Annotated in this window: 47 protein-coding genes and 1 riboswitch; of the genes, 1 reads left to right on the top strand and 46 read right to left on the bottom strand. The window is 50.3% G+C overall.

Annotated features, from left to right (window positions below; translation table 11 throughout):
• Nucleotides 1-132 precede the first annotated feature (132 nt).
• From WH37_RS30630 to yabN, 38 genes are all read right to left on the bottom strand, one after another.
• Nucleotides 133-549 (bottom strand): GtrA family protein, encoded by a 417-nt coding sequence (locus WH37_RS30630; RefSeq protein WP_046234455.1) that lies wholly within the window; start codon nucleotides 547-549, stop codon nucleotides 133-135.
• A gap of 66 nt (nucleotides 550-615) precedes the next feature.
• The gene (locus WH37_RS30625) at nucleotides 616-4470 is read right to left on the bottom strand and encodes a glycosyltransferase family 39 protein (protein WP_231594441.1); all 3855 of its coding nucleotides are present in this window, start codon (nucleotides 4468-4470) and stop codon (nucleotides 616-618) included.
• A 281-nt stretch (nucleotides 4471-4751) separates the two neighbouring features.
• Nucleotides 4752-6275, bottom strand: coding sequence for a lysine--tRNA ligase (gene lysS / locus WH37_RS30620; protein ID WP_046234454.1), 1524 nt, complete (start codon nucleotides 6273-6275; stop codon nucleotides 4752-4754).
• An 86-nt stretch (nucleotides 6276-6361) separates the two neighbouring features.
• The gene (gene greA, locus WH37_RS30615; protein WP_046234453.1) at nucleotides 6362-6838 is read right to left on the bottom strand and encodes a transcription elongation factor GreA; all 477 of its coding nucleotides are present in this window, start codon (nucleotides 6836-6838) and stop codon (nucleotides 6362-6364) included.
• Between the two features lie 679 nt (nucleotides 6839-7517).
• Complete coding sequence (gene dusB, locus WH37_RS30610; protein WP_046234452.1) at nucleotides 7518-8516, bottom strand: tRNA dihydrouridine synthase DusB; 999 nt, start codon at nucleotides 8514-8516, stop codon at nucleotides 7518-7520.
• Between the two features lie 130 nt (nucleotides 8517-8646).
• Nucleotides 8647-8868, bottom strand: a complete 222-nt coding sequence (locus WH37_RS30605) for a helix-turn-helix domain-containing protein (RefSeq protein WP_046234451.1) — start codon at nucleotides 8866-8868, stop codon at nucleotides 8647-8649.
• On the bottom strand, nucleotides 8820-9371 hold the full coding sequence (folK, locus tag WH37_RS30600; RefSeq protein ID WP_046234450.1) for a 2-amino-4-hydroxy-6-hydroxymethyldihydropteridine diphosphokinase: 552 nt from the start codon (nucleotides 9369-9371) through the stop codon (nucleotides 8820-8822). Before folK ends, WH37_RS30605 begins: the two co-directional genes overlap by 49 nt.
• Nucleotides 9349-9735, bottom strand: a complete 387-nt coding sequence (folB, locus tag WH37_RS30595; protein WP_046234449.1) for a dihydroneopterin aldolase — start codon at nucleotides 9733-9735, stop codon at nucleotides 9349-9351. The genes folK and folB overlap by 23 nt, the downstream gene beginning before the upstream one ends.
• A gap of 31 nt (nucleotides 9736-9766) precedes the next feature.
• Nucleotides 9767-10639, bottom strand: a complete 873-nt coding sequence (folP, locus tag WH37_RS30590; RefSeq protein ID WP_046234448.1) for a dihydropteroate synthase — start codon at nucleotides 10637-10639, stop codon at nucleotides 9767-9769.
• A 61-nt stretch (nucleotides 10640-10700) separates the two neighbouring features.
• Nucleotides 10701-11657, bottom strand: coding sequence for an aminotransferase class IV (locus WH37_RS30585; RefSeq protein WP_046234447.1), 957 nt, complete (start codon nucleotides 11655-11657; stop codon nucleotides 10701-10703).
• Nucleotides 11654-12235 (bottom strand): aminodeoxychorismate/anthranilate synthase component II, encoded by a 582-nt coding sequence (gene pabA / locus WH37_RS30580; RefSeq protein WP_046234446.1) that lies wholly within the window; start codon nucleotides 12233-12235, stop codon nucleotides 11654-11656. The genes WH37_RS30585 and pabA overlap by 4 nt, the downstream gene beginning before the upstream one ends.
• A gap of 14 nt (nucleotides 12236-12249) precedes the next feature.
• Nucleotides 12250-13875, bottom strand: coding sequence for an anthranilate synthase component I family protein (locus WH37_RS30575; protein ID WP_143088719.1), 1626 nt, complete (start codon nucleotides 13873-13875; stop codon nucleotides 12250-12252).
• 396 nt (nucleotides 13876-14271) lie between these two features.
• Entirely contained in the window at nucleotides 14272-15210 is a 939-nt protein-coding gene (gene cysK, locus WH37_RS30570) for a cysteine synthase A (RefSeq protein ID WP_046234444.1), read from the bottom strand.
• 306 nt (nucleotides 15211-15516) lie between these two features.
• Nucleotides 15517-16488, bottom strand: a complete 972-nt coding sequence (locus WH37_RS30565) for a peptidylprolyl isomerase (protein WP_046234443.1) — start codon at nucleotides 16486-16488, stop codon at nucleotides 15517-15519.
• 18 nt (nucleotides 16489-16506) lie between these two features.
• Nucleotides 16507-17406, bottom strand: a complete 900-nt coding sequence (hslO, locus tag WH37_RS30560) for an Hsp33 family molecular chaperone HslO (protein WP_046234459.1) — start codon at nucleotides 17404-17406, stop codon at nucleotides 16507-16509.
• Nucleotides 17407-17409: 3 nt separating this feature from the next.
• Nucleotides 17410-18180, bottom strand: a complete 771-nt coding sequence (locus WH37_RS30555; protein ID WP_046234442.1) for a type III pantothenate kinase — start codon at nucleotides 18178-18180, stop codon at nucleotides 17410-17412.
• A complete protein-coding gene (gene nadC / locus WH37_RS30550) occupies nucleotides 18177-19061 on the bottom strand; it encodes a carboxylating nicotinate-nucleotide diphosphorylase (RefSeq protein ID WP_046234441.1) in 885 nt (294 codons plus the stop codon). The genes WH37_RS30555 and nadC overlap by 4 nt, the downstream gene beginning before the upstream one ends.
• Nucleotides 19054-20670, bottom strand: a complete 1617-nt coding sequence (nadB, locus tag WH37_RS30545) for an L-aspartate oxidase (protein WP_046234440.1) — start codon at nucleotides 20668-20670, stop codon at nucleotides 19054-19056. Before nadB ends, nadC begins: the two co-directional genes overlap by 8 nt.
• 38 nt (nucleotides 20671-20708) lie before the next feature.
• A complete protein-coding gene (gene nadA / locus WH37_RS30540) occupies nucleotides 20709-21647 on the bottom strand; it encodes a quinolinate synthase NadA (RefSeq protein WP_046234439.1) in 939 nt (312 codons plus the stop codon).
• A gap of 494 nt (nucleotides 21648-22141) precedes the next feature.
• The gene (locus tag WH37_RS30535; protein WP_046234438.1) at nucleotides 22142-23104 is read right to left on the bottom strand and encodes an ABC transporter permease; all 963 of its coding nucleotides are present in this window, start codon (nucleotides 23102-23104) and stop codon (nucleotides 22142-22144) included.
• Between the two features lies 1 nt (nucleotide 23105).
• The gene (locus tag WH37_RS30530) at nucleotides 23106-24200 is read right to left on the bottom strand and encodes an ABC transporter permease (RefSeq protein WP_046234437.1); all 1095 of its coding nucleotides are present in this window, start codon (nucleotides 24198-24200) and stop codon (nucleotides 23106-23108) included.
• A gap of 5 nt (nucleotides 24201-24205) precedes the next feature.
• Nucleotides 24206-25753, bottom strand: coding sequence for an ABC transporter ATP-binding protein (locus WH37_RS30525; RefSeq protein WP_046234436.1), 1548 nt, complete (start codon nucleotides 25751-25753; stop codon nucleotides 24206-24208).
• 119 nt (nucleotides 25754-25872) lie between these two features.
• Nucleotides 25873-26949 carry a BMP family lipoprotein gene (locus WH37_RS30520; protein ID WP_046234435.1) on the bottom strand — a complete coding sequence of 359 codons (1077 nt, stop codon included), beginning with the start codon at nucleotides 26947-26949 and terminating at the stop codon, nucleotides 25873-25875.
• 516 nt (nucleotides 26950-27465) lie between these two features.
• Nucleotides 27466-29466 carry an ATP-dependent zinc metalloprotease FtsH gene (ftsH, locus tag WH37_RS30515; RefSeq protein ID WP_046234434.1) on the bottom strand — a complete coding sequence of 667 codons (2001 nt, stop codon included), beginning with the start codon at nucleotides 29464-29466 and terminating at the stop codon, nucleotides 27466-27468.
• 104 nt (nucleotides 29467-29570) lie between these two features.
• Entirely contained in the window at nucleotides 29571-30110 is a 540-nt protein-coding gene (hpt, locus tag WH37_RS30510; protein WP_046234433.1) for a hypoxanthine phosphoribosyltransferase, read from the bottom strand.
• Nucleotides 30111-30159: 49 nt separating this feature from the next.
• Nucleotides 30160-31590 carry a tRNA lysidine(34) synthetase TilS gene (gene tilS / locus WH37_RS30505; protein ID WP_046234432.1) on the bottom strand — a complete coding sequence of 477 codons (1431 nt, stop codon included), beginning with the start codon at nucleotides 31588-31590 and terminating at the stop codon, nucleotides 30160-30162.
• Nucleotides 31591-31667: 77 nt separating this feature from the next.
• Complete coding sequence (locus WH37_RS30500) at nucleotides 31668-32591, bottom strand: protein kinase domain-containing protein (RefSeq protein WP_046234431.1); 924 nt, start codon at nucleotides 32589-32591, stop codon at nucleotides 31668-31670.
• A complete protein-coding gene (locus WH37_RS30495; protein WP_046234430.1) occupies nucleotides 32575-33300 on the bottom strand; it encodes a vWA domain-containing protein in 726 nt (241 codons plus the stop codon). The genes WH37_RS30500 and WH37_RS30495 overlap by 17 nt, the downstream gene beginning before the upstream one ends.
• 440 nt (nucleotides 33301-33740) lie before the next feature.
• The gene (gene spoIIE, locus WH37_RS30490) at nucleotides 33741-36233 is read right to left on the bottom strand and encodes a stage II sporulation protein E (RefSeq protein ID WP_052737347.1); all 2493 of its coding nucleotides are present in this window, start codon (nucleotides 36231-36233) and stop codon (nucleotides 33741-33743) included.
• Nucleotides 36234-36597: 364 nt separating this feature from the next.
• Complete coding sequence (locus WH37_RS30485) at nucleotides 36598-37146, bottom strand: S1 domain-containing RNA-binding protein (RefSeq protein ID WP_046234429.1); 549 nt, start codon at nucleotides 37144-37146, stop codon at nucleotides 36598-36600.
• A 103-nt stretch (nucleotides 37147-37249) separates the two neighbouring features.
• The gene (locus WH37_RS30480) at nucleotides 37250-37561 is read right to left on the bottom strand and encodes an FtsB family cell division protein (RefSeq protein WP_046234428.1); all 312 of its coding nucleotides are present in this window, start codon (nucleotides 37559-37561) and stop codon (nucleotides 37250-37252) included.
• Nucleotides 37562-37629: 68 nt separating this feature from the next.
• On the bottom strand, nucleotides 37630-38220 hold the full coding sequence (gene yabQ, locus WH37_RS30475) for a spore cortex biosynthesis protein YabQ (RefSeq protein ID WP_052737349.1): 591 nt from the start codon (nucleotides 38218-38220) through the stop codon (nucleotides 37630-37632).
• 8 nt (nucleotides 38221-38228) lie between these two features.
• Nucleotides 38229-38513 carry a sporulation protein YabP gene (gene yabP, locus WH37_RS30470; RefSeq protein ID WP_046234426.1) on the bottom strand — a complete coding sequence of 95 codons (285 nt, stop codon included), beginning with the start codon at nucleotides 38511-38513 and terminating at the stop codon, nucleotides 38229-38231.
• Between the two features lie 207 nt (nucleotides 38514-38720).
• Entirely contained in the window at nucleotides 38721-39482 is a 762-nt protein-coding gene (locus tag WH37_RS30465) for a DUF817 domain-containing protein (protein ID WP_046234457.1), read from the bottom strand.
• Entirely contained in the window at nucleotides 39482-40090 is a 609-nt protein-coding gene (locus tag WH37_RS30460) for a histidine phosphatase family protein (RefSeq protein WP_046234425.1), read from the bottom strand. Before WH37_RS30460 ends, WH37_RS30465 begins: the two co-directional genes overlap by 1 nt.
• A gap of 108 nt (nucleotides 40091-40198) precedes the next feature.
• On the bottom strand, nucleotides 40199-40480 hold the full coding sequence (locus WH37_RS30455) for an RNA-binding S4 domain-containing protein (RefSeq protein ID WP_046234424.1): 282 nt from the start codon (nucleotides 40478-40480) through the stop codon (nucleotides 40199-40201).
• 3 nt (nucleotides 40481-40483) lie between these two features.
• Nucleotides 40484-40756, bottom strand: a complete 273-nt coding sequence (locus WH37_RS30450; RefSeq protein ID WP_046234423.1) for an HU family DNA-binding protein — start codon at nucleotides 40754-40756, stop codon at nucleotides 40484-40486.
• A 192-nt stretch (nucleotides 40757-40948) separates the two neighbouring features.
• Nucleotides 40949-42430 carry a bifunctional methyltransferase/pyrophosphohydrolase YabN gene (yabN, locus tag WH37_RS30445; protein ID WP_046234422.1) on the bottom strand — a complete coding sequence of 494 codons (1482 nt, stop codon included), beginning with the start codon at nucleotides 42428-42430 and terminating at the stop codon, nucleotides 40949-40951.
• A gap of 194 nt (nucleotides 42431-42624) precedes the next feature.
• Here yabN and WH37_RS30440 point away from each other — a divergent pair, with 194 nt between their 5' ends.
• Complete coding sequence (locus tag WH37_RS30440; protein WP_046234421.1) at nucleotides 42625-43368, top strand: hypothetical protein; 744 nt, start codon at nucleotides 42625-42627, stop codon at nucleotides 43366-43368.
• Nucleotides 43369-43891: 523 nt separating this feature from the next.
• On the opposite strand, the gene spoVT is transcribed toward WH37_RS30440, so the two are convergent.
• The 8 genes from spoVT to tnpB form a co-directional block, all read right to left on the bottom strand.
• Complete coding sequence (gene spoVT, locus WH37_RS30430; protein WP_046234419.1) at nucleotides 43892-44434, bottom strand: stage V sporulation protein T; 543 nt, start codon at nucleotides 44432-44434, stop codon at nucleotides 43892-43894.
• A gap of 473 nt (nucleotides 44435-44907) precedes the next feature.
• A complete protein-coding gene (locus WH37_RS30425) occupies nucleotides 44908-45141 on the bottom strand; it encodes a hypothetical protein (RefSeq protein WP_156182413.1) in 234 nt (77 codons plus the stop codon).
• 21 nt (nucleotides 45142-45162) lie between these two features.
• Nucleotides 45163-46002: an ABC transporter ATP-binding protein gene (locus WH37_RS30420; protein WP_082111084.1), complete on the bottom strand. Its 840-nt coding sequence runs from the start codon at nucleotides 46000-46002 to the stop codon at nucleotides 45163-45165.
• 178 nt (nucleotides 46003-46180) lie between these two features.
• Nucleotides 46181-48001 (bottom strand): allophanate hydrolase, encoded by a 1821-nt coding sequence (atzF, locus tag WH37_RS30415; RefSeq protein WP_046234417.1) that lies wholly within the window; start codon nucleotides 47999-48001, stop codon nucleotides 46181-46183.
• On the bottom strand, nucleotides 47998-51708 hold the full coding sequence (uca, locus tag WH37_RS30410; RefSeq protein WP_046234416.1) for an urea carboxylase: 3711 nt from the start codon (nucleotides 51706-51708) through the stop codon (nucleotides 47998-48000). Before uca ends, atzF begins: the two co-directional genes overlap by 4 nt.
• A gap of 22 nt (nucleotides 51709-51730) precedes the next feature.
• Nucleotides 51731-52381 carry an urea amidolyase associated protein UAAP2 gene (locus WH37_RS30405; RefSeq protein ID WP_046234415.1) on the bottom strand — a complete coding sequence of 217 codons (651 nt, stop codon included), beginning with the start codon at nucleotides 52379-52381 and terminating at the stop codon, nucleotides 51731-51733.
• Nucleotides 52381-53109, bottom strand: coding sequence for an urea amidolyase associated protein UAAP1 (locus WH37_RS30400; RefSeq protein WP_046234414.1), 729 nt, complete (start codon nucleotides 53107-53109; stop codon nucleotides 52381-52383). Before WH37_RS30400 ends, WH37_RS30405 begins: the two co-directional genes overlap by 1 nt.
• Nucleotides 53110-53160: 51 nt before the next feature.
• A riboswitch (guanidine-I (ykkC/yxkD leader) is annotated at nucleotides 53161-53311 on the bottom strand.
• A 254-nt stretch (nucleotides 53312-53565) separates the two neighbouring features.
• Nucleotides 53566-54562 (bottom strand): IS200/IS605 family element RNA-guided endonuclease TnpB (gene tnpB / locus WH37_RS30395; RefSeq protein ID WP_046234413.1); only part of this gene is annotated, 997 nt, incomplete at its 5' end.

Here is a 54562-nt window from a genome sequence, read left to right as displayed (position 1 = left end):
TCTGCCGTATGTCTCAGCGGCGACTCATATAATATATCACGGGTGCCTACAGGATTGCAAGTGTTTTTTCAAAAAAACTTTTTCCTTCTATTAAACCCGCATTACATAGCCTTTTCCGGACGTTACAAAGCCTTATTTGCCGCGGAAAACCCACTTCTTGCTGCCGATAAAATTGAGCACTGTCGTCACCCCTGTAACGAGCAGCTTCGCTAGCCACTCGTTAACAAGCATCTTTTCAGATACGAAATACAATAGGGGCAACGACAGGCCAAGAACCGTACAGCTCAAAATAGTGAACCTTATCGCCTGTGCTTTATCAAACTTGCGTTCTCTTCGCTGCTCCGGCCCTTTGCCAAACGTCAGCCAAGAATTCATAACGTAGCTGTTCACAATACCTGCTCCATAAGAAATCACCTGTGCGCCAACGAAGTACACGCCCAGCCATACCAAGAGGCTAAACACCATAAAATCGACAGCCGTATTTACGAGCCCTATCATATTAAACATTATAAACTGCCTGATTGTTTGCCTCATTGTACCCTGGGACATGTTGCCGCTCCTTTGTCTTCCTATCTTCTTCGCTCAAATGTTTGCATAACTCATCTTCCTAGCACACTAGCCGCTGTAGAGCACCCAGCTTGGGAACCAGCGCAAAATATGAGCCACATATGTCTTGCTGAAAGGCAACCCGGATAATACGGGATAAAACATAATGAACAGCACAACTGCTGCCGCGACGTAGAGGCCTAGATATTTTCTCCACTTCGGATTTTTTTCCTCTGCCGTCTGGAACATATAGAGAATTGCCATGATCATGAACGGCACCATCGCAAAATAATGATAAATAAACGTAAGCCTCGGCACCAGCATCCATGGCAAGTATTGCGACAGATACGCTATCCAGACGATATACATGCGTTTATCCTTGCGCTTAATGCTTATATAGAAAGCACCTATTACCGCGAACAGCCCCGTCCACCAAATAAGCGGATTGCCGAAAGCGGAAATTGACGACACTTCATTAGCATTCTCCAAATCCTTGCCGCTGTAATACCACACCGGGCGCTTCATAAACGGCCATTCCCACCACTGCGAGGAATAAGGATGCGTAGCAACCAGCTCGCTGTGATAAGAATACATATGCTCCTGCTGACTTACAAGGCCTTCAAATGTATATTTGCCATCGCCTGCGTTCAGCACCGGCATAAAGGACAGGCTGTAAATGACAGCCGGAATGGCGATATACGTAACCAAACAGCTCGCGAGCGTCAATAGCGTATTGCGCGGGAAAGCTTGAATGACACGCTTATACGTTTCCCTCAGCTCGGCATTCACCGTTCCAGATGCAAGCGCACGCTTGGAAGCTGCATACTGCTTGTACCGCTCGAACAAAGATAGGCCCAGCATAATGGCAAGCCCTGCCCCGCCGTAAATGACGATCCATTTGGATGCTGCACCGATGCCGAATACGCCCCCTGCAAGCGAAAGCGGAACGAGTGTCTTCCTTAACGCTACTAAATAGAAGTTCATTCTATAGTAACGGTACATGAAGTAAAACATCAGCATAATGAAAAATACAGCGTACACATCGATCGTTGCAATGCGCGTCTGTGTGAAATGCATGAAATCGGCCGCCAGCAAAATCGCGCCAGCTGCTGCATAAACCGTGCGGTAGCGGAACAGCCGCAGCACGAATATATACATGAGCGGAATCATCGCAATGCCGAACAGCGTTCCAATGATCCGCCAGCCGAATGGGCTGAGCCCGAACAGCTTGATACCGATGGCGATGAGTATTTTGCCTAGTGGCGGATGTGTATTTTCATATACCGGCAAATCCTCAAGAAACTCGTATGCGGTACGTGCATGATAAATCTCATCGAAGTATGAGCCGTTCCAATAAGTCGACTTGTAAGCAGCCGAGCTTTGCTCATCAAACAGATGCTCGACCGGACCAAAACGCGGGTCATCGGTCGCTGCCGCATTAGAGCCGATATAAACAATATCTCCAATAGAAAGCGGCTGATCGCTTCCATTCGGATAAAAGGCCATTTCCTGCAGTGAAAAGCCAGTTGAAGCGACTGTAACCTTGGCATATCTCGCGCTCACGTTAAGCGGCTGTACGAGCCATTTTAGATCATCGCCGATTTTCAGTTCCACATCTACGCCGCCGCTCCAGGCATCCGGAGAATTCCCAAACTCCAGCTTGAGCTTGCCGGACCCCACGCCTCCGAACATATTAACCCGCTCCAGCTGCTGCGTCTGGCCAAAATCAACATAAAAGCTCTGGCCATTCTGCTGCGGCTTCCAGCCTGTATTAAGGCTGTTAAACGAGCCCAAATTAAGCAGCGCCACAATCGCATAGACAAGGGTAATACCGCCCATCCACCACCAGTCCTTGCGAGTGAGCTTATTGCTGCCTTTGTCTGGGGAAGATGATTGCAGTCCCTTGCCCTTAGGGATGCTCTGCAGCTCCAGCTCCTTCATTGCCTGTCGGTCTGCTTCACGCAGTTCTTCCTGCGTTAGTGGAGGAACTGGTTTTTGATCATTTTTTACATAGAGAGAATAACCGACATACAGCAAATACGCGAACAAGCATAAATTCGTAATCGAGCACAAAATGACAATGCCGTCGGTCACCGTATGCTGGCCTGCCTCGCTAAATGCAAGCACGTAGCCAACATTAATGAAATGCGTGACACTGAATCCCATCAGGAGATGGAGCAGCCGCCGATCCTGAGACTCGATATAGGCGAAAACATACAGCAAAATGACCGGGAACAGGTAACGTTCATGCATTTTCGTTGCAAACAGAAAGACAATTGTGATGAGAATGACCGCAATAAAATATGAGCTGCCAAGATTGCGCTTTGGCTTGCCCTTGAAGGAGAACCATAGTGCGGCTATAACAGCTAATACAATGGCAATGTTGCCCCATGTTTTATAGGTCAGTGCAAGCCAGCTGCTCTCCAGTGGTGCCCAGTTCCCTCCCGTAAGCGCATATAGGTTGAACGCATTCAGCGTTGCGTACGGATAGGAGGACAGCGTCGCTTTGTAAAGCTCAATAACGCCCATCAAACCGCCATTGTTCAAGAAGAACGGAGCAGCAAATACTAGAAAAGCGATCACGCCATAAGCGACGCTTAGCAAGGCACGTTTCCAATCCCGTTTATGCCAGTAAGCGAGCAATACAACCGGGGCGAAAATCAAAGCCTGCGGTTTAATGAGTACAGCAAGCGCGAACCAGATACCGCCTCGTTCCAGACGCTCCCCTGCCATGCTGCTAATGGCCATAATGAGGAATAGGGTGAAGAAGGAATCCACCTGTCCCCAACCCGCTGAATTGATCCAGATCGCCGGGTTCCAGACATAGAGCAGGGCAAGGCCTGCCGCTGCTGCTGGATTGAGCTTTGTTTTGGCAAAGCGGTAAATGAGCCAGCTGGAGACTAGATCGGCCACGATGGCCGGGAGCTTGAACAGCAGCGTTGCTCCGCTTGTATCCGGATTTATGCTGAACCATGACTTGATGGCAGCAAGAACATACAAAATGTAGACGTAGCCTGGCGGGTAGTCTGCAAAGACCCCTTTTTCATAAAAATGCTGTACGCCATTCTGATAGGCGCGATCCGCCCAGAACATAAAGGTTTTAATATCGTTGACGTAGCCAGGTACCTTAATGGCAATCCATAGCCGGAAAATAAGAGCAGCCGCCATAGCGGCAATCAGCCAGCCACGGTAGGAGGTGCTTGACTTGCCAAGCGGCTGCGTGCGAAGCATTTTCCGATAGAGAAAAACAAACAAGAGACCGAATAAGGCCGATATCGATAATACGGGAAAAGCGGATATCTTTTTCGGGTCCATATTTTCAGTTTCCGATGCTCCGCCACCACCACCTGTCAGCTTCGATGGTTCGAAGGACATGATTTGGACGTTTTCCGGCTTTGCTGGAAGCTGCTCCATTTTCAAATCATCAAACAGCGCTGTTCCCGTGTTCAAGCTCCCGTAGCCGCCCAGGCTGATGCCCATTTGCAGCTCCTTTTGCTCCGGGCCTGTCCGGCCGTAGAATTCGATCAGCTTCCACTCGCCCGCTGTATCGGTCAACTGGGGAAATGGATCACCCACCCCTATAATAAACAGATTCGCACCGGTTGCATCGCTTTTCGCATCTGAAACCTTGACCCAGCCGCTCACATGGTAATAGGCGTCCGGACTAACCGTCAGCTTCTGTATCCACTTGGCATGGTTCGGTTGAAAGTTTTGAATTTTAGCCGCGCCGGTGCCCGAATAAACATCGGACTGCTCCAGCGTGAAGCGCGTGATGCTCTCGCCAGCTTCCCATACATCCTGGGTCCATGACAAAGGTACGCCGGACTCCGCATCCTCGAAGCCAGCATTATGTATAAGATTAAATTCCTCCGCGAACACCTGCTTGCTGCCATAAGGCAAAAAACTGAATAAGAGCATTACCATGCATATGACCAACCGCAAACTTCTCATCGAACCTTTCAGCAACGTCTGTTCACCTCTAATTTCTATAGTCATTTCTATAGTCAATACCTCGCCAAGATAGCTTTTTTTGTCTGAAAATACATATTCACTTTAAAGGAAAATACGGCACGGGTCAATGGACGGAGGCGGCATCAGTCTATTGTCTGGCCTAAAGCACGCTTAAACAGCTATCCTAGCCTATTATAGAAAAAAACCTGCTGAAGCCGCAGGCCTCAACAGGTTAGTAGAAAAAATATGATCGGCTATTCGCCTGCCAGATTGCGCATATGCGGGAACAGCAGCACATCGCGGATGGAAGGCGCATCGGTCAACAGCATAACCAGACGGTCGATGCCGATTCCTAGTCCGCCCGTTGGCGGCAAGCCGTACTCCAGCGCGCGGATGAAATCATCATCCATCTCATGCGCCTCGTCATTGCCTTGCTCCTTCTCCAGCAGCTGCGCCTCAAAACGTTCGCGCTGATCGATCGGGTCGTTCAGCTCTGTAAACGCATTGGCATGCTCGCGCGCCACGATAAACAATTCAAAACGATCGGTGAAGCGCGGATCAACCGGGCTTTTCTTCGCCAGCGGCGAAATCGCAACCGGATGTCCCGTAACGAAGGTCGGCTGAATGAGCGTATGCTCGCAAAACTCTTCAAAGAATGCATTCACAATATGACCGAACGTCATATGCGGCTCTACTTTGACGTTATGCTGCTTCGCAATGGCATGCGCTTCTTCATCCGTCATTTGAACGCTGAAATCAACGCCTTTGATTTCCTTAACCAGATCAACCATTGAAATACGGCGCCATTGCGGCGTCAGATCAACTTCCTGGCCTTGGTACATGATTTTGGTTGTGCCAAGCACATCCTGCGCGATATGCGCGATCATGTTTTCAGTCAATGCCATAATGTCCTTGTAGTCAGCATAAGCCTCGTACAGCTCCAGCATTGTAAACTCTGGGTTATGGCGCGTCGACATGCCTTCATTCCGATATACGCGGCCAATTTCGTAAACCTTCTCCATGCCGCCGACAATCAGGCGTTTCAAATGCAGCTCAATCGCGATACGCATATACAGCTGCATATCAAGCGCATTATGATGCGTAATGAAAGGACGCGCAGAGGCGCCGCCGGGAATAGTATGCAGCGTTGGCGTTTCCACTTCCAGATAGTTTTGGCCATCCAGATAACGTCTCATCGATTGGATAATGCGGGAGCGGGAGATAAACGTCTGCTGAACATCAGGATTCACAATCAGATCGACATAACGCTGGCGGTAGCGCAGCTCGACATCCTTCAGTCCATGGAACTTGTCCGGCAAAGGCAGAAGCGATTTCGTAAGTACGATCACTTCCAGCGCTTTTACCGATACTTCGCCGGTATTCGTCTTGAATACCGTTCCCTTCACGCCGATGATATCGCCGATATCAAGCAGGGTGAACGCTGCGAATTGGTTTTCCTCAACCGTATCCTTGCGCGCATAAATTTGAATTTTGCCGCTTAGATCCTGAATGTGGGCAAAGCTCGCTTTGCCCATGCCGCGCTTCTGCATAATCCGGCCCGCAATGCTTACCTGTTCGGCTTTCTCCTCCAGCTCTTCCTTCGTAAACGACTCATAAGCGGACACGATGTCCTTCGCATTATGCGAACGCTCGAATTTGCTGCCGAATGGATCAATGCCGAGTCCTCTCAGCTCGTCCAGCTTGTCACGGCGGATTTGCAGCAGCTCGCTTAGCTCTTGTTCTTGTACGTGACCTGTCTCGGTGTTCTGATGTTCCAACTTGATTTCATCTCCTAAGGCACCGCTTTAACGTTCAAAAAGCTTCCGCTTTAAGGAAGCTTTCTGAATCAGATACAGTGCAAACCTTATTTTTTAATATCGACGATTCTATATTGTATAACACCGGCAGGTACGCTGACATCAACGACCGTGCCTTCCTTTTTACCCAAAATCGCTCTGCCAACAGGGCTCTCATTGGAAATCTTATTGTTAAGCGGGTCCGATTCCGCAGAACCGACAATCGCATATTCCATTTTATCGCCAAATTCCAGATCTTCTACGGTTACTGTGGAGCCGATGCTGACCACGTCCGTATCGATTTCATCGCTATTGATGATCCGAGCGTTGCGGAGCATTTTTTCCAACGTAATGATACGACCTTCGATGAAGGCCTGCTCATTCTTAGCATCTTCATACTCGGAGTTTTCGCTAATATCGCCGTAGCCAATCGCGACCTTGATCCGCTCAGCTACTTCGCGACGCTTGACCGATTTCAGCATCTCCAGTTCGTCCTCAAGCTTTCTCAAACCTTCCTGAGTCAGAATGATCTCTTTATCGCTCATCTTTCCGATTCTCCCGTCGTGTGACCAATTTTCATACCAGGTATGAATTCACTGTTAATTAATATATTACGCTCCTCTTGCCTCAGACCTGCTGAGGGAGCAGATAAGCCGCATTGACTATAGTCATTAAGGTTATATTGCACGATTATATGCAATGTTCTCCTGAATGTCAATCAAAGCCAAACGACTGGAACGACTTTCTCATAAGGCTCCTTGAAAGCGTTGCCCACCATACATGTACGCCATTCTGCATCGAACACGCCGCTTGTAAAAGCGCCTGTGCCCTATGCCCCCTATTCCAGTTGGCAGGACAGCCAAACGGCCCTTCTTTTTTATTCGTTACAGAACCGCACATTCCTCCCTAACTCGTCTACAAAAAACACAAAGTTCCAAATATATAAGATTTTTTACATAACCTTTCCATTTTCTCAACAACCATCCTAGCTCTCCTCATCTATTATCCAAAAATAAAGGCGAAAAAACCGATCTATGGAAAAATAACGAATGATTTGTCGTATCGCGTCACAAGCACATGAGAATGAGAAGCATCTATACAATCTTATATTTTAAAAAAAGGCAGGCCTCTGAACGTTCTCAGATAACCTGCCCGTTTATTTCATTTGTAAATCAAGCTTGAGGATTTAGCACAGCCGTTTCCTGAACAGCCCGCTCGTGCAAGCTAGAGGCTTGCAGCAGCCAAGCCCTGCTCTTCCAACGACACCACATATTGATCCAAAATGTCTACCATCCGGTCACGGCCGGTTTCTTCCATAATAACATCCTTGACGCGCGCACCGCCCGGCAAGCCTTTCAAATACCAAGCCAAATGCTTGCGCATTTCCCGTACGGCAACCGCTTCGCCTTTCAGATCAATGAGACGATCCAAATGCAGGATAGCGACCTGCATCTTCTCACGAGGCATTGGATCGGGCAGCAGCTCGCCATTCGTCAAATACTGAATGGTCCGGTACAGCATCCAAGGGTTTCCAAGCGCACCGCGTCCAATCATGACGCCGTCGCAGCCCGTATGCTCCAGCAAGCGTTTGGCATCTTCAGGTGAAAAAACATCCCCGTTGCCGATTACCGGAATCGACACCGCTTGCTTCACATCGCGAATGATGTCCCAATTCGCTACGCCTGAGTACAGCTGCTCGCGCGTACGACCGTGCACGCTGACCGCTTTGCCGCCAGCACGCTCAACGGCGCGCGCATTTTCAACTGCATAAATATGCTGGTCATCCCAACCGATACGCATTTTCACCGTTACCGGCTTATCAACAGCTTCTACTACGGCAGAAACCATCTCGTAAATTTTGTTCGGGTCAAGCAGCCAGCGCGCACCTGCATCGCATTTCGTTACTTTCGGTACCGGGCAGCCCATATTGATATCAATAATATCGGCATTGGTTTGTTTGTCCACGACCTTCGCCGCCTCGACCAACGATTCACGGTCACCGCCGAAAATTTGCAAGCTAAGCGGCTTCTCGCGCTCGTCTACAAACAGCATTTCCATCGTCCGCTTATTGCCGTGCAAAATCGCCTTGTCGCTCACCATCTCCGCGCATACAAGACCTGTTCCAAATTCTTTCGCAATTAGACGGAAAGCTGGATTACACACGCCGGCCATCGGTGCAAGCACAACCCTGTTCTTCATCTCGATGTCTCCGATTTTCAGCATGCTTCTCCTCACTCCTTCTGGTTTGTTTAAATATAAGCATTTATAAGTTACACCCTTATAATGGGCTTATATTTCACCCTCGAAACGGTAGCTTTGCCGCCAGAGGATGGCGGCAGCCGTTTACGCTTGCCTACACGCTTCCGTTCGATTCCGAATCCGTCAACTCTTCATAGCTAATACCAAGGGTGTTCGATATATGGATCAATAACTTGGCGTCCGCTTTGCGGGTGCCGCGCTCAAGCGAGCCTAACACCGCTACCGATACGCCTAGTACTTTTGCTAATTCCTGCTGTGTGTAGCCCTTTAGCTTACGAAATGCCCGGACTCGCTGTGCCAATTGATGATTTTCCATAACATGATGCCTTCCTTTCCATCCTGAAGCGCTGAAGCCGCGGCCGCAGCCACCTGTTCCTTAAGCGGATGGGACTGCTCGATCACATCACCAAGCGGAACGAGCACGAAAGAACGTTCCATCATTCGCGGATGCGGAAGCGTCAGCTCCTCGCCATCCATCACGACATCAGCATACAACAGCAAATCGAGATCTATAGTGCGCGGCCCCCAGCGTATATCTCTGACACGCCCAAGCTGCTGCTCGGTATCCAGCAGAACGTGCAGTAAAGCAAGCGGAGACAGCGTAGTTCGCACGGCGATAGCCATATTCAGAAAAGGGGGCTGATCCGTATAGCCGACCGGATCGGTCTCATACACGCCCGAAACGCGAAGCACCTCGATATCTGGGCGGCCGCTTAACTGCTGGATCGCTTGCAGCAAAAGCTGCTGCCGATCGCCTACATTTGAACCTAGAGCCACATAAGCATATGCGGGCGAATTAAACGGTGACAACGCGTCCATCGGCATCCCGCTTTCTGCGCAGCTCTACCGTCACGCCATCAAAATGAATGTCGAACGGCGGGTTCGGCTTCGTCACACGAACCGTTACTTCATTTATCATAGTATAAGCCGCCAGCAACTGGGTTGCAATGCTGCCGGCTAAAGCTTCGATCAATTTAAACGGCGTTCCTTCGACGATTTTCTTCGTTAACGCATGCAATTCGGCATAATTCACCGTTGCTTCCAAATCATCCATCGTTGCCGCCTTCTCCAAATCCAGCAGCAGCTCCAGATCGACACCGAATTTTTGCCCCAGCCTGTTCTCCTCGGCAAAAACACCGTGATAACCGTAAAACTGCATGCCTTTCACAAGCATTCTATCCATAAGCTTACGCCCCTTATACTTATATCTGAATCTATGAATAACGCGGATAGGTAATCGCATCCGACATAGTAGCTGTTCTTTTATTCGCGCGGACATCATGCACCCTAACGATTTGGCAGCCTTGGGCAATGCCAAGTGCAGTCGTTGCTGCCGTACCTTCTACCAGCTCTTCCCGTGGCAGCTCCAGCGTCTGCCTAATGAAGCTTTTGCGCGAAGTGCCCAGCAGCACAGGATAGCCAAGAGCGTGCAGCTCAGCGAGCCGCCCTAGAAGCTCCATATTTTGCTCATAGGTTTTGGCAAAGCCAAGGCCAGGATCGAGCCAGATCTGCTCCTCTTTCACGCCGGCATGTGTTGCGATTTCGATGCTTTCTTTCAAATCGGCAATAACATCCTCTACAAAATCAGCTGCGAGGTAGACGGGATTCGTGCGATTATGCGTTAAAATAACCGGACAGCCGTATTCTGCTGCGGCTACCGCCATATCCGCATCAAATTTGAGTCCCCAAATATCATTGATGATCGTAGCTCCTGCTTCGAGTGCATGGCGCGCTGTCTTTGCTTTATACGTATCAATCGATATCGCGATATGCGGCAGCGCGGCGCGGACAGCTTGAATGACCGGAATAACGCGGCGCAGCTCCTCCTCCGCATCGACCGGCACAAAGCCTGGACGCGTGGACTCGCCGCCGATATCGATAATATCAGCGCCCTCTGCCACCATCTCCACAGCGCGGCTGGCAGCCGCCTCTGCTTCATTAAACTTCCCGCCATCGGAGAAGGAATCTGGCGTCGCATTCAAAATGCCCATAATCAGCGTGCGCTTGCCCAGCTCCAGCCGATTGCCTCCAGCCAGCTCATAGCTCCTGCTGTAATATTCAAGCTTGCCCTCTCTTGCTGTATTCATAAGCTCCGCTCACACCTTTAGCTATACTAGTCTTAATACGCAGTCGGCTGACGCTCTCGCCTTACTTGCTTCTCATCGTATCGGAGCGGTAAGCCATTAACAGCTGGCGAGTGATCGGACCAGCCACAGTCCCAGCTTCTGCTTCGGGTTCAAGCTTGGCTGCATTTCTTGCCGTTTCGTAGCCCACGCCGATTCCCGCACCTGTCCCTTTGCCGACCTGCACCTGAGTGCCGTCGGTACCGGATAACCGCGTCACCGGCACCAGCTCCTGAACGGAGCCCGTCAGCCATATTTCATCTGCCCCAAGCAGCTGTTTCCAGCTGTAGTGGCCTTCCTCCACCTGAAAGCCCGCCGCACGGGCCAGTTCCAGAACGCGCTCTCGCGTAATGCCAGGCAAAATGCCTGTATCCACCGCAGGCGTCCGAATAACACCATCTTGGGCGAAAAAAAGATTGCTGACGATGCCTTCCGTCAGCAGGCCATCACCGCTCAGCATCAATCCTTCTGCACCCGGCGAGGCATCGCTCGCGGCAAGCTCACGCTTCGCTATAATATTATTCATATAATGCAGCGATTTAAGCCGAATCTCGCCTTCAGGCGTATTGCGCTTCGTGTGCAGCAGCCTAAGCTCGCGGCCATGCTCATAAAGCGCAGCCTGATATGGCGGTAGCGGCTTCATCAAGATCAACTCCTGCGGCTGCTCGTAATCGCCCGTTGGCAGGCCTAGTCCGCCATCGCCTGCTGTAACGGTCAGCCGGACATAGCCGTCCTTCAGCTCGTTCGCATGAAGCAGTTCGGCAATGCTCGCCTCAAGCGCGCTTTGATCCGCTTTGTAGCGAATGCCCAGCGACAAACAGCCCGCTTCGAGCCGCCGCAAATGCCGGTCCAGCAAATAAGCGCGGCCGCCATAGGTCCGAAACGTCTCGAACAAACCCAAACCGTACAAAAAGCCGTGATCGTATATTGAGATCACAGCTTGCCTTGCATCCATGACAACGCCGCCCAACGCAACCTTCATCGCGGCGCGCCTGTACGAATTTTCAAAAAGTTGCGCAGCAGCGTCAGCCCATGCTCGGAAATAATTGATTCCGGATGGAATTGCACCCCTTCAATCGGGTACTCTTTATGGCGAAGGGCCATAATTTCGCCTTCCGCTGTTTCTGCGCTGATTTCAAGACAGTCTGGCAGGGTCTCTTTTTTCACGATAAGGGAATGGTAACGGGTTGCGGTGAACGGCGAAGGGATGCCTTCAAAAATCGTTTTGCCGTCATGCACCATTTGCGATGTTTTGCCATGCATCAAACGTTCTGCGCGAATGACATCGCCGCCAAACGCTTGTCCGATTGCCTGATGGCCAAGGCATACGCCGAAAATCGGAATTTTTCCTTTAAAATGCTCAATGAGCGACAGGCTTATGCCCGCCTCGTTCGGAGAACAAGGTCCCGGCGAAATCAAAATATGATCAGGTGCCAGCTGCTCAATGTCCGCCAGCCCCAGCTCATCATTTCTTTTGACCACAATGTCCTCGCCAAGCTCGCCTAAATATTGCACCAGGTTGTAGGTAAACGAATCATAGTTATCTATTACGAGAATCATCGCATGCGCCCCCTCTATTGTTTGCGCCCGCTTGGCGCAGCCTGCCTGAACCGTTCACTATACTCAATCGCCTTCCACAGCGCCTTAGCCTTGCTTAGTGATTCCTTATATTCGCGCTCTGGCTTGGAATCAATGACAATGCCCGCTCCGGCCTGAATATGCACCATGCCGTCCTTGACGACCATTGTTCGTATAATAATATTAAATTCCATATCGCCATTATAGTCAATCCATCCAAGCGAGCCGGTATAAGGACCGCGCCTTACAGGCTCCAGCTCTTCAATGATTTCCATCGTGCGGATTTTGGGAGCGCCTGTTATGGTGCCGCCTGGGAAAGTCGCCGCAATGACATCATAAGCATCCTTGCCCTCGGCAAGCCGCCCCTCGACTTGGGATACCAAATGCATCACATGCGAATATTGCTCAATGACCATCAGCTCTTCCACTTTCACCGTACCGTAAGCCGAAATCCTCCCCAAATCGTTGCGCTCCAGATCGACCAGCATAATATGCTCGGCGCGCTCCTTCTCGCTCGTACGCAGCTCTTCCGCCATGAGCTCGTTTTCCGCTTCTGTCCGGCCGCGTCTGCGCGTTCCGGCAATGGGGCGGGCTGCAAGCAAATCGCCACGGCGCTCAACCAGCAGCTCCGGCGAAGCCGACACGAGCTGAAAATCAGGGCAGCGCAGAAATCCCATATAAGGAGATGGATTAATTAGACGAAGCCACTCGTACAGCTCTTCCGGCTGCGCATCCAGCGACCGGCTTTGCCTTACCGATAAATTCACCTGAAATACGTCGCCTTGCCCAATGTAACGCTGAATTTGCCGAACAGCCTCCTCAAAGGCTTCCTTCGAAAAACGCGTGCTGATCCCGTCCAGCGCATCCAGATTGTTCTGAAGCGAATCATCCGCGGTGAGCCGCAGACGCTCTTGCCGCAACAGGTGGCTGTCGCTTGCAGCATTATTCTCGCTTCGCTGCCCGTTCGCTCCGCTTTCGAACCGCCGCTCCCAATAGGCGGCCATCTCGCCCGTCCGCGAGCAAGCTTGCGCATAAAGCAGCCGCAGCTCCTCTTCACCCGCATCGCTTGGCACAAGCGTATGCACAGCGCAATATAGCTTCTTGTCGCTATGATCGACAATCCACAGTTCATTTAAACGCAGAAATAAATAATCCGGCAAATTCAAATCGTCTTCCGTCAGCTCCGGCAGCCGTTCAATCGAACGAATGACGTCATAGCTCCAAAATCCGACGCATCCCCCCGTCCATTTCGGCGTGTCGGCTGCTTCAAGCTTTGGCGCGCAATAAGGCTCCATCCAGCTCCGTACCACTTCTAGCGGCTTGCCCTGATAGCGCACAACTGAATCAGCCGCATGCGCAGCTTCGGCAGCATCCGTCCGAAGCGTCCGGGCTTCCGCCTCCAGACCCTTGCCGCGAATAACGCTTTCCGGGTGCAAGCCGAGATACGTATAGCGCCCGCCCTTGCCGCTCTCCAGCACAAAAGCATACGGCGATGCATCCCGCCATGCCTCTTCCCATGAAGCGACGCCTTCTTCCCCAAGCGGCAGCTCCCGCAGCAGTGGAAAAGTCGTATACTTCCGTTCGGCGTGCCACCCTAACCAATAGTCCAAGGCGGTGAACATCACCTTCCAACCCCCGATCGACAAGCATGTTTATTTTGCCTAGTATACAGAATACCCGTCCAAAAGGAAAGAGCGATGCCGCCATATTCCCACGACCAATTGCGCCCATCAAGGTGAAACGGCTGTCGCCATTCTTTGGCGGCCCGGCGCGTTTCAGTCCGAGAAATATAGAGTAAGGATAGAACAATTATATGCTTTCCTATATTTCAAGCGTAAACGGCTGCAGCCGTCCTCTGGCGGCAAAGCTACCGTTTCGAGGGTGAATTATAAGCCGTTTATAAGGGTGAAACTTATAAATTCTTATAATTGAAAAAAGCCCTCCACTCAAATGAATGGAAGGCCAGTCAAACGGTACACCGATCCTACTTAAGGCACGGCCCCGCTTGGACATAAATGTTAGTTCTCGAAGTTGAACAGCGGCGTACTGAGGTAACGCTCACCGTTACTTGGAACAACCGCGATTACGCGCTTGCCTTTGCCAAGTTCCTTCGCTACTTTCAAAGCAGCATAGATCGCAGCACCGGAGGAAATTCCGCACAAAATGCCTTCTTCTTTCGCAGCACGGCGTGCGTAGTCGAATGCATCATCATTTTCAACGGTAATGACTTCATCATAAATTTCGCGATCCAAAATCGTCGGCACAAAGTTAGCGCCAATCCCTTGGATTTTGTGAGGGCCAGGCTGTCCGCCCGAAAGCAGTGGGGATGCCGCTGGCTCAACCGCGTAAATTTTAATATCTTTGAAGTTCTTTTTCAGCACTTCGCCAGTACCCGTAATCGTACCGCCAGTACCAATACCCGCTACGAATGCATCCAGCTTGCCGTCTAGGGAGTTGATTGCCTCAACGATTTCTGGGCCAGTTGTCTCGCGGTGGATTTTTACATTGGCTTGGTTGTTGAACTGCTGCGGGATAAAATAGGACGGGTTTTCCTTCGCCAGCTCCTCGGCTTTGCGAACAGCTCCGTTCATGCCTTCCGAACCCGGCGTCAGAACCACTTCTGCGCCATAAGCACGAAGCAGGTTGCGGCGCTCAATACTCATCGTCTCAGGCATAACGAGGATGGCTTTATAGCCTTTAGCTGCTGCTACCAATGCAAGGCCGATACCTGTGTTGCCGCTCGTAGGCTCAACAATTGTATCGCCTGGCTTAATGATGCCTTCCTGCTCAGCTACCTCGATCATGCTGATTGCGATACGGTCTTTTACGCTCGCACCTGGATTTTGATATTCAAGCTTCACATAAATTTCAGCGCTGTCCTCAGGAACAAGACGATTCAAGCGAACTAGCGGTGTATCACCAATTAGATCAGTAATGCTTTGCACGATTTTTGCCATGTGTCATACTTCCTCCTTATTCCGACTAATTCAGTTGGTTTTTAATCTAATTCCATCTTATCAATGAGTTGTATTCGTTGTCAATACCTTCATTTCCTTCAAGCGTAAACGGCTGGCTAACGCCATCCCTGACCGGCAAAGCCTCGTTTCTGTTGAAATATAAGCCGGATATAAGTAGAAGCCTTATAAATGCTTATATTTTGAAAAAGACGGATTGTTCGCCCATTTTCTGTTCGGCTGGCGAAAGCGGCTATATGATGCTCCAATATAATGGAAGCTTATAAACAAACCTAAAATTTCTTATATTTACGGAAAAGTGACAGCGTCATATTTGTCCAATAACTGCTGCTCAATCTGGCTGAGCGGAGGCGCTTGTGATAATGCCAACTCTTTGCGAACCAGCTCATAAAGCTGCTGGCCTTTTGGCTTATCCGTTGTGTGACGCTCCATCAAGCGAATAATGGCATAACCTTCGGCAATCGCTATCGGGCCAGCGATCTCTCCCGTGCCCAGCTTGCTTGCCGCTGAAAGAATCGCCAGCTCATGAAACGGATCATTGGCATCAATTAGGCCCAGATCACCGCCAGCTTCTGCCGTAAAAGCATCTATCGAGTACTCAGACGCTGTTTGCGCGAAGTCTGCTCCTTGTGAGAGCTTGTCCAGCACGCGGTTCGCCTCTTCGATATTAGCCGTCACAATCCAAGATAAGCGATATTGCAGCTTGTCGCCGTACTGCTCCTCATGATCCGCAATGTAGCGTTCAACCTCAGCGTCCGGCACATCCACTTTCTGGATTGCTATTTTTTCAGTCAACAGCCTGTACTTCGTATCTTTCAAAACTTCTTCCTTGGACATGCCAAGCTGCTGATCCATGACGCGGTAAAAATCCTCTTCGCTTTCATACCCTTCTGCCTGCTCCTCAACAGCTCTCTGCTGTTCCTGAGCGGTCACCTCAAGCTGCTGGGAGGCAGCCTCTTGGTCAATGGCGCTGTGAATCATCATCAGCTTTAGGGTAGCTTCGCCATATTGCTCGCTGAGCCTATTCATCAGTTCGCTTTCCCTGATGCTGTAGCCGCCGATAATGGCGACGATTTTATCATTTTCCGAGCTGCCCGGTACGACCTCATTGCCCGTTTCCGTACGCGTTCCCGAATCCGGCTCATGCTCCGGCAAGCTTTCAGAAAACGGCGACAATCTCACTACAACAACTACACTGAGCACGATCATGCACAACGCCTGAATGACGACGATCGTCCTGACTACACCGATTTTATTCATTGCCCGGTAGCCTCCATATTAATGGATTGGCTTCGGTTTGGCTTGTTCCAGCAATTGCTCCAGCTCAATGCGGTTAAACTGATACGCTTCATTACAGAAGTGACAGACGACCTCTGCTTTTCCTTCATCTTCAATCGTTTGCTGCAATTCCGATTCACCCATGCTGATCAGGGTTTGTTCCACCCGCTCACGCGAGCATTTGCATTGAAAACGCAAATCTAGCGACTCATGAATCACTACATCATCGCCGACGACCCACTTGAGCAGCCCTTCCGGTGTTTCGCCTTGATCGAGCAGCGCAGTGACAGGAGGCATCGCACTGAGCGCTTTCTCCAGCTTTGTAATTTCCGCATCCGTAAGTCCTGGCATCAGCTGTACGATAAAGCCGCCTGCATGGATGACGCGACCGTCTTCATCGACCAGCACACCAAGCCCAACAGCGGAAGGCGTCTGCTCCGATACAGCAAAATAATAGGTGAAGTCTTCGCCTAGCTCGCCTGAAACAATCGGGACGCTGCCGCGGTAAGGCTCTTTCAAGCCAAGATCCTTTGTGATATGAATATAACCGCTATGGCCTACCGCACCTGCAACATCAAGCTTGCCCTGCGCGTTGCTTGGAAGCAGAACGAGCGGATTATCCGTATAACCCCTCACATCTCCATGAGCATTCGCATCAACGACAATTTGTCCTATCGGCCCTTCGCCTTTTACTTGAATCGTCAGCTTCTCCTCGCCTTTCAGCATCGCGCCCATAATAGCTCCGGCTGTCGCCGTTCTGCCAAGCGCCGCTGTTGCTGTCGGCAATGTACCGTGCCGGCGCTGCAGCTCATCGACCAATTGCGTCGTACGGGCAGCGAAAACACGAATTTTGCCTTCCCATGCCGTGCCGCGCACCAAAAAATCTTTCCTTTGCTCCATCATCTATCCCTCCTGATTCCGTTCATATATAATACGCAAGCCTTCCAGCGTCAGAAGCGGATCAACTTCATCTATCGTTTCCGATTCTGAGCTAATTAACTCAGCCAAGCCGCCCGTCGCGATGACACGCGGCGATACTTTAAACTCTTTGCGGATTCTGCGCACGATGCCGTCCACTTGTCCAGCATAGCCGTATATAATACCCGCCTGCATGGATGTGACCGGATTGCGGCCGATTACACTTGGCGGCTTCACCAGCTCAATGCGCGGCAGCTTTGCCGCCCGCTGATAAAGCGCCTCTGTCGAGATTGCAATGCCCGGCACAATAGCGCCGCCCAAATAACTGCCAGCGGCATCAATGTAATCAAACGTCGTTGCGGTTCCGAAGTCGACGACAATAAGCGGGCTGCCATATTTGACGATGCCCGCCACCGAATTCACGATGCGGTCAGCGCCGACCTCACGGGGATTTTCATACCGGATATTGAGCCCGGTCTTCACGCCTGGACCGACGATAAACGGCGTCTTGCGCAAATACTTCATGCACAGCTGCTCCAGCGTCCGCATGAGCGGCGGTACAACGGATGAAATAATGACGCCTTCCATCTGCTCCAGACGCATGCCGGCAAAATGAAACAAATGATGAAAGTTGATGCCATATTCATCAACTGTAGCGGAACGATTCGTGCTGAGCCTCCAGTGATGGAGCAGCTCCTTGCCTTGATAAATGCCCAGCACCATATTCGTATTGCCGACGTCAATGACGAGAATCAAGACATTGCCCCTCCCTTCTTGGCATTCAGGTCGAGACTAATATCGAGCGATTGGAAGGAGTAGGTAAGGCCTCCTACCGAAATGACATCAACACCACAAGCGGCTATGCCGTGTATCGTATCAAGCCGCACATTGCCGGAAGCTTCAACAATGACATGTGGTGCGCGCTGCTTGATTTGCTTTACAGCCGCTTTCATCATCTCTTGCGGCATATTGTCGAGCATAATAATATCAGCGCCGCATGCAATCGCCTCATCTACTTGCTCCAAAGACTCCGTCTCCACTTCGATCTTCATCGTGTGGGGAATACCCGCTCGCGCTGCTTCCACTGCTTCTCGAATACCGCCTGCGCCCTTAATATGATTATCCTTGATCATAACGGCATCATACAAGCCAAAGCGGTGATTCGAGCCGCCGCCTATACGAACGGCGTATTTTTCAAGCAGGCGATGACCCGGCGTCGTTTTGCGCGTATCGACCAGTCGAACCGGCAAGCCTTGCAGCGCCGCTACAAATTCACTTGTTTTCGTCGCAACGCCCGACATCCGCTGCATTAAATTAAGCGCCAGGCGCTCCCCTGTCAGCAGGCTATGAATGCTGCCCTCTACTTCGGCGAGTACAGTGCCCTTTTCTACATACTGCCCATCCTCAACCTTCGCCGTGAAGACCAGCGCTCTATCAACGATTTCAAACACAAGGCGCGCGATCGGAATACCGGCAATCCGCCCATTTTCCTTCACATGAATGACGGCCTTCGCCTGCGCCCCACGAGGAATAGTCATAGCGGTCGTTACATCGCCGCTTCCGATATCTTCAGCGAGCCAGCCGCGTATTTGCGCGCGCAGTGCTTCATTATAGCCATCCAGCGTTGTCTCAAACATTGGTTAACCGCTCCTCTGTCCTCCCGTATACACGGTGCATTACGGTATGCTTGCGCCAAGCTTGATCATTGCGCTCCGGGAAGTCCTCACGGTAATGTGCGCCGCGGCTCTCCTCCCGCTGCAAAGCGGATTCCGCCGTCAGCAGGGCGCATGTCAGCATATTGGCAAACTCAAACTCTTCCCGCTTGGTCAGCATCGCTTGGAAAATCGGCAGCTGGCGCCGCAGCTCCTCCAGCCCCTTCTCCAGACCCTTGGCATCACGCTGCAAGCCCGCGTACCTGACCATAATCTTTTGCAGCTTCAATCTCCGCTCCACCACTGCCTGAATTGGCACGCTGCTGCGCGGTACGCTACTCTCTATTATAGGCTGAATCTCTGCATGCTCTGCAAGTTTATCAATCGCCTCGACAATACGCTTGCCGAAAACAACCGCTTCCGAAAGTGAATTGCTGGCTAAGCGATTGGCTCCATGAACGCCTGTCGAAGAAACCTCGCCGCAGGCGAACAACCTTTTAATATTGGTTTCTCCATCGAGATCGGTTTTAACGCCACCCATCATATAATGTGCAGCAGGTGCCACCGGAATCCAATCCGTCGTCAAATCCAAACCGTAGCGCAAGCAAAATTCATAAATATTCGGAAAACGATGCTTCACCATATCCGGCGACTCATGCGTCACATCCAAATAAACAAATGTTGATTTTGTTGCTTCCATCTCGCTAATAATAGCGCGGGCCACCACATCACGCGGCGCCAGCTCCAGTTGATGATGATAACGCTCCATAAAACGCTCGCCTCGCGTATTGCGAAGCACGGCCCCTTCGCCGCGCACTGCCTCTGAAATCAGAAACCGTGGCGCCCCTGGGTAGCATAAGGAGGTAGGATGGAACTGGACAAACTCTACATCCTGTATAAAAGCTCCTGCGCGGTAAGCCATTGCGATCCCATCGCCTGTGGCTACCTCAGGATTCGTTGTGTAACGATAGAGCTGGCCTGCGCCGCCAGAGCATAGAATGGTCGCCTTGCCGCGCACAAGCAGACGAGAGCCGTCCGGCTTTTGGACCAGAGCGCCAACGCATTCTCCATCATTGGTCACCAAATCGATGACAAAATGGTCGTCCCATACCTCAATGCCTGGCTTAGATAACGCTTTCTCCGATAAGGCTCGTACTATTTCGTAGCCCGTCGCGTCTCCATTCGCATGCAAAATACGGCGCTGGCTGTGAGCGCCTTCCTTCGTCAGCGCAAACTCGCCATTTTCCAAATCGAACTGCGTGCCCATTTCAATGAGCTGATTTACACCTTCCGGCCCCTCATGCACGAGCACATTGACCGCATCCTCCGAGCACAAGCCAGCTCCCGCAATCAGCGTGTCCTCCCGGTGGTAGGCTGGTGAATCATCCTCCGATATGACCGCGGCAATGCCGCCCTGCGCATAGCGGGTGTTGCTGTCGAGCAGCGACTTCTTCGTAATCATCAGCACCGAATGCCGATCACTAGCCCGAAGTGCGGTAAAAAGACCGGCAATGCCGGCCCCAATCACAATAACATCCTTCTCGATTACCGGCAGTTCGTCTAACTTGATGTCTACAAGGTATTTGGGAATCATTTCTGCGCCTCCAGGCATAGGAGTAGCGCATGCTGCTCCTATTTCACGAGTAACATGCGCTCAAGGGACAAGCGTGCTTGATCCGCCACATGCGGCGGTACATAGATTTGCGGCTGCATCGTTTCGAGGCATTTAACCAGCTTTTTCAGGTTATTAACCTTCATGTTCGGGCAAACCAGATATTTAGATGCAAAAAGGAATGTTTTGTCCGGGCTGTCCAGCCTCAGCTGATAACCAGTGCCATCCTCCGTACCGACGATGAACTCCTTGCAATCCGATTCCTTGCAATATTTAATAATCGCTGTCGTGCTGCCGACAAAATCGCCCAGCTCCACAACTTCAGGGCGGCACTCAGGATGCACAACAAACTGCGCATTCGGGTGTTTCGCCTTCATTTCCTCTACATCCTTCACCGTCAACATGTCATGAGTGTTGCAGTAGCCTTCCCAGATAATCATATTCTTATCGGTTTTCTGCTGCACGTAATGACCAAGGTTCTTGTCCGGCACCCAAATGACGTCTTGTCCTTCAACAGAGTTCACAACGTTAACTGCATTCGCCGATGTACAGCAAATGTCAGTCTCTGCTTTAATTTCAGCGGAAGAGTTAATATACGTTACCACGGTCGCATTAGGATGCTGAGCCTTGAGCTTGCGAAGACCGTCAACATTGACCATATCTGCCATCGGGCAGCCTGCACGCTCGTCCGGAATAATGACCGTTTTGTTCGGAGCCAAAATTTTTGCGCTCTCACCCATAAAATGCACGCCGCAAAATACGATGACATCCGCATCCGTCTGCGCTGCTTTTTGAGCTAGCAAAAACGAATCGCCGCGGAAATCCGCAACCTCCTGAATTTCATCACGCTGATAATAATGAGCAAGAATGATGGCGTTGCGCTCTTTCTTCAATTGCATTAGCCGTTCCCGCAGTTCGCGGTTCTGCTCCGCCTTGCGTTCCAGTGCCAGTGCTTCCACAGTTAATCCTCTCCTCTTATGAGGGAAGGGCAAGCTGATTGCCCATTCCAGATATGGCTACTAACGACTTTGTGAATTGATGCACAAACCTAAAAAGTCGTTCGCCTTTCATTTAACCTTTACGGTAAATTCATTTGATAAGGTTTAATTTACTCCAGGCAGATCATGCTGTCAATGCGTTTATGACAAAAGTGTGAATTCCCTTTGAAAATAGCACCTGCCGCAGTTAAACTTTCCATCATTGGCGACAATTGTGTATAAATGCAGCATTTGCGCACATAGTTATCAACAAGTTATCCACAATCGTGGATTTTCTGTGACTAACCTAGCGAAAACGGTGTTGCCATCCCTTGGAGGCAATTCCCGTTTCACAGAGAAATAGAAGCCAATATTCAAGAGCATACTTATAAATGCTTATATTTTCAAAAAAACTTCCCACAGAATGATCAACACTTAAGTGATATCCATGGGAAGTTTGGAGGTTTGTGATCCAGTTAACGCTTTGCCGGATCGTATGGTTCGCCAAGCGAGCCTGGAGCGGCAGAACGTCCTACTGCACCAACGAGTACAACCAACGTCAATACGTATGGCAGCATGTAGAAAAACTCGGTCGGAATTTGCTGCGACCATTCGAACAGCTGGGCAAAGTTGCGAATCGCTTGCGCGAAGCCGAAGAAAATAGCGGCTCCCGCAACGCCAAGCGGATTCCATTTTCCAAAAATAACAGCTGCGATGGCGATAAAGCCTTGGCCCGAAATCGTATTATGAGCAAAATTGCTCGTCGTCGTTAACGTAATCGTCGCACCGCCAAGCCCTGCGAGTGCGCCGCTGAGCAGCACGCCGATATAACGGTATTTCGTTACGCTGATGCCTACCGTATCGGCCGAGCTTGGGTATTCACCCACAGCGCGAAGGCGCAAGCCGAAATGCGTTTTGTACAGCACAATATAGCTGATAATGACAAGCAAAATAACAACATAGGTCGTCGGATAGGCTTTAAAGAACGCTTCTCCAAAAAACGGAATATCAGATAAATAAGGGATTTCCCATTTATTGAATACATGGGTTAGCGTTGTTGTCTGCCCCGAACCTTCATACAAGCTTTTCGTCAAATAAATGGCGATGCCCGCCGCCAAAATATTAATAACGACACCGACAATCGTCTGATCCGCTTTAAACGTGATAGTCGATACGGCATGCAGAAGGGCAAATAACACACCGAATATCGATGCCCCCACTAATCCAATCCATGGAGCTGATTCCTCATAACCAGCTTGAATCGCATAGTCGGTAATGACAGCCGCCGCGAATGCGCCTGACACCATCAAACCTTCCAGACCGATATTAATAACGCCAGAGCGCTCGGAGAATAGACCGCCGAGGCCGGTGAAAATAAGCGCCGTGGAAAATACAAGTGTAACGTTAATCAGCTGACCCAATATTTCCAGTGCATTCATATTAGATCGCCTCCTTACGCTTGTCCGCACGTCGTCCAAGGAATGGTTTTATGAAAAACTTTACAATGCCATGCGAGGCAATAAAGAAAATGATCGAGCCAATAACGATACGAACAAGCTCTGGTGGCACGCCCGCTCCGAAGCTCATACCCGCAGAGCCATAGCTAAGCCCCCCGAACAGTATAGCGCCTAACAATACACCAATTGGAGTATTACCGCCAAGCAATGCAACCGCAATGCCATCAAAACCGTAACCCCATGGCGCTGCTAGCATCGTCTGATAGCCAAATACGCCCAGCGTCTCGAATACGCCCGCTAGCCCCGCAAACAAGCCGCTAATAAACATCGACTTTACAATGGTACGATTGACATTAATCCCTGCGTACAACGCTGCATCAGGGCTTTGTCCCACTGCTCTAAGCTCATAACCTTGCTTTGTTCTCCAAAGTATAATATAAAATACGCCAATACCCAGCAAGGCAATGACGGTACCCCAATGCATACGGGCATGATCCATCGCATCAGATAACCAGCCAATCGATACGAGTGCCGATTCTTGAATCGGATCCGATTTTTGCTGCCCTTTTGCCACAAAAAACGCGCGGATAATGTAATTGGATAAATAAAGCGCAACCCAGTTCAACATAATGGAAGAGATAACTTCGTTAACGCCGCGGACAGCCTTCAAATAGCCGGTCAACGCAGCCCATAAGCCGCCGCACAACGCCCCAACAATAATAGCTAGCGGCGCATGCAGATACCAGGGAAGGTCAAGCGTGATCCCTATAACCGTTGCCCCAGTCATACCCATCATGAACTGGCCCTCTACTCCGATATTAAACAAGCCCGTACGGAAAGCAAAAGCAACCGCAGTACCTGTAAACAGCAGTGGGGTGATCGCACGAATGGCCTCGCCCATATCGTAAGGACTGCCAAATAGCTTTTTAAGCAGCGATTGGTAAGCCAGAATAGGATCAAATCCGCCTGCCAGCATAGCTATAGCTCCGCATAACAGACCCAAAATGATAGCCACCAAGGGGACGAGGAAAGATGTTTTATTGAATGTTTTGTCAGCAATTCCTTTGACTTTATCCATGGTCGCTATCTCCCACCTTTGGTCGGCTGTTTCGCTGCCGAATTGCCTGCCATCATTAGACCCAGCTGTTTATCATCACGCTGATCAGCATCGGCATAGCCCATTATTTTACCTTCATACATCACTGCAATGCGGTCAGACAACGCGTACAGCTCATCCAATTCAAACGATACAAGCAAAATTGCTTTACCTGCATCTCGCGCTTCAATCAGCCGCTTATGCACATATTCGATCGCGCCTATATCCAGACCACGTGTCGGTTGCACAGCAATGAGCAAAGAAGGATTTTTCCATAGCTCACGGGCAATTATAGCCTTCTGTTGATTACCGCCTGACAAGGAGCGGGCCTTCGCTTGAATGCCTGATGAACGTACATCAAACTCCGTAACTAATTGATTCGCAAGTGTGTCTATCGCCTTATAATCGATAAAGCCATTTTTGCCGAACTGCGGATCAAAATACGTATCTAGTACCATATTTTCGCTGAGCGTGAAATCGAGCACCATTCCATGCTTGTGACGATCCTCTGGAATGTGGCTGACTCCTGCAACGGACATTTGGCGCGGCGTTTTATTGATCATTTCCTTACCATGAAGCTTTACAGAGCCGCCTGATGCTTTACGCATGCCTGTAATGGCCTGTACCAGCTCACTTTGTCCATTGCCATCAACGCCAGCAATACCCAAAATTTCGCCTGCACGGATATCAAAGGCTACACCATTTAGAACGAGCTTGTTCTCTTCGCCCTTCATCGTAAGGTTGTCAACGGAAACGATAAGCTCGCCGGGCTCTTTCTTTGTCTTCACCGCCTGGAAATTAACGTCACGGCCAACCATAAGCTCAGCAAGCTGCTGCTCATTCGTTTCTTTCGTCGTAACGGTACGCACAACCTTGCCCCGGCGAATAACCGTAACCGAATCTGCAAGCGCCATAACCTCTTTGAGCTTATGAGTAATCAAAATAATGGACTTGCCCTCTGCAGCTAAATTGCGCAAAATACCAATCAGCTCTTCGATCTCTTGTACGGTAAGCACCGCAGTTGGCTCATCAAAAATTAAAATTTCAGCGCCACGGTACAATGTTTTCAAAATTTCCACACGCTGCTGCATGCCCACCGTAATATCTTTAATCCGCACCTGCGGATCTACTTTCAATGCATAACGCTCCGAGATGGAACGGACTTTATCATTTGCTTGCTTATAATTGACGAATGTGCCAAATTTACGAGGCTCATTGCCAAGCACAATATTTTCAGCCACTGTAAATGGCTGTACCAGCTTGAAGTGCTGATGTACCATACCAATTCCTAGATCAATAGCTTTACCTGCACCTTCAATAACCGTTTTATTGCCATTGACCCAAATTTCCCCTTCGTCTGGCTGATACAACCCGAATAAAATGTTCATCAACGTAGACTTCCCTGCACCATTCTCGCCCAGCAATGCATGAATTTCGCCTTTCTTCAGCTCAAAATCAATCGAATCATTGGCTACAAGACCGGGAAAGCGTTTCGTAATCCCTTTAAGTGTGACAGCCGCTGCACTTTGTTTCATCCAGTTATCCTCCCCGGTTTGTTAGCTCCCAATCTCAAAAAAGGACAAGACCGGCTCAAAGCAGGTCTTGTCGGCTGTACATAATAAATAAACAAACGACATCAAATATAGATTGAAAATTATTTCACTTCAGTTGGAACTACGAGGGAACCACTGATAATTTGTTGTTTGTACTCTTCAACTTTTTTCATAATATCTTCGGAAATGTTAGGATTGTTTTCTGGCAGACCTACTGCGCCGTCTTTCAGACCAAGAACAACCGATTTGCCGCCTTCCCATTTGCCGTTAATCAGGTCAGTAGAAACTTGGTAAATCGCAGCTTCAACGCCTTTAAGCATGGAAGTAAGCGTTACTTCGTTGCCGAACTCGATGGATTGGTCCTTATCAACACCGATTACCCATACATCCTGCCCTGCTTTTTTACGAGCTGTTGCTTCGTTAAATACGCCGTTACCAGTACCGCCAGCAACTTGGAAAATAACATCTACGCCATCATTGTACATTACAGCTGCTGCAGCTTTACCTAGGTCTGGTTTACCGAATTCGCCTGTATAGTTACGACTAATCTTAGCATCTGGATTTACCGCCTTCACACCTGCATTGAAGCCTGCCTCAAACACGGTTACGCTAGGAATTTCCATGCCGCCTACAAAACCAATTTTATTAGACTTTGTTGTCAAGCCGGCAACTACACCAACAAGGAACGAACCTTCGTTAGCCGCAAAGTTAACGGAAACCACATTTGGCGCGTCAACAGCGGAGTCAATGATGCCGAATTTGGAATCGGGATTATCTTTCGCTACTTTACCCATTGCATCTTGAAAAAGGAAGCCTACGCCCCAAGTCATGTCATACTTCTCGGAAACGAATGCACGCAGATTCGGTTCCATATCAGCGTCGCCTTTACTTTCAAGATATTTCGTCTCGGAACCTGTGTCTTTAGTTACTTTTTGCAAGCCTTCCCAAGCGCTTTGGTTGAAGGATTTGTCATTTACGCCGCCGACATCTGTAACCATGCCGATTTTCAATTTTGCACCCGCTGCTGCCGATTCTTCAGGTGCCGCAGACGCCTCAGGCGATGCTGATGCGTTCGTGCCAGAAGCACCATTGTTGGTTTTGCTGCCGCCGCCACATGCAGACAATACTAATGCGAACATAAGAACAATAGACAACATAAAACCTAAACGTTTTTTCATCTTCGATTTCTCCCCTTAAATAGATGTATTGTAACTGCAACCTACCTGCTTTTATTATTGTTGTTATGTTTGGCTGCTATTCTCTTTATTATAATTGCTAATCAATATACGTCAACAATTTTACGTCATGTAATGTGACACAGAAATTTTGTTCACGCCTATATCTCACAATTATTTAACATTTGTGCCAAACACACCATTCAAACCTGACACACACCCGACAAAACCATATAATTGCTAAGTTTTACCTCTATTATTATAGGCTAAACCCGAACATTAATAAAGTAAAATTAATCAAGCGTAAACGGCTGAAGCCGTCCTCTGGCGGCAAAGCTACCGTTTCGCGATGAAATATAAGCCCATTATAAGTGTGTAACTTATAAATGCTTTTATTTCAAAAAAAGACAGCTATTTTCTCGGCCACTACTGAGAAAATAGCTGTCTCCATAAACAACTGGAAAGGACGGTTGTTCGACGACCGGCAATGCCGGGTTTTAAAACACGCCCTCATCCTGTTTATTTCGGTTCTTCCTCATCGTTCGACTTATCATCAGGCTTATCCAATGAAGGTGGAGTCATTTCTCCTGCTTCCCTTGATTGAATACGAACCTTAACATCGCCAATCGTGTCGACGATTGGTTCAGTCGTTGGTTCAACAGCAACATTTTCTGCTTCGCCTTCCGCTATTTCAAGCGAGCCTGTTTCGATCAAACGTTTGATTTGATCCATTTCAAGCGTCTCTACAGACAGAAGTGTCTCCGCAATGGCGTGAACCTCTTTCGATTTCTCGGTGAGCAATTTTTTCGCACGCTCATAACAAGCTCCAATAATCGCTTGCATCTCTTGGTCAATTTCATAAGCGATCGCATCGGAGTAATTTTGTTCATGGCCGATATCACGTCCAAGGAACACCTGTCCTTGCGAGCTTCCGAATTGCAATGGACCAAGCTTGTCGCTCATTCCGTATTCCATAATCATCGCACGAACGATGCTCGTTGCTTGTTTAAAGTCACTGTACGCGCCTGTGCCGATTTCGCCGATAAACAATTCCTCAGCTACACGTCCGCCAAGCAAGCCGGTTACTTTATCCAGCAGCTCCTGCTTCGTTACGAGCATCCGGTCTTCCTTAGGCAGCATGATGACGTAACCGCCAGCTTTACCACGAGGAATAATGGTCACTTTATGAACGAGATCCGCATGCTCCAGGAAAAATCCAATAATCGTATGTCCAGCTTCATGGAAAGCAACAATACGCTTCTCACGATCGCTGATTACGCGGCTTTTCTTCTCTGTACCTACGATAACGCGGTCAATGGCTTCATCAACCTCGATCATCGCAATATCTTTCTTGTTGCGACGGGCAGCAAGCAACGCTGCTTCGTTCAGCAAGTTTTCAAGATCCGCTCCAGAGAAGCCTGTTGTACGTCTTGCGATAATATCCAGCTTGACGTCCTTGTTAAGCGGCTTATTGCGGGAATGAACTTTAAGCACCGCTTCACGGCCTTTCACATCTGGACGGTCTACCGTAATTTGACGGTCAAAACGTCCCGGACGCAGCAAGGCAGGGTCCAAAATATCAGGGCGGTTCGTTGCCGCAACGATAATAATACCTTCGTTCGCTCCGAAGCCGTCCATCTCGACAAGCAATTGGTTGAGTGTTTGCTCACGCTCATCATGGCCGCCGCCAAGACCAGCACCACGTTGACGACCAACGGCGTCAATCTCATCGATAAAGATAATACAAGGTGCGTTTTTCTTCGCATTTTCGAACAAATCACGGACACGGGATGCGCCGACACCGACGAACATTTCCACGAAATCCGAACCGGAAATACTGAAGAACGGCACGCCTGCTTCACCAGCCACTGCACGGGCAAGCAATGTTTTACCTGTTCCTGGAGGACCATTGAGCAGAACACCCTTAGGAATACGGGCGCCTACCAGATTAAACTTACGCGGATCTTTGAGGAAGTCAACAACTTCAACAAGCTCTTGCTTCTCCTCATCCGCCCCTGCCACATCCTCGAAAGTGATGCGCTTCTTCTCTTCATTGTAAAGCTTAGCGCGGCTTTTGCCGAAATTCATGACTTTACCGCCGCCGCCTTGCGCTTGATTCATTAAGAAGAAGAACAGAATGAATATAATCACAAACGGAATGATGGAAGTAAGGAGCGTAAGCCAGACACTTGGCGTATCCATTGGTTTATACTGTAACTCAAAACCGTTTTTCACTGCGGCTTCACGCAATACCTCGCCTGAATCGATCCCTGCACGCGATGTGAACTGTATGCTCTTCGCGTTTTCGGGCTGTTTAATGTATTTACCAGAAATATAATAAGACTGACCATCGTACTTTATCATCATTTCCGCGACGTTGTTCTCATTAATAGCAGCGCGAAGCTGATCATATCGTATTTCGACGGTAGTATCATTCTGATTGCTGATAAACTGAATAATCCCGACGGTTACCAAAAAGATGATCAAATAAAATCCAGTGTTACGGATGATCCGATTCATCTCCTACCTCCTCTCAAGACGCTTTTCATATTTTAACATAGCATGACTTTCCATCACAATAGAACCACTTGGAGGGTCAGACACACTGGCTAAGCCCAATCAGATTACTTCTCGTACACTTCCGGCTTCAATACGCCAATGAACGGCAGGTTGCGGTATCGCTCAGCAAAATCAAGGCCATAACCAACAACGAATTCATCCGGCAGCGTAAAGCCCGTATAGTCTGCTTCGAGATCCACCGTACGGCGCGCTGGCTTATCGAACAGCGTAGCTACCGTAACCGACTTGGAATTGCGGCGCTCCAAAACATCAATCAAGTAGCTCAGCGTCAAGCCGCTGTCAATAATGTCCTCAACGATGAGTACATCACGGCCTTCAACCGATACATCAAGATCCTTAATAATCTTGACCACACCTGAGGACTTGGTCGATTGACCGTAGCTCGACACCGCCATAAAATCAATCTCCAGCGGAATTGTCATTTCCTTGATCAGGTCGGACATGAAAATAATGGCCCCTTTAAGGATACAAATAACGAGAGGGTCACGCCCTTCAAAATCCTGACTGAGCTTTTCGCCCATCTCACGCACCTTGGCCTGAATCTGTTCTGCATCGTACAGCACTTCTTGAATGTCGTTTAACAACGGATTAATCCCCCTACAATACTTATGTTTATGAGTGTAACAGTGCTTCTTATTCTTTCGTCAGCCGAATGAATAACAGTTCCTTCGTGCTCGGGATGATAAGCGCATGGCCTGATCGTCTGATTCCGGGAATCCACAGCAGGCGCCCGTCTGCATCAAACAGCAGCGGATAGCGTTCACGCTGTGACGGAGGCAGCTTTTCGTCAACGAACATATCTTGCACTTTTTTAGACCCATTTAATCCTAAAACCTGAATTCGGTCACCACGGCGCCGATTTCGCACAGTCAGCGGAAACGCGAGCTGCTCCATATCGAAGCATGCTTCATGACGGCCCGCCAGTTTTCCAGCGGCCTGATCATCGGCTGTCCGCCGCTCAAACGCGAGCTTCCAGCCGCCCGCCTCTACCTCTATGTATTCCTGGGTCAAAGGTACAACAGCAAGCGCATAGTCCGTATTCGCTTCCTCCTGTTTCGGCAATCTGACAAAACGCATATGGTCATATTCACGCAAACAGCGCAAACCGTTACCAATATCCATTCGCCAGGTGCTTGAACTTTCGGGCGCTGCGGCAAGCCGCATAGACTCGATATGCTCGAAGGAGACCACATCAGCATCCCTCGAAAGATAATCTAATATTAGTTTAATCAATCTCCTTTGTAAAGCGACATGAAGGCCTGCCAAACGACTGCAGCTTACAGAACATTCCTCTGGCTCCGTATAGGCTAATTCTTCGAATAAAGCTTTAGTCTGACTATCCAGCCATTCATCCTCGGCCCCCGCCACTTCAGCAAGGCGGCCAAGCGATTCGGACAGCTGCGGATTGAAGCTGGATAACTGCGGAATAACATCCAGACGGACAACATTGCGAAAGTAATGGCGCTTCTCGTTGCTGCTGTCCTCGCAATACGGAATGCCGTAATGACGACAGTATTGTAAAAGGTCTGTTTTGTTCTTACGCATGAGGGGGCGAATGAGTTCCACGTTTTTTTCCTGCCTGCGCAGCGACATGCCAGAAAGTCCCGAAAGACCGCTCCCGCGAATCAAATGCATGAGCACCGTTTCCGCTTGATCATCTGCATGATGGGCAAGGGCAATCGCCTGCGCTCCCCATCGCTCTGCGACCTCATGCAAATAGGCGTAGCGTTTCGCGCGCGCCGCCGATTGTGCGTTCATTTTTGTTTCTTCTATATAAGCAGGCAAATCGAGTTCTGCAAGCTCAAAGGGCAGCCCAAGCTCCCCCGCATAACGCTGAACTACCTCTGCCTCCAGCGCCGACTCCTCCGGTCGGAAGCCGTGATTCACATGAGCCGCCACAACGCTTAGCGCCCCGCTTGCCTTAAGGCGGCTCATGAGATGCAGCAGCGCCATGGAGTCCGGTCCCCCGGATACGGCAACAATTATGCAGTCCCCTTCTCTCCACAGCCGCTCCGCCACTGCCAGCTTCTGAACTTCGGGAAGCATATCGATTCCTATTATCATTTCCCCTTCCCTCATTCCCTTCTGGCTGCCGCCTTCTTCAAATATCCTTCGAAACCTTCCTGTACCATCGTATGTCATTACATACCCATGCGAAGCAGCCAATAAACCGATACAGCCAGCATAATCGCCGAACCCGCAACCAGCCCTTTGAGCCAAAAAGGAGTCGGAGCGGCTTGCTTGCGGTTCGTTCGATGCATCAGCATGCGCCACGCCTCCGCGCCTTCAGCAGCATCTGCGAAACGTCCCGCAAGCGCATCCGCGAGCCAGCCTGCAATCGGCTTCAGAGAAGCATTGGTCGCAATGAGCTGCTCCAAATCCTCGGTAGAACGGTTTTGCGGGAGCAGCGTCAAGGTGAGCTGATGCAGCCTCTTCGGATCGTGCATCTGAATACACAGCACCGCGAAGGAGAATAGGTCGTATTTCAAATCTGCTGCCCGCGACCCCGCATTCCAGTAGCCACGATCATAGATTTCAGTAAACTGGCGGATGCTCTTTCCTACCGCCGTCACCCCGCCGTAATCCACCAGCTCGACATGCCCATAATCGGCTACCATCACATTTTCCATCTTCAAATCACAAAATACCCAACCCTTACTGTGAAGCTCCGCCAGTTTATTCAACAAATTGAGACTGACGAGCGGAAACCATTCCTTGCCGTTTTGCAGCAAATACGCAGACAAATTCACTCCGCGCACATACTTCATAATATAAAAAGGGTAATCCCGTCCATCGGAGCCTTGCAGATCATCCACATCATACAAAAATGCAGGCGCCTGACGCCTTCCCTGCTTCGCAAGCGTCTGGAGCACATTGATTTCCGACTGCAAGTCGACTGCATCAGCGCCTACCTTAAGCGCAACCCAGCCCTGGTCGGAGTGAACCAAGTATACTTTGCCATTTGCGCCTTCCCCAAGCAGACGCTCCACCCGATACTTACGGCGCTTCCATTTTCCAGTCACCACAGTGCCACGGCGGAGACTGATTCTAAACGACGTAGTCACTCATCATCCCATCCGTTTCTTCTCTGCTCCTCCTACCATAATCCCCCTGACGATAAAAATCAATCACCTGCATCAGCGCGGGACCGGTTGGCGTCGTGCCGCTCATTTGCAATTTTGGGAAAATCGACTGCGCTCCCGTCAAATTATCGGTCCAGCCCAAATCCATTTTGCACTCTTCTCCATGCCTTCCGCCCGGAAAATGAAATACAGCTATTTCGCTTTTCCCTTGCCTCGCTTGCAGGCTCAGCATTAAATCGCGAATCGCTTCCTCCACTGCAATCAGCTTCGGCTTCATGCTCGCGCTGGCATCAATCAGCAGCGCCACCTGCAAACTGGAGCTTTCCCCCAGCTCATCCATCACCCTCACGACCTCACTGCGTGTCTCCGGCGGCAAATCCTCAATCGCCCCGCTGCCCAGCACATGCTTAAGCTCCTTTTGCACAGCTAGCTGAATCGTCTGTACGACCGTCTTGCGTGTCATCATCTGAACAGTCTGCGCCAGCTGGCGTGTATGAACCATCCGGCTAATGCCGCCGCCAGCCCTTGCGATCTCCTCAATCTCCATGCTGCCGGACTCGCCGGCATCTCCGTGATCAAGCACCCCGACGACATTGACCGCTATACCTTCCGCCTTCGCATGAGCCGCTGCTACAATCGGACTTAGCCCTACATTCGAACAACCATCGGTTATAAGTAAAATTTGTTTCATCCCTATCAATCTCCCCTCACAAGCGTAAACGGCTTTGCCGTCCTCTGGCGGCAAAGCTTTCGTTTCGCGATGAAATATAGAGAAAGTATGGCGATATCATATACTTTCCTATATTTTAAAAAACGAATAAAATGCACAAACAACCACCGATCAGCACGCCGCCCCGCTTTGGAGACAAGGAGCTGATTCTATCAGTTTTGCCCATTTTAAGAGAGATAAACGGCTATACACAGAAAAAACCAGCGTTCGTTCATAGCCGCTCCTCTTTGAAGCACGCTATGAACAAACGCCGGCCTGGGTTAATCACCTCCAAGAAAAATCTTTATTACGCTGCCAATAAGCCGCTTCACCTCCGTTTAGTAGGTAAGCCTAGTAAAGCGTCCCGACCTTCTCTCTCCTTTCTCCTTTCACCTTTCACCTTTTTAATCTTCCCCCGTATGCTAGCTTACCGTACGCGGCCGCTCCATTCGCGTCAGCCCCGGCCAGCGGAATGCCGCCCACTCCGGCAAATGCTTGTCCACACGTGCTACCAGCACGGTCATATCATCGATAATCTCCCCTTTATGATGACGCACAACAGTGTCGAGCAGCACATCCGCCATTTCCTGCGGATCCTCCGTTTTCAACTCATGAATAATTCGTTTCATCCACATCTCCTTATTGACAGCATGGCCTGGCGCATCATAAATGCCATCGCTCATCATAATGAGCGCATCCCCGGGCTGAAGCTGCATCGAAATCATATCAACATCAATATCCTGCAAAATGCCGATGGGCAAATTATTCGCCGTAACTGGAATCACTTCTCTGCCGCGCTTAATAAAGCTCGGCGTTGATCCGATTTTCATAAACATCGTTGAGGCGGTATAAAGATCGATAATGGCGAGATCCACGGTTGCGAATACTTCATCTGACGAACGCAGCAGCAGGATGGAATTGACCGATTTGACCGCGAGCTTCTCGTCCATACCCGACTTGAGCAGCTGCTGCAAAATCGACAGCGCTGCGCTGCTTTCCTGGCGCGCCCTCTCTCCATTTCCCATGCCATCGCTAATCGCCACGGCAAATTTGCCGTTGCCAAGCTCCACCATGCTAAAGCTGTCGCCTGACAGCAGATCGCCCCCTTTGGCCGCACCAGCAACGCCCGTTTCAACTTCAAACACTTTGGCGGAGCCAAATAAGACACGTGTTGCTTCTCCATTTTTCTCCGGTTCCTCCTCAAGTTTAACTGCAATATGCTCACCTAAAATATCCGTAAGCAGCGGCGCAATAATTTTGCGACACTCATCATATCCCTTGCTAAATGTATGGTACAGCTCAATATCAACATTGCCCTCCTCCAAATTAATCACTTCAATTTCTCGAATCGACAGGCCCAGCCCCTCCAGCGCCTCCCTAATCTGCTCCTCCTGCAAATGCAGCGTTTGCCCCTCGCGGCGAATTTCCTTCGCCAAATCCTCCATGACCTGGGACACGCCGGTCAATTGCTCGGCCACCAGCTGACGGGAGTCGAATATTTGCTTCTTCCAGTGCATATTATTTTGATAAAGCTCGTACTGCTGCTTCATGACAGACATCACCTGCGTCGACTTCGAGCAATGGGCGGTCCACGTTCGCGGCATATCCTTGGCTCCAGGGGCCCGCTCCTGCTCTACCGTCGTCATCATCTCGGTCATCACTTTATAGGTTTGATAAAATTTATCCCCCCAGCATGCGTTTTGCCTGTGGCAGCTTGCGCAGCTTCGAGCCGCCACCTCATTCATAAAATGAGTAATCTCGTCTTCGCGATTCATCGCCACGACACTGCCGTTTAATTGTCCGAAGCTTCGCGACAGCTGCCGGAACATCTCCGAATATTGCGTGACCCGCTCCGCCGTCACCTCCCGCACCCGCTTCGCATATTCATGCTGCGACTTGGCATGCTCATTCGTTCCCGGCACATAGCGGGATATGGTTCGTATCATGACGCGCGGCGTCAAAATCAGCATAATAGCCGCTGTAACCGATTCCCAAGTGGACGCCATCACATCGCCTTGACCGCCTACATATACGGCTAGAATGGACGTTCCGAGCAGCATGCCGAAGGCTACAGCCATCTTCCCTCCATCCCGCAGCAAGCCCGCCAATAGTCCCGCAAACGCCAGCAGGCTCATCTGCACAATGGCGTTAAAGTCCGCAAGGCTGAGTATGAGTCCAGCGATGACCCCAACGGATGCTCCAAGCGGCGCCCCTCCAGCAAGCGCGAACAGCACCAGCATATACCGCGACATAATATGCTCCACCGACATGCCGTAAATCACCCAGCCCACCGCCCCCGTCATGACGGAAGCGAGCAAAATCATCAGGCATATAATTTCCTCGCTGCGCAGCGCCGTCGTCTTCTTTGACATGGTCAGCACCGGAATGGCTTGAATGAACACGAGTGTGAGGACGAATCCGAGCGCCGCCTCCACTACGACCAGCATGATGCTGTACCAGGTCAGCGTGTCCAAGGTGAAGACATGAAACAACTGGACAAGCAAGGTGGCGGTAAATACGAGCAGCGGAGCCGAAGCAAGCTCAGCTTTCTCATAGGCTTCGAGCCCCTTGAACAAGAGGAATAACGCGGCAATTTCCATCGCAATCCAGACCGGGGAGGGTGTAACCGCGAAGAAGCTCCCTGCCACCAGTGACAGTCCGACCCATGCAACCGCATCCTTTCGAAGAAAATAAATGACGGCAAAATAAGCGGCTGCAAACGGCATAAGCGACTCCAGAATGACGGCTCGTCCAAGCAAAAAACCAACGGCAACAAGCAGGAAGGTCCATTTTTTCGCCAGCACCAGCTGAACAAACCGCTGCGAAGCAACGCGCTCCTTGATTTTACCGAGACGAGGCTGCAGCCATCCTTCTTTCTTCCCTCTGGGAAATACAAGTACACTTTCCTTGTTCACCAGCAGACACCACCATTTCCGAATGTATTGTGTTTCCCATTATAGGAGGTCGTCCTTAGAAAGTTTGTCAGTTTAACGTAGGCGGCCCAAAAGTTTTTTCCGACAAAATCAACTGCCCTCGCAGTCCTTGTCAAAAGCAAACTATCGCTTGCCCCATCTGGGCTCATGCCACCCTCTTTGCAGCCAATGCCTCGAACAGCTTCAACAAAAACCGTCCATTGGCACTTCTATTTCTTGGCGAATATACAGGTGAATGTGTCGGTATTGAAAGAGTAGGGGAGGAAAAAACTTGGAGGCGGCACATAAACGCAAAAAAAGCAGAACCATAAAGGCTCTGCTCTTGTCATTAAAATATGGCTCTTACTTAAACCCGCTTGGCTCCGCGTCCACCGCGTTTGCCTTCGGTATTCTTCTTCAGGGAGGAAATGCGTTCTTCACTGTCTTTCAGGAAGCGCGACACTTTATCCTCAAAAGTTGGTTTTCCGTAAGCTGGTCTCCCGGCCTGCTGCTTGAATGGACGTCCACCACCGCCGCCACCGTGTCCTCCACGGTCGCCACGATCCTGACCGCCACCACCGCCGCCGCGATTAAAGCGTTCTCCGCCGCCGCCACCAGGTCCGCCACTCGGACGAGTGCTTGGACGTGATTCACGCGCAGGAGGCAGTTGGCCTTCTGGTCGATCAATTGCCTGTTTAATGGAAAGTCCAATTTTTCCGTCTTTGTCAACGTTAATCACTTTGACCTTGACCACGTCTTCGATCTTCAGGTGATCTTTCACGTCTTTGACGTAATTATCAGCAATTTCCGAGATGTGAACGAGACCTGTGACACCTCCAGACAAATCAACAAATGCCCCGAAATGCGTAATGCCTGTCACTTTGCCCTCTAACTTCGCGCCTACTTCAATTGCCATAAAATAAAATGTTCCTCCCTAAAAGTTTCGCTTAATGTACTATTAACGTGATTATAACCGAACGGAAGAAGGAAGGTCAACAGACGTTCACCCGTTTGTGCGTCTATTTAACGACCTGTATCTGTTGTTCGCCCTCTTTAACCATGCCTTGACCTTTGGTTGCAAGCTGGGCAATATATTCCGGATCGTTAAGCCGCTCAATTTCCTGTTGCAGCTGCTGCGCCTGATTTGTAGCATTTTCCTTCTGTTTCATTACAGCTGCAAGCCGCAGTTCGGTAGCGTTTTGCTGCTGGATTTGTCCAAAGAAGGTATAAGCCGCCCAGCCCATGAAGAGGACAATAAACATCATCCACATCTTGATCCGACGTTTGGAGCCGGGATTAACGGTTAATTTGTTTGCTGCTGCTGTCGCCAATTGCTTGTACCCCCTTAAGAAATAGAACCAGATGCATCCATCCCTCGATCTGCTCCATGCCATGAAAATTAGAAGAACTTCCTCCAAAGCACAACTACGCGTGCAACCGCTGCCTTAAAGCGCTCTGTAAGCTTAAGCTTATCGGCAACCTTCATAAATCGGCGGTTCAACGGTCGTATGATAGGTCCTAATACCCACCATAGCAATAGCCATAATGGACGAGTCAATTTTAACATAATTTTTAGAATGAAAATAGTGAAAGCAGTCCCAAATCCAAGTGCCACAATACCTAATTTGTATAACAGAAGGATCGGCTTAATAATGACAAATTCCACGGTTTTGAAAATTCCTCTGATCAGTGCGCGAATGGAGCGAATGATGACCTGTACCAGCTTGATAATCGGCTTGCTAAAAAGAAAGTAATAGCTGGTTACACCTATTGCCAGCCCTAGAAAGACGTACGCTCGCACCTCGCCATTGTTGCTAGCGTACAGCACACGAAACACGATAATGGACGCCGCCAGCCAGTAGATAATGTCCAGAACCGGCAGCCACCACCGCGGAAACCGCAGCTCATTCGACACCACACGATAGCCGTCAAAAGCGACTCCCATGCCGATTCCTGACAGAAGCATCATTGCGAGCGTGTACCATTGCATCGTCAGCGTCACTTGAATAATTTACCAAACAAGCTCTTGGATTTGCTTGGGGCGTTGCCGTCCAGATAGGCGAGTGAATGAACGAGCCCCTCTATAGCGACAAAGCCTTGCTCCAGGCTGAGATGTTTAATATGCAGGTTCTGCCCTTTAATCGTTAGAAAGCCCAGATCCGTTTCCAGCAAAAACTCCTCGCTGTCGAAGCTCTCTACGTTTAATACACCGGTAATCTCCAGAAGCTTTCGATTGAGCATTTTCACTTCCTGACGCTTCTGCCCTTTATTCTGATCCACCATTGACCCGTCCCTCCACTTCAAAAGCGTAGCTTATGCTAAAGCTTATGGGAGTGGGACGAACTTTAGAACCTGTCCAGAGGGGCAAACCTATGGAAGCTATGAAAAGGGCTCATGAAAATAAAGCGGCTACCGACATATACCCTATTCTCCGATTTTGAAACAGCAGAATGTCAATGTCTAGTCTATTAGATGAAAATGCCGTCGCGCTCAGCGGGCGCTTTTTACCCGTTTCAGCTGGGCTACAATAATGATGCTGATAACGACGAGCAGCAGCCATGAGCTGATTTTGCTCACATGAACGAGGGTCCATTGCTTTTCCTGATCCGGATAGGCCCACGCTCCGAAAAAGGTCATAATATTTTCGGCAATCCAAATAAAAAAACCGATTAAAACAAAAGCCAGCGTAAGCGGCATCTTGTATACGGCTCCCCCAAGCGTGAAGTGGACATAGGTGCGCCAGAACACGAGAATCAGCCCCGCCATCAGCACCCATCTGAAATCCCATAAATAGTGATGGGTAAAAAAGTTCAAATAAATCGCCGTGCTGATCGCTACCGCATACGCCATTTTTGGCCAGCCGACCATCTCCAGATTGAACCTGCGCCATGCCTGACAGATATAGCTCGCTACACTCGCATACATGAAGCCGCTATAAAGCGGAACGTCGAATACCCTTGACCAGCCTTCACCCGGATACGTCCAAGAGCCCATCTTCACCTTATACACCTCAAGAGCCAGCCCGATAATGTGAAACAGGCAAATGACCTTTAACTCATCCCACGTCTCCAGCTTCGTAGCTACCATAACAACCTGCATGACCAAGCAGATAAGCAGAATAAGATCATAACGGGCAATGCCCGGCACATGGACGTAATGCGTAAGAGCCATAGCCCCGAAGATCGTAACCGGAAAAAGGCAATTCAGTGCCTGCAAATACCCAAACAGCAGCAGCTTTTTCAGAAAATGAATCATTTCGCCTCTACTTCGTCAACCACGTCGCTCAAATGCAGCGCACAATTAAACTTCTCGCATGACCAGCCGCCTGCGGCATTCGCATAAATCGTCGAGATGGACGTATTTTGGAGCGGCTCATTCTTATAAGCGTCTGGCACAAGCTCCTTCAAGCAGCGTCCGATGAGCGCACCGTGACTGACAATGAGTACATTTTGACCCGGATGGTTAAGGGCGATCTCCCTGAGCACCTCGGTACCACGATCAACAACCGATTCATGGCTTTCACCCTGCCAGTCCGTTTCGCGCCAATCAGCTCCCCACTTCAGGATACGCTCCGCTTCCGTCGTGCCCTCCAGCAGGCCGCCTCCCATTTCCCGCAGCCGCTCGTCCTGTTTGACCGCCACACCGCCGCCCAGGCGCTCCGCCACCGTCTCTGCCGTCACAAGCGCCCGCTGCAGATCACTGGAGTAAATATGATGCCACTCCTCCTTGCTGAGCCGCTCCGCCAAAACCTCTGCTTGCCGCAGGCCCTCCTCATTCAGCGGAATATCCGTAGAGCCCTGCGCTCTCCCCTCGACATTCCATTGCGTGACCCCATGCCTGATCCAACCAATTCTCGTCATGCTCCACTTTCCCTCCTTGTCCTTTTTTCCATCCATGCTTATATACGTAAACTTATAAAAAAAGGGCCACTCTGCACATTATTACCATGCGCGAGCAACCCTTTATCTTTATTGCCATTCAAGATCATTGTCACGCGGACGCTGTTCTTCCTTCAGCACCGTGTAGAGCTCACCGGCTTCATCCTTGCGGGTCGTTTCGGCAATTCGCTCAATTCGAACGGTTACTGTCTTCTGCCCGTATTGGATAGCAAGCTCATCCCCAACCTTTACGGCGCTGCTCGCTTTCGCTTCGCGGCCGTTGATCCAGACACGCCCCTGCTCGGACACATCCTTGGCGACTGTGCGCCGTTTGATCAGGCGGGATACTTTGAGAAACTTATCCAGACGCATGAATTATTGGATAGCTTCTTTCAGCTTGTTGCCTGCTTTAAATGCAGGAACTTTCGATTCTGGAATGTTAATCTCTTTGCCTGTTTGTGGGTTGCGGCCAACACGGCTGGAGCGTGTGCGCGTTTCGAAAGTACCGAAGCCGATCAATTGTACTTTGTCTCCACCGGCAAGAGCATCTGTTACTTCACCAAGAAAGCCGTTAAGAACAGCCTCTACATCGCGTTTAGTCAAACCGCTTTTTGTTGCAATGTTGTTAATCAAATCTGTTTTGTTCATTCTAAAATCCTCCTAATGATAAGCTTAGCTAATGGTATAGCCGCTTAGTGCGGCCTACGTTCGTGAAAGTTTACAACTGTTACACTTACGAAGTTAACTTATTCTGCTTGCCGACATGAATTCCTGCCGCTGACCGCAAATTTTTTTCACGAAAAGTGCGGAATCTTTGCTGCTCTTAGCGAACCGCGTCCCTTACTGTCGCTTTGCCTCTTCCCACCAGCGGTCCATTTCTGTTAGATCAGTCTGGTCAAATGTTTTGTTGTTTATACGAAGCTGCTCTTCAATATAAGCAAAACGCGACTTAAATTTCCGGTTCGTCATCGTCAGCGCTTCCTCTGGATCAGCATGGATGAATCTCGCTGCATTGACGACAGCGAACAGCAAGTCACCTAGCTCGCCCGCCTGCTCCAGCGCATCTTTCGAGGCTATCGCTTCACGAAGCTCGGAGAGCTCCTCCTGGATTTTATCCAGCACAGGCCCAAGGTCATCCCAGTCAAAGCCTACCTTCGCCGCTTTCTTCTGAAGCTTGTACGCCTTCATCAGCGCCGGAAGGTCCGGCGGAATGCCATCAAGCTGCGACTGGCGACTGGCGGCTGTGCCATTGCGCTCCTTCTCCTCAGCCTTCATCTGTTCCCAATTGCCAAGCGCCTCATCGGCATCCGTAGCACTGCTGGTACCAAAGACATGCGGATGACGGAACAGCAGCTTCTCGTTCAGCGTCTCAATGACATCATAGACGGTGAAAGCACCTGTCTCCTCCTCCATCTGGCTATGCAGCATCACCTGCAAAATCACATCGCCAAACTCCTCGCGCATGCCGTCCGGATCATCATTATCAATCGCTTCAAGCGCCTCGTACAGCTCTTCGATGAAGTTTTTGCGGATAGACGAATGCGTCTGCTCCCGATCCCACGGACAGCCTTCCGGGCTGCGCAAAATCGCCACAATCTCATGCAGCCGATCAAAAGAACGATTTAGCACCGCATCCTCCGTCGTACGCGGAACGAACAGCAGCGACAGATTGCCAAAGCCTGGTGTGCGATCCAGCTCGTAGAGCGGCACGCGAATAATCTGCTCCTCGCCAGCAACGCCGAGCGCGTGGCCGATGACGACCTCGAAGTCATCAGGATAACGCTCCATCAGAGCCAGCTTCACGTCGGAAGCGGTAAACGCATCGTAAATTTGCCCAATGATCGTATGTACGCGCGGTTGAAGCATGGCAGGCTGAAGCTCCGCCGCATCCAGCAGCGCAAACCCTTCGATCGGATCAATACCAAGCCGGATAAATGCTTGATCCAGGAAGCTCTCGCCGCCGATGATGTCGAGCCGAACGCCTGCATCCTCACAACGCTCGCGAAGAAGCTGCACCGTGCGCTCTGCGACCATCGGATGCCCTGGAACGGCGTAAACGATTGCCTCCTGCAACGATTGCGCCTCTAAAAGCAGCGTGGTCGCTATCGCCTCATACACCTCTGGAAACGTATCATGCTGCTCGTATACCGAATCAAATGAGGTGTACGCAAGCTCATGCTCCTGGAGCAGCGATATCGCCGGATGCTGCTCCGTCCTGACATAGACGCGCGCCGCTTGCTGGAGCCTGCGCCATACGCCGAGCGTCATTTGATCGGTGTCACCTGAACCAAGGCCTACAACCGTAATACGCGGTTCACTCATTTTTCTCCCACTCTCCTACAATTGGCTTCTCCCATTAGTATACTAAAGAAGATGCTGCAACTACAAAAAGCTGACAATCACATTTTTCCATTCCCTTAATTGGAAAAATGAGGTATATTTTATTAAAGAGGTTTAAATTTACTAATTTTGCACTTAATTAACAACCTATACAACCTGAAAGGTGGAGAGTTGATTTGAAAAAATCCTTAGCTTTAATAACGACTTCGGCAATGATTTTAGCTTCTATTCCAAATGTATCATCAGCAGCGGAGATCACAAAACCAGCCGTTATTACTATTGATTCCGAGAGGTCATCAAGTACTGCCCTACTGAAAGACGGAAATTATTTTGTAACTTTGGATCAAGAAACAAAGAATTTTCTCCAGATCATGACAGAAAGTGGTGTATTAAAAGAAATATCATCAGGTCCAGATGGAAAAATGGTCTTGTTGAATGAAGACGAGAGCTATTTAAAACTAACCTATGGATTAAATGATGAGTTTATTTTACTTCTTAAAGAAATAGTCAAAGATGCAAATAACAAAGGTGTTCTACAGGGAGGGCAAGAGCAGTGGAATACACGACTTGCCTCATCCCAATCGTCATCAATTTATAACCCGATTCAAAATGTGGTTTCACCACAAGTATTCCTACAAGACTCTAAAATATATTTTACACAAGCAGACATTGATTTATATCTTTTTGTAGCAGCAGGAATCGGACCAGAAGCCTTAGCTGCAGCATTATCTGCTCTCGCCTTTTTATTTGGAGGACCAGTTGGGTCTATTATCACCGCTGCGTTGACAATCATCGGAATCGGTACGCTGACTAATCTGTGTTATTTAATTATCCAAACCAAGGTCAATAAAAGAAACGGCGTTTATATAGGCTTAAACTGGGACGGATTTTTCCCAAATTACTCGCAAGGCACTTGGTAATTAAATGAACAAAACTTATTATAATTTAAATGCCAACGAGCAGAAATTACATAAATTCTCCATACTCTCCTCTACTCTGCTTTACGGCTCACTATTCGGCTATTCCATCAACAAAGACATTTTTTATATTTGGCTCATTATGATGCTGTGCGGCGGAATATCCCTTTTGTATACAAAAAAGTGGATTAGAACAGAAATACGTGCGAAAGTTATGACAAATATTATCGTTTTAACCGTCCTTTTGGATGTTTGGATCGTTTCCGATTTCATAGCAGTGCCTATGCTGATTAAACAGCTAGTTTTTTTAATTGTTTTTTGTATATTTGGATACAAATATTTTAGACTGCTTTACGAAGGTAAACTCGCAGTGAAGGATGGAATCGTTATTTGAACAACAGGTAAAAAAGGGCTCTAAACACGTGCGCCCAAACCCTTAAGGCTCACCTAAACATACAAAAGCCCGGTGTAGAAACAGTTGACCTGCTGTATACACCGGGCTTGTTCATTTGTAGGGTTGCCTGCTTTACTGCTCCATTTGCTTCGCTAAAAAACCAGCAGCGGTCTCTGCCATTTTTTGCTCCATAATCGACATTTTCACAGCTTCATCCTTGCTTAGCAGCACAACGGTACCAATTGGGTCTCCGCCTGCAATAATCGGCGCTATAACGAAGGCTGAAAAAGTGTCACTTATATCTTTAATCATCTCATAAGCACCAGGAGTCGTTTCAGCTACAGCTTTACGATTCTCCATGCAGCTCTCCAATATCGGCCCAACCTGCTTGTCCAGCAGGTCTTTCTTGGAGGCGCCGGCTACGGCAATAATCGTATCCCGGTCAGAGATGAGCGCCACGTGATTCGTGCTCTCGAACAGCGATTCTGCGTATTCTTTGGCAAAATCCCCGAGTTCGCCAATAGGAGAGTACTTCTTGAGAATAACCTCCCCGTCGCGATCCACAAATATTTCAAGCGGGTCACCTTCCCGAATGCGTAGTGTCCGGCGAATTTCCTTCGGAATAACTACACGCCCAAGATCATCAATGCGGCGTACAATTCCAGTTGCTTTCATTTCATGTTGCCCCACTTTCCTAGAGGATTTTAAGTCTACTGGGTACGAACTGCCTGTCTAATAGCGTAAACGGCTGTCGCCGTAATTCAGCGGCAAAGGCTCGTTTCGCGCTGAAATATAAGCGGGTTATAAGCAAGGCACTTATAAAGTCTTATATTTTAAGAAACAACTCGAATGACCGCTCTTTACTTGATCATGCTCAACAACGCTTTTGCTGTGAATCTGACCATAGTATTCATCCGCTCCCAATTTCTTATGCACGCACCTTGAACAGCAACCCCTCAAACTATTTTACCCTTTACATCCCCTTCATAACACTGCCTTTCAGCACTCCTGAAAGGCAGCGGGCAGCACGTTCCCAGACTTATTTCCTAGTTCCAGCGGGTGAGTATTCATGAAATTTTTAAATAATTGTCGCCCCATCCAGCTCTTGGGTGGCGGCTCCAGAAAAATTTTTATTTGCCATGAAGAGGCTAAGCCTGCCTCTCTGGCCCTCCGCGGGCCTCCGCATTTTGTCCTTCTCCTCGAAAAGAAAAACATCCCGCCGCTCCATTAAGAGCGGCAGGATGCCTGAATAACATGATGGTAGCAAGTAAAGCCATAGCCGCAAGCAATTTGGGACGAGCCTTGAGAACCTCGGCAGTAGGGAAATTCCGCTGATCTTTCTGTTCCTCTTCCAGCACAGCCCTAGTCAGTTTCTCCATCATTAACTCCTCCTTTAAAATAAATCAATCATGCTTCAGCAGATCGGCAAGCTCCCGCCTTAAAGCTACAAATTCTTTGTGCTCACGCACCTCTGGCGAGCGCTCTGCAGGCAAATTCACTTCAAATTGCTTTAAAATCCGCCCAGGGCCGGCCCCCATTACGACAATGCGCTGCGACAGAAAAATCGCTTCGTCAATATCGTGCGTAATGAAAAGCACGGTGGTTTTCTCTTTTTGCCATACATCCAGCAGCATCTCCTGCATTTCCAGCTTCGTCTGGGCATCCAGGGCGCCAAATGGCTCATCCATCAGCAGCACCTTTGGGCGATTGGCAAGCGCCCTGGCAATGGCAACCCGCTGCTTCATCCCTCCTGAAAGCTGCTTCGGATACGACTTGTCGAACGACTCCAAACGAATGATTTTGATCCAATAATTGGAGATAGCCCGGCGCGCAAGCGTTGGCACCCCTTGCAGCTTGAGGCCATATTCAATATTTTCACGCACCGTCAGCCACGGAAACAGCGTGTAGCCCTGAAAAACCATGCCTCGCTCTGCGCCGGGTCCGACAATCTCTTCACCGTCCAAGGCGAGCATGCCGCTCGAAGGCTCATCAAGTCCGGCAACCATGCGAAGCAGCGTAGATTTGCCGCAGCCGGATGGGCCAAGTATCGTTAAAAATTCATTGGAGCCAATGGTGAGCTGAATATCGCGCAACGCTTCAAAGCTGCTTTTTCTCGTTCGATACACCTTATGGAGATCGCGGATTTCAATCGTTCCGCTGCCGCCAGCTGCCGGAGCAGCAGCTTCCGCGTTTTGCGCCAATACATTCTCCTTCAGTTGCTCCTTTGCTGTTACCGTCGCCATATTCAACTGTGATCGCCTCCAAAAGCGTTCAATTTGCGCCGCCCGCTCCGCTTACATTCCAGTAAGCGAGCTGGCATCGGATTTAACTAACCGCCGTCCATTTTTGTCAGGTAATCTAACAATTTTAATTAGAATACCGTAATTTTTTACTATTTGTCAATTTATATGTTAGGTTTATTTACATTATACTTATAGCCTGCTGATATTTCCTCCAGCCGCCATATTCGGAAATTCGTTCTGCCTGCTCAAGAGCATAGCCTTCGCAGATGAAGCCCGGCACCTCTGCCCCATCTTCCAGCTCCACTTTCCCTATGCCGAGAGGCGCTGGTATGAGGGCGGCGAACTCGCCAAAACGAGCCAGCGGCATTCGCCAAAGCTCCAGCGCGACCGATACTCCACCCCGCTCCAGCTTGATCATGCCTGGCTTTGCCGGCATCGTATGGAGCTTGATCAGCTCGTATTTGGCCGCCGTCTTCGCTTCCTTGACAAAGGTCGCTCCGAAAGCGAGCATTTGCTGCTCCAACGCGAATCCGCGCATATGAAGACCGCAAACAGCGACAAGCGTCGTCTGATCGAAGTCGGATTCGGCGACTGCTGCAAATGCGTTATTTGGACTGTATTCCTCCCGCCCAGACCACCCCGACTCCATTGTCCGACTGGCATACAGCTTACCTAAGCCTTCAAGCAGATGCTCCCGATCCGCTAAAGCGAACAGCGTAATGCCAAAAGGCAGCCGCTCCGCCGCCTCCCCCGAAGGAAGGGCAACCGCACTCAGATCAAGCAAATTACAGTGGTTCGTATAAGCGCCCATTGCCGTATTCGTCTGTATCGGCAGCTCGCGAACCTGCTCCCGCGTCCACGTTCCGCCACAGGTCGGCATTACCAATACCGCATCGCCGAGTAGGGCCTTCGCCGCTAGCTTGAAGGCCTGCAAGCGATGCATAGAATCAAATACGGAAGCTGCCGTATGGCGCTCGGCGGCTCCCGAACGAAGCACCTGCTCCGTTGCAGGCACCGCAACCCCTGGATGGCTTTCGATAAAATCACCCAGATCAGCCCAGCGCTCCGCTACCCAAGGGCCTTCATATAACTCAGCTGCCGCTTCTGCAAACAAGCTGCAATCCACATATTCAATGGCGAGCCCCAGCGCTAGCAGCTGCCGGACAGAGCCATCCCATGCTTGGGCATATTCATCAGCAAACGGCCCATAAAAAGTCGGACGCTCTTGCGGCAAATATAGCTTGGACGGCAGACCACTGGCGGAGCGTATAACCTCTCTCGACCATGGATCGGCAAGATCTACACCGCGAGCGGAGCTGTCGACAGCGAGCGCATCATCTATACTGTGGGCGAATACCGTCACACAGTCCAGGCTGGCGCAGGCAGGCACGACGCCCTTGGTCGGCCACGCGCCAAGGCTCGGCTTGTAGCCGACAAGCCCGTTCAGCGCGGCCGGTACACGGCCGGAGCCAGCGGTGTCTGTGCCAAGCGAGAACACCGCTTGGCCGCGGGCAACAGCGACAGCCGAGCCGGAGCTCGAGCCGCCGCTAATCAACTCGGGGCGCAAAGCATTGTGCGCCTCGCCGTAGGGGCTTCTCATGCCGACCAAGCCGGTGGCGAATTGGTCGAGGTTGGTTTTGCCCAGCGGGATGGCCCCCGCACGAACTAAACGCTCCACTACAGTGGCGTTTTCGTCCGGCGTATAGGCAAATTCCGCACAAGCTGCCGTTGTCGGCAAGCCAGCAACGTCGATGTTGTCCTTGACCGCGAAAGGGATGCCCCAGAGCGGCGTTTTTGCCGGATCGAGCAGCGCGAGCCGCTCCAAATAAGGGCGCAGCCGCGCAAGCGTAGGCGGCGTAATCCAGATGTTCATTGCCGCATCACGTTCGGAACGGCTGATGACTTCTTCAATAACCGCCTCAGGAGCAAGCTGCTGGGCAGCATATTTTTCACGCAGCCACTGCATTGTAAGCATTTCAGGAAAAGTAACAGCCGTCATACGAACGACACCTCTTTCTGGATTTGCATAATGCCGGCAACAAGCTGGCCGGTATGAACCTCATCACCAGGCTTGATATAGATCGAGGCAACGACACCATCACAGGAAGCCTGCTGGGAAAATTCCATTTTCATGCTTTCGACAATGATAAGCGTATCGCCCTTTTTCACCTGATCGCCCGGATTGATGAGCACCTTCCAGACACTCCCCGGCATATTGCAGCGAATGGCCTCCACCCCTGTCGGAAGCTCCTCTTCTTCTCCTTGAGCCGCACCATCCTGCTCGGAGACATACTCTGCAAGGCCGAGCGCCTTCCAGCTCTCGCGCTCAGCCTTGAACGCCGCCTGCTGGACCCTACGGAACGACTCCGCATCCTTTTCAATAGAAGCGAGAAAAACCAAATAATCTTTCAGCTGGAAAGTTGTCTCCGCAATCTCAACATCAAAGCGCCCGCGTGGGAAATCCTCACGCATCTTCAACAACTCATCTGCATCAACCGGATAAAACTGAATTTGGTCAAAAAAACGCAGCAGCCAAGGCTTGCCCTCTGCAAAGCTCTTCGTCGTCCGCAGCTTATTCCACATTTGAATCGTGCGCCCAACAAATTGGTAGCCGCCCGGCCCTTCCATGCCATAAACGCACATGTAGGCTCCGCCAATTCCGACCGCATTTTCAGGCGTCCACGTCCGCGCCGGATTGTATTTGGTCGTCACCAGACGATGCCTTGGATCGATTGGTGTGGCAACAGGCGCACCCAAGTACACATCACCCAAACCTAGCACAAGATAACTGGCATCGAAAACGATGTGCCGCACATCCTGCATATCATCCAAGCCATTGATCCGGCGAATGAATTCTATATTGCTCGGGCACCACGGGGCATCCGGACGCACCGTTTGCTGATAGCGGTCTATCGCTAGCTGCGTGGACGGATCATCCCATGAAAGCGGAAGCCGCACAATTCGCGATGGAACTTCAATCGTCTCAAGCGGCGGCAGGGAGCTATCCAACTCCAGCAAGCGTCGGCAAGCATCGTGGGCCGTGATGCGAGTGCGATCGATATGCACCTGAAGCGAACGAATGCCTGGCGTAAGATCTAGCACCGGAAGCGAAGCATCCGCCCGAATGGCCTCCATCAGCACATGCACCTGAAAACGGAGCAAAATGTCCAGCTTCAGCTCGCCATATTCCACGAGCAAATTCTCATCCCCGCTGCACCGAATAGCGATGGGAAATCGCCGCCCCGCCTCCTCGCTAACGAGCAGCGGATAGGATGGCGAAAGCAACTGCTCCCTAGGCTCAGGAAGCCTCAGCTCTTGCAGAGACGCTATGTCGCCTTCACCAAGCGCCCGCAGATTAGCTTCCTGTGCATCGCGCAGCACATCAGCTTCTTCAAGCGTCAATAGCTGAAAATGAACCTTGTCACCGGGATGCAGCTGCCCCAGCTTCCAAAACTCGGCGGAAGCCGTCGTGACCGGGCATACGAAACCACCCAGGCTCGGGCCATCAGGCCCCAGCAGAATCGGCATATCACCCGTCAAATCAAGTGTTCCCACAGCATAGGCATTGTCGTGAATATTGGAAGGATGCAGCCCTGCTTCGCCGCCATCCTCTCTAGTCCAAAGCGGTGCAGGACCGATTAAACGCACCCCTGTGCGGGAGCTGTTAAAGTGAACCTCCCACTGCGTATCGGTTAACTGCTTCAAATATTCCGGCCGCAAAAATTCCTCTGTACAATGCGGCCCCGGTATGACGCCGATCGTCCATTGTCTCCCAATGGCCGGACGGTAAGCAGGAGCAAGCCCCTCCGCTAACGGCGAGGATAAATGGTCTCGCCACAGCTCCCAGAATTGTTCCGATAGCTGTTCAGAGAACACCATTTCATGCGATGCTGCGACAGCTTCGTGAACTCTCAGCACATCGCCAGCTCGCAGCGCCCGGCCGCCATGACCGCCAAAGCCGCCCAGCGTAAACGTTGCTGCACTGCCCAGAATCAGCGGCATATCCAGCCCGCCAGCAACCTGCAAATACGTCCGCAGACCAGCGGCCGCCTCGCCGAAGCTGAGCACCTGCCCCGCCTTCGCCAGTACGGGCGCATACAGCGGAACAAGCTCGCCATCCAGCTTCGCCTGCATATCAGCACCCGTCAGGCAAAATCGCATCGCATCACGAAAGCGGAAAGAGCCGCCGCGTAGCGTCAGCTCGAGGCCTGCCGCCTGATCCGAATTGCCAAGCAGCTTGTTGCCCAGACGGAACGAGTAAGGGTCCATCGGTCCGCATGGAGGCACACCAACATCCCAATGCCCGACTCTTCCGGGCCAATCCTGCACCGTCGTCTGGACGCCGCCATCCAGTACCTCAATGGCCTTCTCCACTGGCGCAAAATCCTCCAGCATCCGCGTATAAACGAGCCCCTCCTTGCAAGCCGCATCCGCAAGCAGCGCCTGCACATATTGCAAATTCGTCGTCAAACCGTACATCCGCGTCTGTGACAGCGCCTCTCCCAGCTTCCGCAGGGCATCCTCGCGATCAATGCCGTGCACGATGATTTTCGCCAGCATCGGGTCATACAGCGTCGTAATGGTCATACCGTCTCGCACCCATGTTTCATTGCGCGCCTGCTCCGAAAATCTTGCTTGATCAAGCTGCCCCGCACTTGGGCGAAAGCCCTGCAGGCAATCCTCGGCGTAAATCCGCGCCTGAATGCTATGTCCCTGCGGCTTCTTCACCAGTGATTGCAAATCACGCAGCTCGCCCGCTGCTTCCCGCACCATCCATTCCACGAGATCGAGGCCAAGCACCTCTTCCGTAACGCCATGCTCCACCTGAAGCCGCGTGTTCACTTCCAGAAAATAAAACGCAGTCGTTTCCGGGTCATATAAATACTCCACCGTCCCCGCGCTGCGGTAGCCCACCTCGGCAGCGAGCCTTGCTGCCGATTCCATCATCGCCATGCGGACGCTGTCCGGCAAATGAGGAGCCGGGCTTTCTTCCAGCACCTTCTGATTGCGCCGCTGCACGGAGCAATCCCGTTCACCGAGGGCAACAATCTCTCCGTAGCTGTTGCCGAAAATCTGCACCTCGACATGGCGCGCCTTGGCGATATATTTTTCCAAAAACATCCCGCCGTTCTTGAAATTCGTCTCCGCTAGATGACGAACACCCTCATAGGCAGCCAGCAGAGCCTGCTCATCGTCACATACCCGCATGCCGATACCGCCGCCGCCCGCCGTGCTTTTCAGAATAACCGGATATCCGATTTGCCGCGCCCGCAGCACCGCCTCCTCCACACTGTCAATCAGCTCGGTTCCCGGCAGCATTGGAACGCCAGCCTTCTGCGCCAGCTCCCGGGCGGAATGCTTAAGCCCAAACTGCTCCATCTGCTCCGGGGTCGGGCCGATGAATACGATACCGCGTTCGGAGCAGGCACGGGCAAAGTCGGCATTTTCGCTCAAAAATCCATAGCCCGGGTGAATCGCCTCCGCACCCACCGCTACCGCCGTCTGAAGAATCAGCTCCGCATTCAAGTAGCTCTCTTTGGCAGGGCCATCTCCAATCCACACCGCCTCATCAGCGTCATCCACATGCCTGCTGTCTTGATCCGCCTGCGTATAGATAGCGACAGACTGAATGCCCAGCTTGCGCAGCGTGCGCTCGATTCTCACGGCAATTGCGCCGCGATTTGCGATCAGTACCTTTGTAAACATAACGACCTCTCCCCGCATTCATTTATTCGTTCCAGATCAGTACCTGCACAGGTGTTGGGTTATAGGCATTGCAAGGATTGTTCAACTGCGGACAATTGCTAATGAGCACTGTCGTCCTGCCATGCGATTGCATCTCTACATAGTAGCCAGGCGCGGATACGCCGTCCGCAAACTGCAAGCCGCCCTCAACAGTCACTGGCACATTCATGAAAAAGTTCACGTTCGGCGCCAAATCGCGCTTCGTGTAGCCCGCCTCCCGCTTCGCCAGCTGGAGCATGAACGTATCGCGGCAGTTGTGCATATGCAGCTTTTCATGGGCATACCGCACTGTGTTGCTCTGCGCGGAGCAGGAGCCGCCGATCGTATCATGGCGTCCGCATGTATCGGCAACAATCGTCACGAGCGGCTTTCCCGACTCCGCCCGCAGCACCGAGCCTGCCGTTAAATACACATTCGCCTGCCCTGCAATCGTCGCGATGGCGCTGTAATGATCTTCCGGCTGATCTGCGTCGTAAAACAGCGTATCCGCCGCCTGATTGCCTTCCAGATCGACAATTCTGAGAACTTGGCCAGGCAGCAGATCATGCATCCAACCATCGCCAGCCAAAATGGTTTTATTGTAAACGGCCTCCGCCGCCTTCCGCGGGCTTTCTACCAGGTTAAATGCCGCCATTACCATTCGCCTCCCCGTAAAACGTCGTATTCCCATGTATTTTCGAACGCACGGCGGTTTTCCGCACGATAATTCACACAATAATCACGTTCCCGATCTACCGCATCTGCGGCAAATACTTCGATCAGCACGGGAACCGAAGGATAAGCACCTCTTGCATCTAGCGGGTTAGGCGTATTCGACAGTACCAGCAGCACATCCATTTCTGTTCGCAGTGTCACACTGGCACCTGCCGGGCAATGATTTTCGGCATAATGCATATCACCCTGCTCATCGCAGCTGATTTTGGAAAACCAGTTGACAACCGGCATCAAATCTCTGACACTCATGCCGTTTCGCACCAGCTCTACCGTCAAATTCTCCTGCCCGCTTCGCAGCCAGCCATTACGAAGCTCCTGATAATTCGTCGCACCATAGCGCTCATCGGTAAGCTCGCGGCTTGTGTAGCCGCCTAGCGGGTCATGCCAGCCAAGCTCATCCTCCACAATGCTTACCATCGCGCGTCCATTATCGCTCATCAACACATTCCCTTTCGTTAGATGTGAGATATGCTGCGCCTTGAGTGTATCCGGCATATTGTAGCGCTCATTCAAATCTCTGGCGCTGAACAGCATAGCGGACACATTCGCCCCACTATCAAGGGCAGTCAGACAAACGAGCTTCCCCCGTCCAATAACGCCTGACCACTTGCCTCCAGCTTCAATCGTTTTGCTCCACTCTTCACCCATTCTCACTCCGCCTCCCCATGTGAATATAAATAAAAAAAGCCTGGGAGATTGATCTCCCAGGCTTTTATCCTTCCGTGTTATACAGCGATTCGCGCCATCAGCGCTTGCATTCGACTGTATGCCGTCTCTCGGACCAGACTTAGCTTTTAACAGACGAGGCACACCCCCACAAGCAGCTAACGGAACCCTAGACAGCGATTTGTTTCCAGTTTATTTTGCAACGGAAACCTATATTCATTTGTCACATAACCTAACGTTAGATAGATTATATGACTGTTGAATATTATTTGTCAATAATAATGTAAGATAATATAACATTTAAGGCTCTTGGCTTTTATATTCATTCCGCTCGTGAACTGCCAACCACCTAAGAGGTGGCGGCTTCTTGGTCAATGAAGCTACTGCTCCAAGTTTACCCAAGCTTACAGGCTAGATTCCTAACCCAATAGATGCCATTTACATGGCTAGTTTCAAAAGGTTTAGAGCAGCGTTTACGTCTCTATCATGATGCGAATGGCAGTTTGGGCATGTCCATTCACGCAAGGCAAGATTTTTCACCTCTGCATTTTTGTAACCGCAACATGAACACAACTGACTACTTGCATAGTTCTTTGGTGCAACAATCAATTCTCTGCCATACCATGCAGACTTGTATTCCAGCATCGAACGGAACATGCTCCAAGATACTTCACTTATTGCTTTTGCAAGCTTGTGATTCTGCATCATGTTCTTCACACATAAGTCTTCCATCACGATGACTTGGTTATCGTTTATCATTTTGGCAGACGTTTTGTGCAAGAAGTCTTTACGCTGATGGCTAATTTTTTCATGTAGCTTGGCCACTTTCAGCCTAGCCTTATGACGGTTATGGCTTCCCTTCTGCTTGCGGGATAAGTCCTTTTGCAACTTAGCTAATCGCTTTTCAGACTTACGCAAGTATGTAGGATTGGCTATAATTTCGCCATGTGAGGTAATAGCAAAATCTTTCAGTCCAAGATCAACGCCAATCTTAGCATGCGATTTGGGCAACTGGACAATCTCCGTTTCAACCAATACGGAAGCATAATAGTTTCCCGTTGGTGTTTTGGAAATCGTGCATGATTTGATAAGCCCCTCGAATGGACGATGCAGCTTGATTTTGATTTTCGTTTTTAGCTTTGGAATCTTGATAGTTCCCTCTTCAATGGTAACGGTTCCATTTTGATTATTGGTTGTAAAGCTATGGTGATTCGTCTTCTTGCTCTTGAATTTAGGAAATCCCACTTTCTTATCACGAAAGAAATGCTTATAGGCTTTTTCAAGATTCATTTGTGCATTCGCGAGTGCAAGGCTATCCACTTCTTTCAGCCAGTCGAATTCTTGCTTGTATTGTGCTGGTGTATTTTTGAGCATCGTTTCCGTTTGCTTGTAATGTTCTATCTTATCTGCAAGCATTCTGTTGTAGATGAAGCGA

The sequence above is a fragment of the Paenibacillus algorifonticola genome, assembly GCF_000971975.1.
In the GTDB taxonomy this organism is placed as follows: domain Bacteria; phylum Bacillota; class Bacilli; order Paenibacillales; family Paenibacillaceae; genus Pristimantibacillus; species Pristimantibacillus algorifonticola.
Note: the sequence above shows the minus strand (reverse complement) of the source record. Positions and strands in the feature narration are given on the sequence as shown.

Coding starts and splice junctions, on each gene's coding strand:
- WH37_RS30630 (WP_046234455.1), bottom strand. CDS start 549: ATGTCCCAGGGTACAATGAGGCAAACAATCAGGCAGTTTATAATGTTT.
- WH37_RS30625 (WP_231594441.1), bottom strand. CDS start 4,470: ATGGTAATGCTCTTATTCAGTTTTTTGCCTTATGGCAGCAAGCAGGTG.
- greA (WP_046234453.1), bottom strand. CDS start 6,838: ATGAGCGATAAAGAGATCATTCTGACTCAGGAAGGTTTGAGAAAGCTT.
- dusB (WP_046234452.1), bottom strand. CDS start 8,516: ATGCTGAAAATCGGAGACATCGAGATGAAGAACAGGGTTGTGCTTGCA.
- WH37_RS30605 (WP_046234451.1), bottom strand. CDS start 8,868: ATGGAAAATCATCAATTGGCACAGCGAGTCCGGGCATTTCGTAAGCTA.
- folK (WP_046234450.1), bottom strand. CDS start 9,371: ATGGACGCGTTGTCACCGTTTAATTCGCCCGCATATGCTTATGTGGCT.
- folB (WP_046234449.1), bottom strand. CDS start 9,735: ATGGATAGAATGCTTGTGAAAGGCATGCAGTTTTACGGTTATCACGGT.
- folP (WP_046234448.1), bottom strand. CDS start 10,639: ATGAATACAGCAAGAGAGGGCAAGCTTGAATATTACAGCAGGAGCTAT.
- WH37_RS30585 (WP_046234447.1), bottom strand. CDS start 11,657: ATGAAGGTTGCGTTGGGCGGCGTTGTCATGGATGCAAGGCAAGCTGTG.
- pabA (WP_046234446.1), bottom strand. CDS start 12,235: ATGATTCTCGTAATAGATAACTATGATTCGTTTACCTACAACCTGGTG.
- WH37_RS30575 (WP_143088719.1), bottom strand. CDS start 13,875: ATGTTCACCGCCTTGGACTATTGGTTAGGGTGGCACGCCGAACGGAAG.
- cysK (WP_046234444.1), bottom strand. CDS start 15,210: ATGGCAAAAATCGTGCAAAGCATTACTGATCTAATTGGTGATACACCG.
- WH37_RS30565 (WP_046234443.1), bottom strand. CDS start 16,488: ATGAATAAAATCGGTGTAGTCAGGACGATCGTCGTCATTCAGGCGTTG.
- hslO (WP_046234459.1), bottom strand. CDS start 17,406: ATGGAGCAAAGGAAAGATTTTTTGGTGCGCGGCACGGCATGGGAAGGC.
- nadC (WP_046234441.1), bottom strand. CDS start 19,061: ATGTTTGAGACAACGCTGGATGGCTATAATGAAGCACTGCGCGCGCAA.
- nadB (WP_046234440.1), bottom strand. CDS start 20,670: ATGATTCCCAAATACCTTGTAGACATCAAGTTAGACGAACTGCCGGTA.
- WH37_RS30535 (WP_046234438.1), bottom strand. CDS start 23,104: ATGAATGCACTGGAAATATTGGGTCAGCTGATTAACGTTACACTTGTA.
- WH37_RS30530 (WP_046234437.1), bottom strand. CDS start 24,200: ATGGATAAAGTCAAAGGAATTGCTGACAAAACATTCAATAAAACATCT.
- WH37_RS30525 (WP_046234436.1), bottom strand. CDS start 25,753: ATGAAACAAAGTGCAGCGGCTGTCACACTTAAAGGGATTACGAAACGC.
- WH37_RS30520 (WP_046234435.1), bottom strand. CDS start 26,949: ATGAAAAAACGTTTAGGTTTTATGTTGTCTATTGTTCTTATGTTCGCA.
- ftsH (WP_046234434.1), bottom strand. CDS start 29,466: ATGAATCGGATCATCCGTAACACTGGATTTTATTTGATCATCTTTTTG.
- tilS (WP_046234432.1), bottom strand. CDS start 31,590: ATGATAATAGGAATCGATATGCTTCCCGAAGTTCAGAAGCTGGCAGTG.
- WH37_RS30495 (WP_046234430.1), bottom strand. CDS start 33,300: ATGAAACAAATTTTACTTATAACCGATGGTTGTTCGAATGTAGGGCTA.
- WH37_RS30485 (WP_046234429.1), bottom strand. CDS start 37,146: ATGGCAATTGAAGTAGGCGCGAAGTTAGAGGGCAAAGTGACAGGCATT.
- yabQ (WP_052737349.1), bottom strand. CDS start 38,220: ATGCAATGGTACACGCTCGCAATGATGCTTCTGTCAGGAATCGGCATG.
- yabP (WP_046234426.1), bottom strand. CDS start 38,513: ATGGTGGATCAGAATAAAGGGCAGAAGCGTCAGGAAGTGAAAATGCTC.
- WH37_RS30460 (WP_046234425.1), bottom strand. CDS start 40,090: ATGACGAGAATTGGTTGGATCAGGCATGGGGTCACGCAATGGAATGTC.
- WH37_RS30455 (WP_046234424.1), bottom strand. CDS start 40,480: ATGCGTCTGGATAAGTTTCTCAAAGTATCCCGCCTGATCAAACGGCGC.
- WH37_RS30450 (WP_046234423.1), bottom strand. CDS start 40,756: ATGAACAAAACAGATTTGATTAACAACATTGCAACAAAAAGCGGTTTG.
- yabN (WP_046234422.1), bottom strand. CDS start 42,430: ATGAGTGAACCGCGTATTACGGTTGTAGGCCTTGGTTCAGGTGACACC.
- spoVT (WP_046234419.1), bottom strand. CDS start 44,434: ATGAAAGCAACTGGAATTGTACGCCGCATTGATGATCTTGGGCGTGTA.
- WH37_RS30425 (WP_156182413.1), bottom strand. CDS start 45,141: ATGATGGAGAAACTGACTAGGGCTGTGCTGGAAGAGGAACAGAAAGAT.
- WH37_RS30420 (WP_082111084.1), bottom strand. CDS start 46,002: ATGGCGACGGTAACAGCAAAGGAGCAACTGAAGGAGAATGTATTGGCG.
- atzF (WP_046234417.1), bottom strand. CDS start 48,001: ATGACGGCTGTTACTTTTCCTGAAATGCTTACAATGCAGTGGCTGCGT.
- uca (WP_046234416.1), bottom strand. CDS start 51,708: ATGTTTACAAAGGTACTGATCGCAAATCGCGGCGCAATTGCCGTGAGA.
- WH37_RS30405 (WP_046234415.1), bottom strand. CDS start 52,381: ATGGCGGCATTTAACCTGGTAGAAAGCCCGCGGAAGGCGGCGGAGGCC.
- WH37_RS30400 (WP_046234414.1), bottom strand. CDS start 53,109: ATGGGTGAAGAGTGGAGCAAAACGATTGAAGCTGGAGGCAAGTGGTCA.